This is a genomic window from Agriterribacter sp. (genome assembly GCF_035497235.1).
Taxonomy (GTDB): Bacteria; Bacteroidota; Bacteroidia; order Chitinophagales; family Chitinophagaceae; genus Agriterribacter.
This window is the reverse complement of record NZ_DATJEB010000053.1, coordinates 115,344-173,014: the sequence shown is the minus strand read 5'-3', so window position 1 is coordinate 173,014 and position 57,671 is coordinate 115,344. Positions and strand designations below refer to the sequence as shown.

Genomic DNA, 57,671 nt, shown 5'->3' with positions numbered 1-57,671 from the left:
GCTGGTGCGCTCCACCGACTCCCGGTGATTGCAGAACACAACAGTAGAACGGTTGCCCAAAAAACAGATCAGCTTAAAAAGGGTTTGCAGCTTATCTTTTTCATCGCTCTGCACTATTTTCATGGCCAGCCTTTCAGGCACTTCATCCGCACCACCGGATAAGAAATTCAGCTTTTCCGGGTCTTTCAACCCAATGAATTCAGGAATTTCTACGGCTTCCGTAGCGGAGGTAAGCATTCTTTTTTTCAATGCCGGCAGGGAACTGATAATAAAAGCCACTTCTTCGTGGAAACCCGATTCCAGCGATTTATCAAATTCATCCAGCACCAGGGTTTCAATTGTATCTGTAGTAATATTCCCCCGCCGTATATGATCCGCCAGCCTTCCGGGCGTGCCAATAAGCAGCGCCGGTGGCTGCTGCAAATTATTTTCTTCCGTTTCGCGCAGATGACCGCCATAGCAGCAGGTAACCTTATACCAGGTACCCAGCGATTTGAATACTTTTTCTATCTGCATAGCCAGCTCGCGGGATGGCACTACAATAAGGGCCTGTGTTTTTTTGTTTTCCGGATCAAGCAAATCCAGTATAGGTAATAAAAAAGCCAGCGTTTTTCCCGATCCCGTTGCCGAAAGCAATACCACATTATTGTGCTGTTGATTAGCCGCAACAGACGCTGTTTGCATGTCATTGAGGGCGTCAATGTTTAAGCGGGAAAGTACCTCCGGTAAGGAATACGATTTATTTTGCATAGCTGCAAAAATACGAAACTGCCGGCGGCCGCGCCATTAAAGATATACGGGATGAAAAGGAGACATCGCTAACAGAAGCTTAGCCCCGGGATCTGCCGTTCCCCTTTTTCTTATTTACCTTTTTCTGCTGCCCGGGTGCATACGGCTTCGCGGATTTTGAGCCGGTGATCTTTTTTGCCTGCCCGGGAGGCAGTGGTTTTATTTTATATACTTTTTTTGAAGGATGTGACTTTCGGGAACAGCCAATGGAAAATATAGACAGCGATATTAAAACCGCTAAAAAAACACGCAGGTACTTCATAAGGATAATTTTAAACATTGGAGTTGCAAATGTAAACTAATGATAAACGATAAATGGATACATATTATTAGAAACCAAACCCATCTTCACCCGTTTCATAACAACATGCAGTCGAAAAACGATACAACACCGGCTCATCACACAAGTTCCAATGCTCCTGTAATGGGTTGAAATGCATATGCATAAAATAAATTCTTGATTTTAAAGTTATATGCAAGAAAAAGAAGAAAAGCAATGGGCAAACTTTTTATTTGCGCTTTCTTATTGAGCTATTCCTTTACAACTGTGGCGCAGGTTGGGTATATTGAAACCAAAAGTGCATCCGGAAAATATGGTATATGGTGGAGAGATAAGGTGGACTATAAACCGAAAAAATCAAAATGGGTACTGGATCCTGAATATGATTCCATTATGCTTCATTCCTTCGTTGTAAATCCATACACTTCCGGCGTATATCCTCATTTTAGTATCGTGTATAAAAATGGAGCAGCAGGTTTATTCAGAGCAGCAGGCGATGGAAAACATGATTTGCTGCTAAAAACCGACTATGATAAAATTAATTATTCCAGGGGATTCTGCACTTTGCTGAAACAGGGAAAATGGGGCGTTTATAATGGTTTTACCGGAAAACTAATACTGCCGCTGCAATATGACCAGATTGAGCTGGATACTACAGACAAATTCTACACAGAAAATGCGCTTGTAAAAAAATCCGGGAAAACGGGCATGTACAATCTCATATATGATTACTGGGTATTGGAACCTTCGTATGATAGCATTATCAGGCATGACCATATTTACCTGGCATCCATTAATGGTAAAACAGGCGCTTACTATGACAAGTTTGACAACTTCCTGAAATCAAGAAATTCATTTTCGGTTATTCCGCAGGGCATATACCGGAACATCACTATACCCGATCCAAAATCAAACTTTCTGATTGTGGACAGCATGGGGCGGAAAGGCGTTTGGGTGATGAACAGATATGAGAAAAGAAGTTCCATATTGATTGAAGCCGCTTACGACAGTATACAATACAGCTATAACAAAGGCCCTGTTTATACCGTCTACAACAATGGCGGAAAGGGTGAATTTAACAGCACCGGATGGGTTATAAAACCAGATAAAATGGCTTCCTACAAAAGATATAATATTTGGAGTTCACCGGTTACCGTACATTACCTGCCCGGCGTGGGATTTGATATTGTATGGACAGAAAATGAAGCCAATAAAAAGCTGCACATAGCCGATAAAAACAAATACGACTATTTTGATTTGGATGGCGATATATTGCTGGCAAAATCCGGCAAAAAAACTACAGGATATTTTATTACATTTAGCCGCCTGGGCACTTTACAGCAGCTATCTGTTCAGGAAAGCAAATTACTTTTTACCGCCGCCGATAACTATAGTCTTTATCCGGAAACTGGCGAAGCAGCCCTTTATATAAAAGAGCGTACTGTTATTTATGAAAATAATGGCGAGTATGGATGGTGGAGTGTTATTACAAAAGATCAAAAAATAGCATCTGCCATCAGTGGCCCTATGAAGATGAATAAGGTTGAACTGTATTTTAAAGATAAGTTTAAAGCTTTCGGAGCACCGCTTTTGTTAGTAAATGATCTGGGAAGATGGGGCATCATTTCTACCACCAAAGGATGGATCGTACCCGCCTATTACGATATGTATAAACCGGTAAACGACAGTTGCATCTGGTTTCGCGAAAAGTCAAAATCTACCTGGAACCTGTTTAATGCGGCTCATGCGCAGCAATTTACGAATAGCAATTTTGATGAGAAGTTTCACGGCTTAAGCTGGTTTTTGCACAATGGAAAAGAAGCTACGGAATTTGATACCATAATAAGGGTAAGGTCAAAAGATGCGTTTAAAATTAACGGCAACTGGTTTTTTGTAAAAAATAAACGCACGGTACCCACCAACATTTTTGGAAGCGGCGATGAATTGCAAAAAATTTCAAAGGACAACGCGGAGTATATGGTGTTTGAAAAAGCTACCGGCGTAGGCATCAGGCGCAATGGAAAGGAGATCATTGCCCCTTATTTACCGGCCATACAATATGATGGCTCCGGTTTTTTATTTGTTGCCAATGGCAAGCCTGCAAAACTTAATGCAAGCAGTATATCCGATCAGTTCAACCCGGCTGCATTTGCAGTGCATGAACAAAATATTTCCTGCGGCTTATGTAAAGGAAATGGATTTGTATATAAGAATGAAACGGTTACCATTCCTTCCAGCACACGAACCCGGGAGGAGCCTTACCAGGTTGAAGAATCATCTTACGACACCAGGTGGGATCCTTCCACCAATAGTTATAAAGGATACAGAACGGTAAAAACAATAACAAAGTACAAAACAATAACAGAAACAACGCCTCAACGTACAGAAACTGTTTCACAAAAGGTTAATTGCGGCACCTGCAGCGGTGAGGGAAAGGTTAGCGCAGCCGCCGTTTGCAAACTGCAGGGAACAGAATATACCATAAGCAGGTAAGCAAGTCTTCCAATTATTATGTAGTTTAGCCTTTAACAACATAACCATCCAAATCCCCAGCCGCATTACGCATGAAATCAATCATAACTATTTCCAGGTACATTGTTGGTATCCTTTTTATTTTTTCGGGGCTGGTAAAAGCCAATGACCCTTTAGGACTGGCTTATAAAATGCAGGAATTTTTTGAAGTGTGGGCGCAGTCGGGCTGGTTGCCAAACTTCATGCATGCCATGAACGATTACGCGCTGGCTTTCTCGGTTATTATGATCGCATTTGAAATAGTAGCCGGCGTGGCGGTACTGGTGGGCTGGAAGATGCGTTTGTTTAGCTGGCTGTTGCTGATACTGATCATCTTCTTTACTTTTTTAACGGGTTATGCTTACCTGTCGGGCAAATTCAGAAGCTGCGGCTGCTTTGGCGATTGCATTCCAATTACGCCAAAAACATCATTTATAAAAGATATTGTACTGTTGCTGCTGATCCTCTTTATTTTCAGATGGCGCAATACAATAAAACCCGCCTTGCCGGCATTCGGAAGTATATGTATTATCCTCCTGTCTGTGACTTTTAGCATATGGCTGCAATGGTATGTATTAAAGCATCTGCCTGTTGCCGACTGTCTTCCTTTTAAAGAAGGAAATAATATTCCTGAAAAAATGAAGATACCGCCAAACGCCATACCGGATAGCACAGTGATCAGCTTTGTATATGAAAAGGACGGTGCAACGGTTGAATTTACTTCAGATAATTTTCCTGATGATTTTGATGATTCCGTTTATCATTTTATAAAACGATACGACAAGCTGATCCGTAAAGGAAATGCCGAGCCCGCTATCAAGGATTTTGTACTCACTACCCTATCAGGGAACGATACAACAATGCAGGTACTAAGCGATGCCGGTTACAGCGCCTTCCTGTTTGTAAAAGATGACCCGGGCAAAGGAGAATGGATGAAAAATTTTGAATCTTTGTACCCGGTATTGCAACAGCAAAAAATAACCCTGTTCGTTGTTACCAATAACGCGGAGAGCATAAACAGCTATTTCAGCACTGCGCCTGCTGTAACCTTTTTAAAATGTGATGTAGTACCCATAAAAACAGCAGCCCGTACTAACCCCGCTTTGTACCTGCTGCAAAACGGAACGATCAGGAATAAGTGGAGTTATGCCGATTGGGATAATGCCAGGGAAGAAATACAGGCTATAGTGAATTAAATACTATTCATTGATACGATACCTTACCAGTAAAATTTTTTACGCGCTGCTTGTTCTGGCAGGTGTGGTGTGCATCGTATTTTTTTTGTTCCAGGGCTTTGGCGATCCGGCGCGCCTGGTATTAGGACAAACCGGCGACAGCGCCACCATTCAAAACATACGCAAAGAGTTATATCTCGACCAGCCCAAATGGAAGCAGTTTGCATTTTATGTAAAAGATATTTCACCTGTAAGCATCCACTCCGCGCAGGAAATTGAACAAAAGCAACTAAAAGGATTGTTCATTGGCAACGAAAAGTTCAATTTCGCCATAAAGCTGCCTTATCTCCGCCATTCCTATCAAACCAAAAGAGACGTACTGGGCATATTGATGGAAGCCCTGCCCGGTACTTTGCTGCTGGCCGTGGCGGCTATGTTATTTGCCTCCGTTGCAGGCATTGCGCTGGGCGTACTGGCGGCGGTTAAGCAAAATACCTGGATGGATACTTCGGCGGTTTTTACAAGCGTACTGGGCATTTCAGCACCTTCGTTTTTTACGGGCATTCTTATTGCTTATTTTTTTGCAATTGTACTGGGTCCATATACAGGACTTAACCTTACCGGCAGCTATTTTGAATATGATGATTACACCGGCGAAAAGTATATTGTTATCAAAAACCTTATGCTTCCGGCGCTTACTTTGGGTATTCGTCCGTTAGCCATTATTACCCAGCTTACCCGCAGCGCCATGCTGGATGTATTGAACCAGGATTATATACGTACCGCATACGCCAAAGGACTAAGCAAAAGAAAAGTAATATTCAAACACGCCCTGCGCAATGCGCTTAATCCGGTGCTTACGGCTGTTACAGGCTGGTTTGCAGAATTGCTGGCCGGCGCTTTTTTTGTGGAATATATTTTTGGCTGGAAAGGGGTCGGTAAAATAACGGTAGACGCTTTGGATAAACTTGATTTCCCGGTGGTGATGGGCAGTGTGCTGGTAACCGCAACATTATTCGTTCTCATCAATATCCTTTCAGATGTATTATACAGTATTGTTGATCCGAGGGTGAAGACGGGATAAAATGTATTGCCCGGATTTTAACCCGGACAATACACAAAATGCTATAATCTAAATATATCGTTATAAAACAGCGGTATATCTTCATCTTTCGAAAACCCAATGATAACCACTCTTATACTTTTTGCATCATCGTTATTATAAAAACGAATTTGAACAGGCTTAGTTCCATCACGCATTACTGCGGGATTCCAATACAGGGCATCCCGGCTATCTTTTTCTATCCGCTTTACCGCGGCATCTTTATAATCCGGTTCATAAAAAGGCAATACTTTATCATAGCCTGCCAGCACACCGCTATTTAAAGAAGGTGGCTTTTGCGCATTCGAAGCCTGCGTATCGCCCCTGCGGGTATAAATGGCTACCGCGCTACCTCCGCCACCGCCCACGCCTCCTACAAAGCCGCCTTTGATGACCTTAACCATAGCTATATTGCTCACGGGCAAACTGCTGATCATGCCGGGATCAACACGCATTTCATCAAGATATAGCTCTACCCGGCTGCCCCTGATAATGGGAACATAATCGCCTCCCTGCATTTGTACCTGCAAACCCGCTACACGCCCCTGCAACCATTGAAGAATGTTCTGGTACGACATCGCATCCTGGTTCTCATTTACAAAATCAAACACATTTTCATTCATGCTTCTGAACATGCCGGAGCTTAGCTTTTCATTCAGCTTCTCCTTATTGCTTTTGCCCTGGGCTACGATCTTTACTTCTTCCAGCGTTTTAAATTTTTCATCGGCCTTTTTTTGATTATTGCGGTTAATTAAGGCTCTGGCCACATCCGCCTGTATTTTATCATTGGGTGGTCGTTTAACTAATATATATCCGCCGGGCGGCAATGGCTCTTTATAGGGTACCACTTTATTCAGCGATTCAAAGGTTACGGCAACATCCTTTGGCGCTATTTTTTTATTATTAACCTGGTAATATACTTTCAGCGGCTCTTCAAAAATGAGGTTCTTTAAATCAAATGACCCTTTCGCATCGGTGGTTACCTGGTGAATTTGTGTAGTAGAGTCGGCAAAATAGAAAATAAGGTTTACCGTTTCATTAGCCACAATCCCTCCCCCTCCATAAACCGTTCCTTTATAGGAAATATAGGGTTCCGGAGTATAGCGGATCTCCGGAAATTTTCCGTCAATTACCGCGCGCCAGTCAAAGCGTTTCCATTTTTCTGAGATCAGCAGCGCGTCTAATGCCACCGGGTCTGCGTCTGCATCAAAATAACGGGCTGGCGCGTGTATATGGCCGGTAAAATCGGATGTAAGCCATAAACTGGTTAAAATATTATCGTTATCTAAATAGTCATGTACACCTCCATCCATTACCAGCACCGTATATTTAAGATAGTTGGAATCGGCCAGTATATCGAAGCCGTTAACACCACGGGGGGTACTACTCAGGTAAAGCGGCGGAAAAGATGGCCGCCCGGTATTAAGCTGCTGCGGCTGAACAAAGCATACTCTTTCCGCTACCACATTTTCCGATCCGTCAAATACAGTTAAACGCAAAACGCCGTTGATCAGTTTATCGGCCGGGATAGCGCTCGCTATTTCCGGGCTGATTTTATTGATATTGGCTTTATATACCAAAACGTTGTTCATAGTACCAATGATCTTATACCCTTTGGCGCCGGCAGGCATGTTCTTAAACTGCAGGGAATAGAATATGGCCTGGTTAGTGCTGTTTACCTGAAGGCTTACACCCGATGGCTGCGCTGGAGGTAAAGCTATAGTTTGCTTTTTCCCTTTCTTATCCTGCACAATCACCTGGTATTTTTTTTCCTTTTCCGGCAGTATGCTAAAAACAGCCACATTCCGGTCTAAAGCCGTAAAGCTGGCAATTTTTTCTGAAGGCTTGGCCGCATCAATAACATACCCGCTCCAGTTCTCCGGCAATACGCCGGGCGATGAAAGCCGCACGGCAACCTTGCTGCTTAGCCCTTCAATAAAAGTACCACCTTCCGGGAAAGCCGCGGCTGTCCATGCCGCCAGCGAATCGGGGATCAGCTTTTGCGGTGAAGCCGTGTTATACAGCCTGAACGAATGCATATACTGAAAAGCTTCATCAAAATTCAGCATCCACTGCGTGTAGCCTCTAACGTAATAAAGTCCTTCGGGTAAGGAATCCGGAAGCGCGAAGCTGCCCTGACCTTCTCCTTCAAATAGCGGAACCTGCTTTCTGCTGATCAGTGCCTTCTTACTGTTGTACAATTCCAGGGTGAGGTTGGTAGAAATGGCGGAACGGTTATATCCTTCAAACGCAAAGGCGTTAAACCACATATTTTCTCCTGCTACATAGCTCTCTTTATTATATAACAGGTACAATTTCTCCTGGGGATATTTTTCTAACAGCGTTTGCAGCGCCTGCTCCGCTTTATCCTGGGCAAGCAGGTAACCGGCAGAAGACAGTAATAAAAGGCAAAGCAATAATTTACGGGATAGATTTTTATGAAAGCACATACGTATTTTTTGTAAGAAGCGTAATAGCACTGTTTTTGCTGCAATTTAGCCTGGCAGATTGTAAGTACCAGGTTAAATTAAAGATAATACAATGATAATAATGGCCAAAATGGTTTCGGATTTTACATGATACAGCGGAAAAGCAACAAAATGCAAATTTAAAATCCGAAAATAATGGCATTAGCCATACGCCCAAATATCAGAACAACCTGATACCCGATACCTGACACCTGACACCTGATACCCCCTACACTAACCGCTCATTAATGGCTTTACTAATGGCCTCACCCTGGGAACGAACATGGAGCTTATCGTAAATGTGCTTGATATGGGTGCGAACGGTGTCGAGACTGATGAATAAATCGGCAGCAATGAGCTTAAAGCTGTTTCCTTTGGAAAGCAGGTGTAAAATTTCTTTTTCCCTGTTGGTAAGCAGGTAATTGTTAGCCGGAATTTTTATATTTTCCTGCATACGGGAAATAATCATACGCGCAATAGACGGACTCATGGGAGCGCCGCCTTCCAGCACTTCCCTTATAGCATGGATGAGCTTATCGGAAACATATTTTTTAAGCAGGTAGCCATTAGCCCCTGCATACATGGCATCAAATACATGGGTATTATCGTCAAAAACGGTAAGCATAATAATTTGCACAACGGCATTTACCGTCCGTATTTTTTTAACGGCTTCAATACCATTGATGCCAGGCATATCAATATCCATTAATATCACATCGGGATGCCTTTCCTTAATATCGCTGATTACGTTTGAACAATCGGGGTAACTGGCTAAAACGGTGTATTCGCCCGTGAGTGCAAGCAGGCTGCTTAAACTTTCACGAAGCGTGGTATTATCTTCATATATAACAATACTTACGGACATATATGTTTCGAGCACGTACTTTATATTCTTTGGCTATTATTCCTGCACATACAGCTGCAAAAACAATAGCATTACCTTTTTACTAAAATAGGGTTGACTGTAATGCAACTTACTCATCTTTATTATAGCAGCCCATACCCTAATCATGTGATGATCACTTCAAGGGCAATGGTGGTTCCTGTGCCTTTTATGGAATCTATTCTCAAATTGGCGTGCATGCCTGCGGCCCTGCTCTGCATATTTTTTATTCCATTACCCGGGTGTTCCGCTTCAGCATTAAAACCATCGCCATTATCTATAATGGTCATTTTCAACCTGTCATTCTCCTTTTGCAAAATAACGTTCACCTCAGTGGCTTTACTGTACTTAACCGCATTATTCACCGCTTCTTTAAAAACAAGATAAATATCTTTTCGTTGTTCCAGGTTAAGCTGCGTTTTATCGAGTGATCCCTCTTCGTTGAAATAGTAGTTGATACCGGCAGATTCCAGTATTTCCGCTGCAAATTCTTTCATGCGTACTATCACTTTGTCGAAGCTGTCGTTCACCGGGTTAATTGCCCATACAATGTCGCTCATACGCTCCATGATATTACGGGAGTTGTCTTTTATTTTTTGCAGGTAAACTTTTATTTTAGCTTCTCCAAGCCCATCCTGCATAGCCACTTTACTGAGAATATTAATACTGGTAAGGGTTGATCCAATTTCATCATGCAGGTCGCGTGCAATTTTACTGCGCAGTTTATCTTCTGCCATGTATTTGGAAATACGTTCTGCGCAAATAGCCGCAATTTTTTTCAGTAGCCTCAAATGATATTTTTTATAAAAGTGCCGCTGGGGGTGTTCAGAATCTATCACGCCAAAAACCTTTCCATCTATCCACACAGGAACCGTTATTTCCGATAGCCTCCTTTCATCATCCACTATATAACGGGGGTCGGCTGCTGTATTATAAATGATTTCCGCTTTACCGGTTTGCGCAACTGATCCTACAATTCCCTTACCCACCGGTATTTCAATACGATTAATGATTTCTCGGCGCCAGGGATTCTTAGGTCCGAACGCGGCTTTTTGCAGCAACATATCCCGTGCTGTATCCAACTGGTATACCACGCAATCAATAAATCCCATTTTTTCAACACAGTTTTTAGCGGTATCCCAAAAAATGTCTTCTACCGTTTTTTGTCCGTATAAAGAAGTAGCAAAAGCGCTGATTATTTTTTCTTCTTTTAATCTTTGCTGTAACGAATGAATGATCCAGTAAATGACTATCGCGGCCACGAGGAGGATACATCCATACAACCACCAGTTTCCGGTCTTCTCATCAAAATGAGGTGTATCCTTATCCGTAAGCTGGGCTTTTGCATACAAAGCCAGGCACATGCAGGGAAGAACCAGTATAATATTTTTGTTTTTCAAGAGCTGAAAAATAAGGTGGTCCATAAATGTACAGCAAAAGGGGGAGGGATGTAATATAGCATTCACAAAATTTTACAGCGCAATACACTTCTTTACATGAACAGATAATTTATTTTTGCGTATTGCTTACAGATACCGAAACAGATAATACAGGAAAGGAACCTTATGAAAGAGAAGGAGAGCAATCATTTATAGCAGATCACAAAAATACCTTTTTCACTACGGCGCACATACCTAATACATCCTTAAAGAAAAAGAATAAAGGACAAACAGATTACAGGCAAACCAACTTCTTTCCTGTGGCCACTCCCCCTCCCAATTTTTTATAATTTATCCCGCATAATCAATAAAGTTACCAGGCAACCTGCACAAGGGTTGCTCCCCCGCAATTACATTGTCATCATCTAAATACAATAATAATGTTTCATAATAATGCTATAATAAAAGCCGGTATGGTATTTTCTCTCTTCATAACTGCTGCAGTAAGCTATGGACAAGACATACCGGATCATTCCATCAAAAAAATATAGAAGTAATTAATAATCCATTGCAGAAAATAACACAGCTTAAACCAAAGCAGTTTGAATATAATGCCGGTTCACTTAAGCACCTGCAGCTTAAAGCAGGAAAACAATAGGGCTTTATTGCTGAAGATATCCGGGCAGTTTCCCCCACCTGGTAAATGATAAACCAGTATCATACTGGTATCGAAAAAATGTATACCGCAATGCCAATATTAAAACAATAGACGAAACGGGACTGATCCCGTTTTTAGTAGCCTCTATAAAGGAACAGCAGTGCGAAATAGAAAAACTCAGGTCTGATGCGCTGGAGTTAAAAAGACAAATGGCTTTTAAGAATAATTAAAAGCTATGAAAAACCATATGTGTATGTGCAGGCATAAAAGCCGGGATATTTATTTTCTTATAATAAAAATATACACATATTTAAATTAATCAATTTAAAATATATTAAATTATTATTTATTTAAATATATTATATATGCTATTATTCTTATGAATATATGTATTATATCCTGTAAATAGTAGTTTTTAATACTAATTATCTAAAAATTAATATAATTATATAGAACACACAAGAATAAATTAAATTCAATAAATACAAGATTTAAATTAAAAATAATAATATATAAGTTATTTAATGAAATAATATTAATTCATACAGTATATTTGTTGAATATTAATAAATAATTATTATTTTTAATTTAAAATTTTCCTACATGGCTAAGAGAACGCTAAAACAAATTGCACCCTTCCTGGTACTGGCAGCTATAGCATTAGCTGCTATTTTTGTTACCCCTGCTACCGATTTTGCAGATACAGGTGTTTATAGTCCTGCAGATATTGCCTGGGTTATTGTAGCTGCCACGCTTGTTTTTTTAATGACACCCGGACTTGCTTTTTTTTACGGTGGAATGGTACATCGTAAAAATGTGATCTCTACCATGATGAAGAGCGTAGTGGCCGCCGGGGTAGTAAGTGTGTTGTGGGTTTTTGTAGGCTATAGTCTTTGCTTTGGAGAAGATATTGGCGGGTTTATCGGTAACCCTTCTACCCACCTGTTCTTTAAGGATGTAAACTCCGGTGAACCGTGGGTTGGCGCTCCCACTATTCCTAAAACACTGTTTTCCGTATTTCAGTTAATGTTTGCCATTATTACCCCGGGGTTAGTGGTAGGCGCCGTAGCCGAGCGGATACGGTTTACTTCCTATATTCTGTTTATTGCCCTGTTCAGTATACTGGTATATGCGCCTTTGGCACACTGGAGCTGGCATCCTGAAGGATTTTTGTTTAAAATGGGCGCCCTGGATTTCGCGGGTGGTACCGTAGTGCATATTTCCGCAGGCTGTGCGGCATTAGCCGGCGCCCTGGTATTAAAACGCAGAAAAGCACATATTGAGCACAGGGAAATTCCCCCGGCAAATATTCCTTATGTATTGATCGGTACGGGTTTACTGTGGTTTGGCTGGTTTGGATTTAACGCAGGATCCGCTTTAGGTGCTAACGCCCTGGCTGTTTCGGCATTTGCCACTACCAACACTGCCGCCGCAGCCGGTGGGCTGGGCTGGATGTTTTTTGACGTGGTAAGGGGCAAAAAACCTTCTGTGGTAGGGTTTTGTATAGGCGCTGTGGTAGGCCTGGTAGCTATTACGCCTGCCGCGGGTTTCGTGGCCATCCCGCAAAGCATCTTCATTGGTCTTGTTGCCGCTATCATCTCCAATATTGCCATTTACTATAAACAAAAATCATCGCTCGATGATACCCTTGATGTTTTCCCCTGTCATGGTATAGGCGGTATGGCAGGTATGCTTATGACCGGCATATTTGCTACCAAAGCTGTTAATGCCGCCGGTAATGACGGATGGTTCTATGGCAACAGCGCGTTCTTCTTTACCCAGTTAAAAGCAATGGCTATTTCTGCCGGGTATAGTTTTGTTGTGTCCTATGCCATTTTCAAATTCATCAATTTTATATTACCACTTCGGGTAACCGCTGAGGAAGAAGAAATTGGACTGGACGCTTCGCAACATAATGAAAAATACATGCAGGGAACTTTGCTGGTAACCAATAACGGAACCATACACGAGGAAGAAGTAATAGATTAGTTCAATAATAAAATGACAGAAAAGCTTTCAAAAAAAGAAAAGGTACAGTTTTAAGAAAACCTCTGACCAGGTTTAAAACAGTACCCTTTCCATTTAACACTTAAAATCAACTGCAATGTTAAGAAAAATTCTTACACCTGCCATTTTCATGGCCTCATTTTCCCCTGTCTTTTCCCAGGACTCCACCACTAAAAAAGCAGAACTAACCCTTTCGGGATCGGTTGACGGTTATTACCGTTACAATTTTGCCAACGCTAAAGACCAGGGCGCTACAAACAATTATACCAGTTTCACCAATTCACAAAACTCCTTTGAACTGGGTATGGCTTCTATTAAAGCCAATTATAAGACTGGAAAAGTAGCCGCAACTATTGATCTTGGTTTTGGAAGCAGGGCGCAGGAATTTTCCTATGCCGAAACGGGTGCCCTGGCAGCTATAAAGCAGGCCTATATCAGTTACTCTCCTTCCGCCAAAATAAAATTCACAGCAGGTAAATGGGGTACCCATGTGGGTTATGAAGTACTGGATCCGCAGCTTAACCGTAATTATAGCATGAGCTATATGTTTTCCTATGGTCCATTTTCTCATACCGGTGTTAAAGCCGACTTCGGGCTGGGCGATCATTTCGGATTAATGGTAGGCGTAGCCAATCCAACCGATTATATCAGCGCCGGTTTTTCCAAAAAATTTATTCTGGGCCAGTTCAGCGCCAGCTTTGATCAATTCAGCGCTTTTCTGAATTATGTGGGTGGAAAGGATTTTGATAACGCCGCCAATAACCAGCTTGCGCTAACGGCTACTGCAAAGCTGTCGGAAAAGTGTAGCCTTGGATACGATGGAACCGTAAAATTTTATAACCCGAAAGGCGGTAGCTCCAGTTCGTGGTGGGGTTCTGCGGTTTACCTGAATGCTGATCCTGCAGAAAAATTCGGACTAACGCTTCGCGGCGAATATTTCAACGACAAGAAAGGAATAATAACTTATATGGATGAATATGATGATGTTTACCCGCTTTTTGGATCAGGCATTTTCCAAACCACCCTTTCTTTTAACATTAAACCGGTTAACAATTTCATGATCATCCCCGAATTCCGCTTAGACAGCGCGGAGGATCGCATATTCACAAAAAATAACGGGGCAGGCGTTAAAAGTACAGGATCGTTTATACTGGCAGCCATTTTCAGCTTTTGAGGGAGGTTTCAGGTTGCAGGTGCCGGGGATGCAACTTGCGCCCTGTAACTTGTAACATAAATTTTGCATAAACATCAAACAATACGCTATGTATTTTGCAACCTCCATTCGTTATCAGGAACCCTCCTGCAACTTGCAACCTGATTAACGCCTAAACTTTTTTTCTACAGGGCAAGCAATCGTTAAAGCCGTCCATTTCTATGGATGGCTTTTGCTAATCAAAAAAACTCCATTCAGGGAACGGGGAAACCTGAGCCACTCAGATACGATTTAAAAGATTATTGACCAAGACGAATTACAGGTGAGCACAGGCTTGTGTATAAAGCAGAAGGCAAGAAAGGAACAGACCAGAAATACTATATCATTCAATGCCGTTTTCGGATCCAATGTTATGCGTTCACCCTTCATCGTGTCGTTATATAAGCGTCAATAAGTAACCAAGTAATGAACCACCCAAAACTATAAATGCACTATTTATTTTCTTATAGCCAAACGTCAGGATAATACTTAAAACTGCAATTGCAATAGTCCGCCAATCAGTAATTGTGTCTTTGCCCATAGAAAAGCAAACCGAAACAATAATTGCAACCGAAGCTACATTTACAGCATCAAGGAATGCAGAAAATAGTTTTGAGTTTCGCATTTTCTTTACAAGCGGATTAAGCAATGCAACAAATACAAACGATGGCAGAAAAATTGCGATTGTAGAAACGATAGCACCTGTTAGCCCGTTGATTTGATAACCAATAAATGTTACAGATGAAAAAACAGGGCCAGGGGTAAACTGTCCCACCGCTATGGCATCAATTAATTGCTGTCTACTTAAAAGTCCTGCCGAAACTAATGCTGTGTCGAGAAATGCAAATAGTACATAACCGCTACCATAAAGTACTGCCCCAATTTTTAGAAAAATCCAAAAAAGGTTTACGTTAGTTGCCGAAATAAGTGTTGTACTTGCAACTTGTAAAAGGGGAAATGGTAAAAAGCCATTTGTGTTTTTGTTGTTCTTGAATGAAGTCAAAAGCAACGCAATAATACCTGCACCAAACATCAAATAAATTTCATTGAAGCTTAACAAGGAACAAGCCAGTACCAAAACTCCAATGACTACCAACTGTAATGACTTTAAAGATTTTTTAGCTAAAGGATAAACAGCCCCAAGAATTATGGCAATAATTGCAGGTTTAATACCATAAACAAAAGGTTGTACTTCGGGAAGTTGTCCATACAGTTTGTAAAGCCAGGCAAAAATCCCCGTTATTAAAACCGCTGGTAGAATAAAACAAAGCCCTGCAATAATTAAACCTTTCCAACCCGCTTTTTCGTGTCCGACATGAATTGCCATTTCGGTGCTGTTTGGGCCGGGTATTAAATTTGTTGCACCGATTAAGTCAAGGAAATGCTGTTCGGTCAGCCATTTTCTTTTTGTAACTACTTCTTCCTGCATCATTGCAATATGAGCGGCAGGTCCACCAAAACCAATTACTCCAAGTTTTAGAAAAAGGTTTGCTATGTCTTTTAGGTCAGTGTTACTTTTCATTCTTCATAATTCTTTTGTAAAGCAGCCAAAAGCTACCGCCTTCTATTAAAAGAAAAATGCTTCCTAAAACCAATGCACCGCAAACAATTTCAAAACGGTCAACGAAACTTCCTAAAAATCCAGGTGAAGGCAAGCCAATTTTTGCAAATCGTCCTGCTACCGGTGTGTCGGGGAACAAAAGCTTCTGAATACCTTCTGAAAGAAACACAGCACCAACCATTAGTCGAATAAGTATGGTTGTTTTTGAATTGTTTGTATGTAGAAATGTATTGAACATCATTTGCTGATTTTGAAATCCTGATTGCTGAAAGGTTGTGTTTCTGGAATTTTAACAACATTAAATTCAAAGTCGGCAGCACGATGGCAATTGTTACAAGTGTTAGTCAGCAATGTGTAACTACTTTTGAATAGTGCAGCGTTTTTCTGTTGAATAGCATTACTGATACTGTCTAATGCAGGATTTATCATTCCTATCATCCGGCTTTCCTTTCTTTCAGTTTGGTATTTCTGAATGGCTTCAATGGCTTCCATTATTTCATGAACTTCAAAGTCAGCAAGCTTCCAGTTTTCATTTTGTCCTGCAAACCAAAGTTTGGAATGATGTGCTTGTATGCCACTCATAAATTCTCCAAAGCCAGGTTTGTAAGTGTTTGCAAGTTTGCTTTCCAAACTGTCCATGCGATCTTGCAAAATTTTGTTGCCTGTGTGCCGGTTACAAGCAAAAATTGAAATGAACAAGATAATAAATAGGATAAATTTCATTTTTAATTTGTTTGAAGTTTTCTAAAGCTACAAAAAAACAAAATCTTGAATGGTGCCGGCCGGAACCAACTAAGGTCTTTAAGTTCTTTTTTAAGATAGATATTCTCCCAATGTTTTTTCTGTCAAAATTTTCCATTTTATTCTATCGTTTCAGTTTTTGCACGGTTGCTCACAGGGTGACACATCACATTACGATTAATGCCTGCACCCAATAAAAGTATTGAAGCAAATAGCGCTCCGCAAGAAAAACATTACCTGTGCATTATTATCAAAAGTAGTTCGGGCAAGGCAAATAAACCATGCAGAAATTCTGAACTTTTCAACACAACAACGCCAAACTGTAGTTTCGTCCGAAAGCTATAAAATAGCAGCTTGCAGCAATGTTTAAACGTTAGCTGTATGTAACAAAAAACCGGCAATTCCTTTACAAAAATGAAGAAAATAATAATCGTTATTGTATGTACCGCAACCGGTTCCAGGCGCAGACTTGAATTCTCCCTGCTAACATACAAAATAACAAGAGGTATTAATAGCTATCATACCGGATTAGCACGAAAAAATTATAACAATATCTTTGATAATTATGTTTTAAGCCTGTTGCAAGACGGAGATACATTGGCAATTCAAATATCAAAGAAAATTTATACGAATTAACCATAAACACAGATAATCCGCAGCAACACAGATTTCACACAAACATCGGACAACATGCTGTGTGTTTTACAACCTCCAGCCGTTATCCGGAAACTTCCCGATACCTGATACCCGATACCTGACACCTCCCCTTACGCCGAATTTCTTCCCGCATTAATAATACCAAAAGAGCAGCGCATCACTAATTTTTCCAGCGTTTGCTTATGCGGTGATTCGGATCCGCTTTCTTCCATTTCCCTTACCTTGGTAATGGCATATTGCTGTATGGTTACCAATGGCAGCACAATCCGCTCCCGCATTTGAACAGAAAGCTGCTCTACCGGGTAATCCGCCATCAGTTCATCTTTACCAGTGAGGCGAAAGATGTATTGTTTGGTAAGCTCGTATTCATCAAATATCTTATTCCATATTTCTCCGTATACGGGATGATTTGAAAGAAAACGGGTCATGGGAAAAAAGCTTTTCTTCATAGACATTTCACAGTTGGCGATCAGCGTTTTAATGAAAGTAGATTTATCGTAGAGCTTTTTCAGCTCTTCCCACCTGCCTTCTTCATCCATTTTTTTAAATGCGGTACCCACCCCATAATACCCCGTTACATTTTGCTTTAACTGGCTCCATGAGCCAACAAAGGGAATAGCGCGCAGGTCTTCCAATACCAGCTTGCCCGATCCGCCTCTTTTTGCCGGACGGCTGCCGATATTGGTTGCCGCGTAAAACCGCAGCGGGCTTGCATGACCGAGGTACTCTAAGAAATTAGGGTGGTTCTTCAGTTCCAGGTAAGCAGTAAGACTTTTTTCGGCCAACTGCTGTATCAGTTCTTTTTCAGTATCCTGGAGAATAACTTTCTGGGAAGCGAACAGGTCGTTGGAAATACCCGCATTGATGAGTTGCTCAATATTAAACTGGGCCGATTCAATGGTACCGAAATTAGAACTTACAGTTTGTCCCTGGATGGTTAACTGAATTTCTTCATTAGCAATATTTTTTCCGAGGGAGGCATAAAATTTATGCGTTTTTCCACCACCTCTTGCGGGCGGGCCACCCCTGCCGTCAAAAAATATAACATCAATATCATACGCCCTTGATACCAGGGTAAGCGCTTCTTTAGCCTTATATATGCTCCAGTTAGCCATAAGGTAACCGCCATCCTTGGTGCCATCGGAAAAGCCCAGCATAATGGTTTGCTTGTTTTTGCGGAGGCGTAAATGTTCCCGGTATGCCGGCAATTCATACAGTTCCTTCATTATGCCGGCCGCATTATCAAGATCATCAACGGTTTCAAAAAGCGGCACAATATCTACCAGCAGCGATGCTGCCTGCCAGCCGCTCATCAGCAGCAATCCATATACCTCAATAACAGTAAGGGCGCTATCGGCATGACTTATAACATAACGGTCGCATCCGGCCACCCCGTTATTGGCCTGGATGTCTTTAATAGCAGCCATCACTTCCAGCGTATCCCTGTGAATTTCATCCGTCAGGTCTTCGCTGTTCACTATGGTATGCACATTAAGCAGCGCCTGTATTTTTTCATTATCCGGTAAAGACAAATAACCGGCAGGAAGCGCTTTTGTTTTTTTAACAATCTCTTCAATTACCCTGGTGTGTACAGAACTATCCTGCCGCACATCTAATGACGCAAAATACAATCCAAAAACTTCCACTTTATTGATCAGTGATTCAATCAGGTCGAGAAACAGTCCGTTGTGCTTATAAATCAGCGTTTCTTTTATCTGTAAAAGCGTATTTAATATCTCCGTTTTATTGATATCACTTTTATACCCCGGTACAAAAAGATTATTATACAGCTTGAGTTCTAATTGCTGCAGCGGAACATCTACCCCTTTAAATGTAAGTCTTCTTTTCAGGCGGCGCACATCAAGGTAGTATGATCTCATAATGCTCTCGCGCAACGCTCCTGCAACCTTTAAGGTGGTATCCGTTCTAACATATGGATTGCCATCCCTGTCTCCTCCGGGCCAAAATCCCATGCGCATAATGGCATTGTCGGCAGATACCACTTCAGGCAAATTCGTTTTCATAAATGAAATGATCCTGCCGGCAGCCTGGTAAAAAATATTCTCGAGGTACCACATTAAACTAATCGCTTCATCATAGGGCGTTGGTTTCTGTTCCTTTAAAAAAGGCGTCTTTCCCAATTGCTGCAGGTACATGTTAATCTGGTTGATATTATTTTCAGCAATAGCCCGGGTAAGATCGTGTATGATACCCAGAACAGCGCCCGGGTAAAATTGCGTGGGATGCGCCGTGAGTACAAGCCTGATGCTGAAATCTTCCAGCTTCTTCTTCAGTTGGCTTTCATTGTCAAACTGCGCTACTTCCGACTGAAGCCCCTTCAGCGTACCCGGGCCATTCATATCATTAACCGTGGTAAAGGCGGCATCTTCAAGCGCATCAAATAATACCACCTGCCTTTCCACGTATTGCACAAACCGGAACAGCAGGTCTAACTTATCTTCTTCTTTCGCATAAGAAGTGTGTTTACTAAAAAAATCCTCAATGATTTGCGAGGGACTTTGTTTATTATCATATCCTTCTTCACAGTAGCTCAGTAACAGGGAGAGCAGGATGCCTGTTTTTTCAATACGATGAAAGGGTAAGGATGTAAACAGGCTGTTGTATATCTGGAATTTTCGGCCTACAAGGTTCTGGAACTGTGTTAATGCTTGGGAAGATGAGCTTGGCATGGGTTACTTAAAGATTAATTCGTCAAGATATAATTGTAAAGATCGAGGCTTTGCTGCTGCAAGGCAACAAGGCACAACAGGTTTTTAACTGACAGGCAATCGTCTTTTAAAGCCATGAAATTAGTTAAAAAAAAAGGAATTGATCGTTACATTAAATGTTTTTAACCGAAATGGCTGTAATTTGCGTGAATTTTGAATCAGGCCCTGCGATCTATTATTTATTGCATACTCCGCTTAAGTAATGCGGTATAATTTTTATCATTTTATTTGCTATTGTGCAAATCTGTTTTACCTTCGGCAACTCAAAACAGTAATGGTACAGTACAAATCAAATACATTTCCTTCCGCTGCCGCTGCATATCATACAGCAGACGCCATTATTATTACAACAACAACGACCCTCGTTTGAGGGTGAATGGCATGCATATAATCCTTTGGGCTACAGGGCTACGATCATCTGAAAAGATAGGGAAACCGGTATAATAATACTTATCAAAAACAAACATATGCAGGTGTTGAAATTCGGCGGAACTTCGGTAGGAAGCGCTGATAATATTAAAAGAGTAATATCCATAGTACAGGAAAGATTAGAAAAAGATACAACAATTGTAGTGGTGTCGGCCATGGGTGGCGCCACCGATGCGCTGCTCAATTCGGGACTAATGGCCGCCGCCGGTAATGAGCAATATAAAGAAGCGTTGCAGCATATTGAACAAAGACACCTGGAAACGGTTAAGCTGTTAATACCCGTACAGCACCAAAGCCATGTATTAAGCCTGGTTAAAAAACTGTGTAACGACATTGAGGATATTTGTAACGGTATTTTTTTACTGGGTGAATTTTCTGCCAGAACCCGCGACCGGATGATCAGCTACGGCGAACTGATCTCATCGCGGATCATTGCCGCCACCTTTAACAATAGTGGAACTGCCGCCGCATGGAAGGATGCAAGAACATTGATACAAACCAATGACAATTTTGGTAACGCCACGGTAAACGGGCCGGTAACACGCCGGCGAATCGCGGATTATATTGCTTCCTGCAAAGAAGCCTTAGTGGTGATGCCGGGATTTATTGCCGCCGATGCCAACAATGAAACCACCACTTTAGGACGCGGAGGATCGGACTATACAGCCGCTATAATGGCAGCGGCAACAGATGCCGCCTGCCTGGAAATATGGACGGATGTACCGGGTATGATGACTGCCGACCCCCGCTGGGTAAGCGGCGCCAAAGTAATCTCTTCCATATCGTACCAGGAGGCTATGGAACTTTCTCATTTTGGTGCTAAAGTGCTTTATCCGCCAACCATCCAGCCTGTGTTGCGCAAAGCTATCCCCGTGGTCATCAAAAATACTTTCGCTCCCGGCGATGCGGGAACGGTAATTCAGCAAAAAGCTTTCTCCAACGGAAATTCCATACGCGGCATTTCCAGCATCAGTAATATTGCCCTTTTTAGCCTGGAAGGAAGCGGTATGGTAGGCGTACCCGGCTTTTCAAGAAGATTGTTTGAGGCCTTATCGGCCGCGCAAATCAATGTAATACTTATTACACAGGGTTCCTCCGAGCACTCTATTTGTGTTGGCGTTGAAGCCTCCGCCATCCATAAAGCCAAAGCAGTAGTAGATACGGAGTTTGAACATGAAATAGCCATCGAGAAAGTACAGCCCCTGCTGGTTGAAACGGCATTATCCATTGTGGCCCTGGTTGGGGAAAATATGAAAAGCCATCCGGGCATAAGCGGCAAAATGTTTGGTGCGCTGGGAAGGAACGGTGTTAATGTACGCGCCATTGCGCAGGGCTCTTCCGAACGAAACATATCGGCCGTAGTGGCTACAAAGGATGTGCGCAAAGCCATTAACATCCTGCACGAAGAGTTTTTTGAAACCACCCGTAAAGAAATACACCTGTTTATAGCCGGCACGGGTAACGTAGGGAGCATACTGTTGCAGCAATTGCAGCAGCAGCAGGACTGGCTGGCAAAGCACCTGCGCCTCAACGTTAGGGTAACAGGACTGGCCAACAGCCGGAAAATGATAATAGATGACAACGGTATTGACTTCCATAACTGGCAGGAAAAATTGCAGGGAGGCGAAGATGCGGATATAGAAGCATTCGTTAATATTATTATCGGCAAAAACTTCCGCAATGCCATTTTTGTAGATATGACGGCAAGCGATACCGTGGCAAAGGTATACGACAGGCTGCTGCAAAAAAGTGTTTCAGTAGTTGCTTGCAATAAAGTGGCGGCCTCTTCCTCATACGATTATTACAGGAAACTAAAAGACCTGGCCAGAACATACAATTGCCTGTACCTGTTTGAAACCAATGTAGGCGCTGCATTGCCGGTAATAGGCACACTGAATGACCTGTTGCGCAGCGGCGATAAAATTAACCGGATTGAAGCGGTGCTCAGCGGCACCCTGAATTTTGTTTTTAATCATTATAACGGGCAGGTAAGCTTTGCCGAAGTGGTAAAACAGGCGCAGGATGAGGGCTATACGGAACCCGATCCACGCCTGGATTTAAGCGGCACAGATGTGATGCGCAAAATTCTGATACTGGCCCGCGAATCGGGTGAGCAACTGGAGATGGAAGACATAACCTGTAACGGCTTTTTACCCGAAAGCTGTATGCAGGGCGATGTAAATGCGTTTTATGAAGAATTGAAAAAGCATGAGCCGCATTTCAAAAAATTGTACAGCAATGCAGCGGCTGCAAACAGCAAGCTTAAATTTGTTGCCACATTTGAGCAGGGTAAAGCTGTTGCCGGGCTGGAGCATATCCCTCCGCAGCACGACCTCTATCATTTATATGGAAAAGATAATGTAGTATTGTTTTACACAGGGCGCTATCCTGTGCAACCGTTGGTAATAAAGGGCGCCGGCGCCGGCGCAGAGGTAACGGCATCGGGGGTATTTGCCGATATCATAAGAGCAACGGCGTCATGAACGTACGGTCAATCTCAAATTTCAAATCTCAAATTTCACCATGCACCTGAAAACAATAGATGAAGCAATAGAGGCGGCAAAAGATACATCATTGACTATTAAAGCGCCCGGCACGGTAGCCAATATTGTATGCGGGTTTGATGTACTTGGACTGGCCCTGAATGACCCTTATGATATAATGACGGTAAAGCTCATTGAAGACCCTGTGGTGGTTATTCATAACGTGGATGACTACGGGCTGCCCACCGATCCGCTAAAAAATGTAGCGGGCGTTGCACTTTTGGAAATGATTGAAAGACTGGAAAACAGGATTGGGTTTGATGTTACCATAGAAAAAAAAATAATGCCGGGCAGCGGTATCGGCTCCAGCGCGGCAAGTTCGGCAGGCGCCGTAGTAGCAGCCAACCATTTACTGAACAATATATTCAGCAATGCCGACCTGGTACAAATGGCCATGCTGGGCGAAAAACTGGCTTCAGGTGTTAAGCACGCCGATAATATAGCACCCTGCATTTATGGAGGCGTAACACTTATCCGCAGCATTCACCCGTTAGATGTGATCAGCATCCCCTCTCCTCCCCTGTATGTTACACTGGTTCATCCGCAAATAGAAGTGCGTACGGAAGATGCAAGACAGATACTGCGGAAACAGATATTGCTGAAGGATGCTATTAAGCAATGGGGCAATATTGCCGCGCTGGTTACCGGGTTCATGAAAAATGACTATGAATTGATCAGCCGCTCTCTGGAAGATGTGCTGATAGAACCCATACGCAGTATACTTATTCCTGCTTTTGCTGAAGTAAAGGCAAAGAGTTTGGAGGCCGGCGCTTTAGGCGGCGGCATATCCGGTTCGGGGCCTTCCATTTTTATGCTGAGCCGCAATGAGGCAACAGCGCGTGAAGTGGAAAAAAAGATGCAGGAAATATATACGAACACAGGTATCCCTTTTCATACGTACGTTACTACGGTAAATACGGAAGGTGTTAAACGCATGCGCTAACGCGCTGCTCATATCGGAATCATACAATAATCCATGCACCGCAGTTTTTTAAAGAACAGCAACGATTACAATGAAATATTACAGTCTTAACAAGCAATCACCCAAAGTAAGTTTTAAGGAAGCCACTATAAAAGGACAGGCCCCGGATAAAGGATTGTATTTTCCCGAAAGCCTGCCCCGTCTTAATAAAAACTGGATAGCCGGCATTAACGATAAGAGCAATGCCAGCATTGCGTTTGATGTAATACAGCCGTATGTGGGCAACGATATACCCGAAGATGAACTGCAGCGCATTGTGATGGAAACAGTGAACTTTCCTTCCCCGCTGGTGCAGGTAAACCACAATATATTTTCGTTAGAACTCTTTCACGGACCAACCCTTGCTTTTAAAGATACCGGCGCCCGGTTTATGAGCAGGTGCCTGGGTTATTTTGCAAAAGAAAGAAGTGAAAAAATAACCGTGCTGGTAGCCACTTCGGGCGATACCGGCGGCGCTGTTGCCAATGGCTTTTATAATGTGGAGGGCGTGGATGTAGTTATTCTTTACCCCTCCGGAAAAGTAAGCTCAGTACAGGAAAAGCAATTAACCGCATTAGGCAAAAACATTCATGCGCTGGAAGTAAACGGCACGTTTGATGATTGCCAGCGTATGGTGAAACAGGCATTTTCCGATGAATCCTTAACGCAAAAAAAAATGCTTACATCAGCCAATTCCATTAATGTTGCCCGCTGGCTGCCGCAACAATTTTATTATTTCTTTGCTTACAAACAATGGAGTGAAAAAGAAAATCCCCCTGTATTTTCAGTGCCCAGCGGCAACTTTGGCAATATTTGTGCGGGTTTGCTGGCCCATATTTCAGGGCTGCCTGCAACACATTTTATTGCCGCATGCAATGCCAATGATGTGGTACCCCGCTATTTGCACAGCGGCAAATACGAAGTAAAGGAGGCCTTGCCTACGCTTTCCAACGCTATGGATGTGGGCGATCCCAGTAACTTTGTTCGCGTGCTGCAGTTGTTCGGTAATAATTTTATCAACCTCAAAAAAATACTTTCCGGATACACGGTAACCGATGCAGAAACAAAAGATACCATAAAGAAGGTATGGGAAGAAACCGGTTATCTCACCGACCCGCACGGAGCCGTAGGTTATCTTGGCCTGCAACGCTACCTGGCTCAGCATCCGCACCAAAAAGGCATTTTCCTGGAAACAGCGCACCCCGTAAAATTTTACGATGTGGTTGAGCCCGTAACCGGTGAAAAAGTGCCTGTTCCGCCATCTATTGAAAGCATACTGCACTTACCTAAGCACAGTATCGTTACGGATGCCGCATACCCCGCGCTTAAAAATTATTTATTGCAGCACTAACTGCTGTAAAAGTCATGTGAAACCCGGCTTATATTATGTATATTCTTTCGATATTTGCAGACAGAGAAACGTGAATTATGCATGATATTGAACCTTTTTATAACTGGCGGCACTTGTACGCTTCGGAAGAAGATCTGCGGTCGCCTTTTTTGGGAAGAGAATATAGTGAGTTTGTGTTTTCACAAACCGTTTACAATTACTATATCCATCCCCAATGGGACGAATTTGGATCACGTACCCTGTACATGAAGATACTCTATGCAGATTACGATCACGGGTACGCTATTATTGAATTAATAGGGGAATGGAATGATGCCATAGAAAATGATATTCAAACCTTACGCAGAGAAGTTACGGATGTACTTTTTTATGAACGTATAACAAAATTTATTCTGATAGGAGAAAATGTATTGAATTTTCACAGCAGCGATGACAGTTATTACGAAGATTGGTTCCAGGAAACGGACGAAGAAGACGGATGGATTGTTATATTAAACCTTCCCGAACAGTCTCAGTACGATTTTAAAAAGGCGAAACTGAACAGATATGTTCAATTGCTGGATGCGCCTCAATGGCGTACATTGCAGCCCCAGCACCTCTTTCAGGTCATTCATGACCGTTTGTCAAAACGCATAGATGGATAAAAAAAAGCATAACCTGACTTTTATGAACTTTTGTGTGTTATTTTTGTCCTACTTTTTTTCTAACCACTTCTTCTGAATATGACCTGGAAACAACTCTTCACTTCATCTGTAGGAAAAAAATTTGTAATGGCGCTTACAGGTGTTTCTCTTATTGCATTTCTTGTAGTGCATGTTGGGATTAATGCCTGCATTTGGGCAAACGATGGCGGCGCCATGTTCAATAAGGCCGCTCATTTTATGGGGGCAACAGTAGTAATCCGCATGCTTGAAGTAGGATTATTCGTTGGTATTATTTTACACATTGTACAGGGATTGATACTGGAATCACAAAACAGGAGCAAGCGCAGTATCGGCTACCAGGTTCCTTTGGGCAGCCGCGGAAGCAAATGGTACAGTCGCAGTATGGGGCTACTGGGCACATTGATTATGTTATTCCTGATCATGCATATTTATCATTTCTGGACGCCCAGCCGCCTTGGCGGTATCGGTAATATTCATGAACTTGGTATTATTGCTTACGATGGAAAAGCATATCATAACCTGTATGGTGAAATGGTTATCGTATTTCAATCGCCTGCAATAGTTATTTTATATGTGCTGGCCTGCATTTCCTTAGCCTATCATTTAATGCATGGGTTTAACAGCGCTTTCAGAACGCTGGGGCTGCATAACCAACGTTATGTACGTATTGTTCACGCGGCTGGCACCGCATTTTCTGTAATAGTACCACTGGCATTTGCCATGATGCCGGTGTCTGTATATCTTGGATGGGTGAAGTAGTGGTAAGTGGTACGTGATAAGTAATAAGTATTGGAGAGTAGTGAAGGGGAAAAATGAATAAATCCTTAGTGATGATCCTTCACCTTTATTAATGACCGGGAATCAATCTGGTAAAATCATCAACGTATTTACAATTATGTTGGATTCAAAAATACCTGCAGGACCGTTAGAGAACAAATGGAATGACTATAAAGGTCATGTAAAACTGGTAAACCCTGCCAATAAGCGAAAATTAGAAGTTATTGTAATAGGAACCGGATTGGCAGGCGCTTCGGCTGCCGCTTCGTTAGGCGAGTTAGGGTACCGCGTAAAAGCTTTTTGTTTCCAGGATTCCCCCCGCAGGGCCCATTCCATTGCGGCGCAGGGCGGCATCAACGCCGCTAAAAACTATCAGAACGATGGAGATTCCGTTTTCCGTCTTTTTTACGATACCATAAAAGGCGGAGACTACCGCTCCCGTGAAGCCAATACACACCGGCTGGCGGAAGTAAGCGCTAACATCATTGACCAGTGCGTGGCACAGGGCGTACCTTTTGCAAGAGAATACAGCGGGTTGCTCAATAACCGCTCATTTGGCGGCGTACAGGTAAAAAGAACTTTTTATGCTGCCGGGCAAACCGGCCAGCAATTACTGATAGGTGCTTACCAGGCGCTGGAACGGCAAATTGCACTGGGAAACGTAACCATGCATGCCCGCCACGAAATGCTGGATATAGTAATTATTGACGGCCAAGCAAGAGGCATCATCTGCCGTAACCTTGTTACAGGCGAACTGGAAAGACATTTCGGTCATGCGGTACTGTTATGCAGCGGCGGCTATGGCAACGTGTTTTATTTATCTACCAACGCCATGGGCAGCAATGTTACCGCTGCGTGGAAAGCGCATAAAAAGGGAGCGTTCTTCGCTAACCCCTGCTTCACTCAAATTCATCCTACCTGTATACCGGTAACCGGCGATCACCAGAGCAAATTAACGCTCATGTCCGAATCGCTGCGTAACGATGGGCGGATATGGGTTCCTAAAAAGCAGAACGATACGCGGAAAGCCAATGATATTCCCGAAGAAGAAAGGGATTATTACTTAGAAAGAAGGTATCCGGCCTATGGAAACCTTGTACCCCGTGATGTGGCTTCGCGCGCCGCAAAAGAAAGATGCGATGCGGGCTACGGCGTAGGTACCACAAAGCAGGCGGTTTATCTTGATTTCCGTTACAATCTTATTAATAAGTACGGGAGAGCCGAAGCAAGCAAGCACGGCATAGAAAACCCCGATGAAGCAACACTGGTACGGCTCGGCAAGGAAGTAGTGAAAGAAGAGTACGGTAATCTTTTTGATATGTATGAAAAAATTACCGGCGAAAATCCCTATGAAGTGCCTATGCGCATTTACCCTGCCGTGCATTATACCATGGGCGGGCTATGGGTAGACTACGAGCTGATGACCTCGGTAAAAGGTTTATACGCTTTGGGCGAATGTAATTTCAGCGATCATGGCGCCAACAGGCTGGGCGCTTCGGCATTGATGCAGGGACTGGCAGACGGTTATTTTGTTATCCCTTATACCCTTGGTAATTACCTTGCCAATGAAATTTCAGTAAAGCCTATTCCAACTACGCATGAAGCGTTTGAAGTGGCGGAAAACGCAGTACGGGAGCGGATCAGCAGCCTCATGCGTATCAAAGGCAAACAGTCGGTGGAAAGTTTTCATAAACGCCTCGGAAAAATTATGTGGGAAAAATGCGGCATGTCGCGCAACGCAAAAGGTTTGAATGAGGCAATAGAAGAAATAAGAGCGCTGAAAAAAGAATTCTGGAGCAATGTAAAAATACCCGGCGAAATTAATGAGATGAACCCTGAATTAGATAAAGCTAACCGCGTGGCAGATTTTATTGAACTGGGTGAACTGACCTGTATAGACGCATTAGAAAGAGCCGAAAGTTGCGGCGGCCACTTTCGGGAAGAAAGCCAAACCGCGGAAGGAGAAGCCCTCCGCCATGACGACCGGTTCCTGCATGTAGCAGCCTGGGAATACAAAGGTGAACATAGCTGGAATTTGAATAAGGAAGCGCTGGAATTTGAATTGGCCAAGCCAACGCAGCGGAATTATAAATAATGCGGGAATGTGAAAGTGTGGAAATGTGAAAGTATGGAAAATGTGGCAGGTGTAAGAAATGTAGAGAGAAAGAATAGTATTCTTTTTTAACTATAAAAGCGAACACTTATGAAACACAAAAATGTAGTTGTTGAAAAATCATTAGATTTTTCAGTTGATCTTATTCAGTTCTGTGAATTGCTGGAAAAACATAAAAAGTTCATTCTCGCAAATTAATTGCTTAAAAGTGGTACTTCAATAGGAGCAAATATTTTTGAAGCGCAACATGCTGAAAGCAGGGGAGATTTTATTCATAAAATGAAGATCGCTATAAAGGAAGCTAATGAAACACTTTATTGGTTGGTGATTGGTGAGCGGAGTGAAAGTTATCCAAAAAATAGTTCTTTAAAACCTCTGGCAGAGGAATTGATCAGGATTATCTCGAAAATAATACTTTCGGGCAAAAGCAGGCTTATTGGTGGAATATTGCCCGGATCAATACCTACATTGGCTTTTTTAGTATATAAATTAAGATTGATGATTATGTAAGTAAAGGATGTATTCCTCTATTCTTCATTTTCATCTTTTTATATTATTTCAGTGATGTATGCAGAATTCATTTTCCACATTTGTCACATTTGTCACATTTTCATATTTACTATGGAACATTATACCATGAACCTCACCTTAAAGGTGTGGAAGCAAAAAAACCAAAGCGAAAGAGGACATTTTGAAACCTACCAGGTAAAGAATATTTCTTCGGAAATGTCGTTCCTTGAAATGTTTGATGTACTCAATGAAGAACTAATTGAAGAAAACAGGGAGCCTATCGCTTTTGACCACGATTGCCGTGAGGGCATTTGTGGCATGTGCTCTATGTATATCAACGGCCGGCCGCACGGGCCATGGCACGGCACTACTACCTGCCAGTTGCATATGCGGGCTTTTAAAAACGGCGACACTATTGTTGTTGAACCCTGGCGCGCCAATGCTTTCCCTGTAATTAAAGATCTGATCGTTGACCGTCATGCCTTCGACAGGATCATACAGGCGGGCGGCTACATTTCGGTTAATACAGGAAACGCGGTAGATGGCAATGCTATCCCCGTTAAAAAAGAAACCGCCGACACGGCTTTTGCCGCTGCTGCCTGCATAGGCTGCGGCGCCTGCGTGGCGGCCTGTAAAAATAGCTCGGCTATGCTTTTTGTATCTGCCAAGGTTGCACACCTGTCTTTACTACCACAGGGCGAACCGGAGAAAAGAAGCCGGGTACTTAACATGATAGAACAAATGGATAAGGAAGGATTTGGTTCCTGCACCATGACGGAAGCCTGCGAAGCCGTTTGCCCTAAAGAAATTTCCGTTGATAACATTGCAAGATTAAACAGGGAATATCTTTCAGCAGCAGCCGCTATTGATAAGTAAAAAACGGCTTGCCGAAGATGCAAACGAATAATGCTTCAATAGACCCTGTTGAAAACGAAGCTACATTTCAAAAAAATGTTCAACTCGATATTCTCCGGCTCGATAAAGTTCATCCTGTTGTTTCCGGCAACAAATGGTTCAAACTTCAATATTATATCCGGGAAGCACAGCGCACAGGATTCCGGTCCTTACTAACATTTGGCGGGGCTTATTCCAACCATATAGCCGCTACGGCATATGCGGCAAAAGAACACGGGCTTAAAACCATTGGCGTTATCAGGGGGGAGGAGCCGGAACAATGGTCGCACACCCTGCAGGAAGCAGCCTCCTGCCATATGCAATTTGCTTTTTTACCCAGGCACGAATATGACGCCTTAAAAAGAATGGCATTCTCTTCAAAGTTAGAGCAGCAGTTTGGAAAAGCATACATTATTCCGGAAGGAGGTTTTGGTCCGTTAGGCATGCAGGGCGCTGCCGATATATTACGTATTACAGATACCAGCGCTTATACGCATATTGTTTCAGCAGTGGGCACCGGCACAACAATAGCAGGCATTATGCAGGCAGCAGGTACTCATCAGCAAATTACAGGTATAAGCGCCATGAAGCATAATTTTAGCCTGAACGATGAGATTCAATCCTTATTAAACATGCCGCTGCCCGAAAGGTTTGGTATGATACACGATTATCATTTTGGCGGTTACGCAAAACACACACCCGCGTTAACCAACTTCATGAACAGGTTCTTTCACACGGCAAACATTCCATTGGATTTTGTTTACACGGCAAAAATGATGTACGGTATATTTGATCTGATGAATAAAGATTTTTTCCTGCCACAATCCCGCATATTAGCTATTCACAGCGGAGGGCTGCAGGGTAATCTGTCGCTTAAACCCGGGGTTTTAGCATTTTAAATATATCAGTGTAGCATTATCTTTGTTAGGTTTGCAGCATTACGGCTTTTGACATATATTCATCACTATGAAAATTGTTTCCCGGATCATTATTCTTTATGTACTTACTTCGTACTGCTATGTCCTTCAGGCGCAGAACACCCTGCCTGATTTTACGGTAGCAAACAGGAATGGCAAAATCATCCTGAGCTGGATAAATAATTTCCCTGTAATAAAACAACTGAGTATCCAGCGTTCTCCGGATAGCCTGAAAGGTTTTAAAACCATTTTAACATTGCCCGACCCTTCATCCATTACGAATGGGTTCCTCGACAATAATGCCCCGGATCTTTCCTCCTATTATAAACTATACATCCTGCTTGATAATGGAGCATATATTTTCAGCAAATCACAAAAGCCACAAAAATATTCGCCCCCTGCGGTAAAAAAAGAAAATGTACAAGCAGCGCCGGAAGCAACAGCAACAGCCGGGGAAAGCGCAACCGTTCCAATAAAAGCAGCCGGCAGTAACGCGGCAGGCCAAACGAATACCCCCGTTGCAGAAGGAGCATCAGCAAAATCTTACCAGGTACAGTCCACTACCGCAGTTTCCGGCAAAAAAAGGAGCGATGGATTAAAAACGGATACAGTTAGTTTGGTAAGACCCGAAACATTCACCCCTTCAGGATTTGTGTTTACGAATGCTGACGGTGATATTACTATCGTTTTACCCCCGGGAAGACTCAGCAATTTTACAATTAAATTTTATGAAGAAAACGGGAATGCGTTATTCCAGGTTAATGCTGTTAAAGAACATATTTTTACAATAGATAAATCCAACTTTCTTCATGCAGGCTGGTTTACGTTTGAATTACTGGAAGATGGTATGCTGAAAGAAAAAAACAAAGTAAGAGTACCTTAGCAACTGTTTAAAAAACAATTGCTGTTATGCCTGCCCATAAAAGATCCTGCAGATTAGCAGGTTTTATTAAAGAACCGGTAACAACAATCGTTGTTGGGAATTGCTTATTTAATCAGCTTTTATTAACAAGCGTACAATCAAATACCTCCTCAAAACAATGTTTCAGCGTTTCTTTAACGGATGCCATACCGGGATTGTAACCCAATTCTTTTTCAACAGAAGTTACCTGCTTGTTGGCAATACCACAGGGAATGATATAATTAAAATAATCCAAGCGGGTGTTTACATTCAATGCAAACCCGTGCATGGTTACCCACCGGCTGCAACGTACACCCATAGCGCATATCTTTCTTTCCCGCCCTTTTACGGCAGGGTCAATCCACACGCCCGTTTCACCCGGCGACCGTTCTCCGCTTATACCGTATTGCTGTAAGGTGAGGATGATCACTTCCTCCAAATTACGGAGGTATTTGCCTATATCCGTATAATACTTCTCCAGGTCAATAATAGGGTAACCTACAATTTGTCCCGGACCATGAAAGGTAATATCTCCCCCCCTGTTGGTTTGATAATATTCAATGCCTTTTTGGCGAAGTACCGCTTCGCTGATCAGCACATTTTCGGCATGACCGCTTTTGCCTAACGTATATACGGGGGGATGCTCACATAAAAGCAAATGGTGCCGGGTATTGGCAATGGTTTCAATAGCCGGCCCATGCAGAGTTGTATGGACCGGATCTGAAGCATTGGTTTTAGCCAGCATTTTTGCCTCTACATTCTTTTTCAGCAACGCCTCCTGGTAATTCCACGCGTCTTTATAAGCAATAGCGCCCATATCTTCAAAGAAAACCTCCTGCATGGCCGCAAAGTTATTTCATTTCACCCAATGCAAACGTTCCCTTCCCTGGGTGGATGCATCCCAAATTGTCGCATTGCTTTGCTTTATGTGGGCGGTGAATACACCGCCCACGGCGGGCCGCCCCGGGTGGTGTCCCCCCATAGCCGTTAACTTAAGCCCGGAGGGCTTGAATTTGAATGGCCGTGAGAGAAACTCACGGTAAAAATGTCGAAATTTTTGTTGAACCCTGCAAGGGTTCAATATCAAAAATATTTCATTTGTCCACCGGTTGCACCGATGGCTATTCAAATTAGACCCCATTCGGGGTATTTTATTGTTCATGTTTCTTAAGCTGACGGCTATGATATTGCCCCGAGCCACCACCGCCTTTCCAAACCCAGCTCCAGGTATCGCCGGCGTCATTTGTTTTAAGCGCGCCATACCAGAATACCATGCCTCCGTTTTTTCGCTCTTCATACCTGTTCCTTACTAAGTAGGCCTTTCCCGCATCGTTTGCCGCACAGGCTATCATGGAGTAGCTGGGCTTAATACCCGCTGTGGTATTCATCACCGTGGCATTTGTGGCCTGCTGCCAGCTATCACCCATGTCCTTCGAAAGCCATAGTTCAGTATGCCCAAATTCGTTGTCAATGGCTTGCATGGGATCATAACGCAAAGCATAAAAAATAACCTGCTCCTTATTTTTGGTTGTACCCCCCGTAAAAGAAAATGCTGCCGATACTGCGGCAGGGAGTTTTTTTGCTGAAAGCGATATGGTATTGGAATCCAGGGCATCGTACGCGTAGCCCGATGCGCCATTGGGGAAATTGATCTGCTTATATGATTGTCCGCCGTTTGTAGTAAGGCAGGAACCTGTCATATCGCAACGTATTAAAAAACGGGTGGCATTATGCCAGGAAAAAGTGGGAATGAAAGTGGACACGCCACTACCGGGACCCTGTTTTTGCCGGCCTGTTTCTGTCTGCTGGTTAATCTCCGGCGCTTTAACGCTATCATATGCTGTGATGCCCATAAATACGAAGCCAGCTATTACAAATTTGATGATCATCCGGTTCATGCAGGTATAACTTTTGAACAGTAAAATGAAGTATTGATGTGACAACCCATACCATAGAGGCCCCGGAAGTATAATTCTCACCAAAAAACAGCATGTAATGCTATCAGGGGCAACGGTAAAGTATTTTAAGTAGCGGCGCGCACTACTTTTGCCTTCTTGTTATACAGCTTTTATCTTTCAGGTCAATTCACTCTCCGCATAACGCCCAGAAGCAGGTTAATGATGTACATTAACTGGGTTAATAAAAGCAACAGGATCAAAACCGGAACCATCATCTGATACCTGATACCTGTTTGGAAGGAAAGCTCCTTTACCTCGCCGGATGCATCATGACCTGATAAACGAAAGAAAAGGAAAACGATAAAGGCCATCAGCAACAGGGTAATTACAATATGTATCCAGATCAATACGGCGGAAAATAAAATCCGGATGGTAATCATATATAATATCCACAACAGCAATAAAAGCATGGCGCCCGCCCGCAGCGTATCAACATAGCTCAATACATAGGAGGCGCCCTGTACAGGCATATCCATAGCATGACTGATGGGGATGAAAGACAGCATGATCAGCAAAACAGCCCACAGGGCAAGCATATGATATGGCTTTGAAAGCAGGCTCATTTTTTGCTTTTCTATTATACGAAGAAACAGGAAACCTCAAATAAAACAAAAACCCGTTCCGCCATGTAGCAGAACGGGCCATTAATGTATTTTCTTCTCAGGTATCAGGTGTCAGCGGAAAATTACTAACGATAGGTTTTTCACCTCTCACCTTTTCCCTCTCACCTTTCAGCATCCCCTTCTCCCTTCTTCCTTCTCACTCTCTTACTAAGCCGTTACTTTTCCTTTCACCTTTGCAATTACTTCTTCAGCAATATTATTAGGCGTAGGATTGTAATGACTGAACTCCATGGTAGATGTTGCGCGACCGGAAGTTAATGAACGCAGTTGGGTTACATAACCAAACATTTCGCTCAATGGTACCTTGGCTTTAATTACCTGCAGGTTATTGCGGGTATCCATGCCTTCTAATATACCGCGACGGCGGTTGATATCGCCGGTTACATCACCCATGTACTGATCGGGCGTTAATACTTCTACCTTCATGATAGGCTCCAGCAGTACGGGTTTAGCTTTACGGCCCGCTTCACGGAACCCGCTTTTTGCACAAAGCTCAAACGACATAGAGTCGGAATCCACATCGTGAAAGCTGCCATCAAACACACGGACTTTCATGTTTTGTACGGGATAATTGGCCAGAACCCCGTTACCCATAGAAGTTTCAAACCCTTTTTGTATGGCAGGCACAAATTCACGCGGAATAGAGCCTCCAAAAATATCATTCACAAACTGGAACGCTTTACCCGGATTTTCTTTCATCCATTCTTCATCGGCAGGTCCCATTTCAAATACAATATCGGCAAATTTACCACGACCACCGGTTTGTTTTTTCAATACTTCCCGATGTTCAATTTTAGCAGTAAATGCTTCTTTATATGCTACCTGGGGTGCACCCTGGTTCACTTCCACTTTAAATTCGCGGCGCATACGGTCAATAATGATTTCCAGGTGCAGCTCACCCATTCCGCGCAGGATAGTTTGACCGGTATCTTCGTCAGTATTTACGCGCAGTGTTGGATCTTCCTCTACCAGTTTACCGATAGCTATACCCATCTTATCAACGTCAACCTGTGTTTTAGGCTCTATTGCTATAGCAATAACCGGTTCAGGAATGAACATGTTTTCCAGGGTAATAGGATGATCTTCATTGCAAAGCGTATCCCCGGTTTTTATTTCCTTAAATCCAACAGCAGCACCAATATCTCCCGCTTCAATAAAATCAACAGGATTTTGCTTGTTGGCAAACATTTTCATGATACGGCTTATCCTTTCCTTTTTGCCACTTCTTACATTTAACACATAAGAACCCGCATCTAAGTGACCCGAGTAAACCCGGAAGAAGGCCAGGCGTCCCACAAAGGGATCGGTCATGATTTTAAAAGCCAGCGCAGCAAAAGGTTCCTTAGCATCGGGGTGGCGGATTTCCACTTCGCCTGTATCCGGGTTCACCCCTTCTATGGCCTCAATATCCATAGGCGAAGGAAGGTAGCGGCAAACCGCGTCCAGCGCTGTTTGTACACCTTTGTTTTTAAATGAAGAACCGCACATCATAGGCACAATGCTCAGATCAATGGCTGCCTTTCTAATGGCAGTATGCATTTCATCTTCAGTAATCGAATGGGGATCATCAAAAAACTTCTCCATCAGGTTGTCATCATATTCAGCAACCGCTTCTACCAGGTGCTCCCTCCATTCATTGGCTTCATCCAGCATATCGGCAGGCACATCAATTTCATCAAAGGTCATGCCCTCCGTTTCATTATGCCATATAATACCTTTCATTTTAATAAGGTCTACCACGCCTTTAAAGCCTTCTTCCGCGCCAATAGGCAACTGCAACGGAACAGCTTTAGCGCCCAGCATTTCCTTTACCTGTTTTACCACATTTAAAAAGTCGGCTCCGGCGCGGTCCATCTTATTTACAAACCCAATACGCGGCACTTTATAACGGTTTGCCTGGCGCCAAACGGTTTCACTCTGGGGCTCCACGCCATCTACAGCCGAAAACAGGGCGATCAGCCCGTCTAACACACGCATGGAACGTTCTACTTCTACAGTAAAATCTACGTGGCCGGGGGTATCAATAATATTGAAACTGTATTTTTTTGTATCGGCCGTTACCTTTCCTTTAACTGTAGGAAAGTTCCAGTGGCAACTTACCGCCGCGGAGGTAATGGTAATACCTCTTTCTTTTTCCTGCTCCATCCAGTCGGTAGTGGCAGCACCGTCATGTACTTCCCCCGTTTTGTGTATCATACCGGTGTAGCGCAGAATACGCTCTGTAGTAGTGGTTTTACCTGCATCAATGTGTGCAGCAATACCAAAGTTTCTCTGAAATTTTAAGTCTGCCATTTTATGGGGATTAAATATTTTTACTTTTAATATAGTTAAAGCGCACTATGCTCCAATTATATTTTTTTGAGGCGCAAAGGTAGCGAAATTAGTGTGAAAACAATAGCACAGCCATTCTAAAATTTTATATAGAAAAAACAGGGAAAGCCATGACAGGTTTGGTAGCTTTATAGCATCTTGCTAATCAAGCCTGTTTAGAAAGGAGATGTAACAATGACAACAAAACAAGTAGTAATTATAGGGGGAGGATTTGCAGGTATTAACCTGGCTAAGCATTTGGCAGATAAAAGCGGATTCAATGTTATCCTCGCAGATAAAAATAATTATAACTTCTTTCCGCCCCTGCTTTACCAGGTAGCTACCGGTTTTTTGGAAGCGTCTAATATCAGCTACCCGTTCCGAAAAATGTTCCAGGGGAAAAAAAATATCCGGTTCCGGATGGGTGAACTATTGAAAGTAATTCCGCAGGAGAACAAAATAGTACTGTCATCCGGCGATTTGGAATATGATTATTTAGTGCTTGCCACAGGAACGGAAAGTAATTATTTTGGATTGGAGCATGTGAAGGCAAACGCCATTCCCATGAAAACAGTGAATGATGCGCTGGAAATGCGCAATTACCTGCTACAGCAGTTAGAAAACGCTACGCTTACCCCGGATAAAGCGGAAAGAGAAAAACTGCTAACCATTGTTATTGCCGGCGGGGGACCAACAGGAGTGGAAGTATCGGGCATGTTGGCCGAGATGAGAAAATATATTATCCGTAAAGACTATCCCGAATTCAGGGGAGCAAAAGACCAAAGCCATATTTATTTAATAGATGGCGGCGATCAGTTACTGTCGCCCATGAGCCAAAAATCTCAAAAGGATACTTTTAACGCTTTATCAAAATTAGGCGTTGAAATTAAGCTGAATATACAGGTAAAGGATTATGTAAATGATACGGTTATTTTGTCCAACGGAGAGAACATTCAAACCAAAACGCTCATTTGGGCAGCAGGCGTTTCTGCAAAAGCCATAGCCGGCATGCCCGCAACTTCCTATGGCCGGGGCAAACGGCTTTTGACAGACGCGTTTAACAAAGTGCAGAACAGTTCCAATATATACGCTATTGGTGATACCTGCCTGCAAACCAGCGATCCCGGTTTTCCGCAGGGGCATCCCCAGGTGGCGCAGGTAGCTTTGCAGCAGGGAAAAAACCTGGCGATTAATTTCAGAAGAATGACAACACAGCAGCCACTGCGGCCGTTTCGTTATACAGACAAAGGTACGATGGCTATTATAGGACGAAATAAAGCCGTTGCCGACTTACCTAAACCCCCGTTGCATTTCAGGGGGTTTATTGCCTGGTTTATGTGGCTGTTCATTCACCTTATTTCTTTGGTTACCTACCGCAATAAAATAACCACGCTTTATAACTGGATGATTGCTTATTTCACCAAAGACCAGGCGCTCCGGATGATCATAAGACCGCTGAAAAAAGAATAGTAATTAGCTTAATCCATTAAGTTAGGGATCCTTTCCCTATCATCGTCATACTTAAATTGCAGCATAAGTGAAAGTTGCAGAAAATTTTTACCACCGCGTTTGCTGAGCGAATAGTTGTATTGGTTTACATATCCGGCCTGAACGGTAGTAACCGGCGTTAATATATAGCCTGCACCTGCGAAAAACCGATTACGTTCAAAATGAGGGGCTTTGTTGTTCAAAAAAACTTCATCATAAGCATTTAAATAAACTGTGCCGGGTACCAGTTTGGCATTATTTAATGGCAGCATCATATTCAAACGGTAACGAAAACGGTTCCGGTAACCATCGCCTGTCCATTTTTGCTCCGCACGATAGCGATGCTCTATTTTCAGCCGTTCAAGATATTGGTTCATGGTAACCTGTTGCCATATCCGAAATTCTTCACTGGCAAATGGCTTGGCAAAGTTTCCTTCATCAGCATAAGTGGCATACCTGCCGGTACCAACCAAAAATGAAAAATTGTTATTAATGCTATAGCTCAGTCCACCTTTAATTTCGTAGTAAAAAAAATTATTGAAAAAACTGTTTGACCTTGCCTGCAGTTCTGTAAAAACCTTCCATTTCTGGCTTAAGCTTAATTGCGCGTTAACCACCTGCCAGGTACCCAGTTCCTTGTTTTGAGCAAAAGTAAGCTTTGAGAGCAGCAAAAGGATGATCGTAATTTTCAGTTTCATCTCCGTACAATTTACAGGATCAGGCAGGTATTAAAGCCGGGTAATATAATACCAACTTCTTTAAATAATAAATACCCTGCCGAAAAATAACAGCAGGGTATTTATATAAAAATATTAAAAAAGATTTTATATTCTGAAATGGGCAAACGCTTTGTTGGCATCGGCCATACGGTGCGTATCTTCTTTCTTTTTAAAAGCAGCGCCCTCACCTTTACTGGCAGCCATAATTTCATTGGCTAATTTATCGGCCATTGTTTTTCCGTTCCTGTCGCGGCTATACCGGATAAGCCATTTAATGCTAAGTGATATTTTACGGTCGGGACGAACTTCAGCGGGGATTTGAAATGTTGCACCGCCAATCCTGCGACTACGTACTTCAACACCCGGTGTAACATTATTCAATGCACGTTTCCATATTTCATAGCCGTTTTCACCGGATACTTTTGAAACACGATCAATAGCATCGTAAAATATATCGTAAGCCGTACTTTTTTTGCCACCCCACATTAAGTTATTTACAAAACGGGTAACCAGTTTATCGTTAAACTTTGGATCAGGGGCTAATGGTAATTTTTTGGCTTGTGCTTTACGCATGTTGGTTAAATATTATTACGCTAATCAGTTTACTTGTGTTATACCTTAAGGCTATTTCTTAGCCTTCTCTCTCTTGGTTCCGTATTTGGAACGGCTTTGCTTACGGTCTTTTACACCCGCGGTATCTAAGCTGCCTCTTACAATGTGGTAACGAACACCCGGCAAATCCTTTACACGACCACCCCTGATCAATACGATAGAGTGTTCCTGCAAGTTATGTCCTTCACCAGGTATGTAGGCAATTACTTCCACCTTATTGGTTAAACGCACTTTTGCCACTTTGCGCAAAGCCGAATTAGGTTTTTTAGGAGTGGTGGTATATACACGGGTACATACGCCACGACGCTGCGGGCAGCTATCCAAAGCCCTTGATTTGCTTTTTGCTCTGATGATCTCTCTACCTTTTCTAACTAATTGTTGTATTGTAGGCATTCTTACCTTTTATTTTTGGGAGGGCAAAGGTAAGCGGCTTGTTGGGAAATACCAAAATTTATAAGTTTAAATTATTAAAAGCCGCTGTTTATTTAATTTCGCCTGTAGCCTGCACATTCGCGCCGTTCATTATCTTTATGTAATAGCCCGTTTTACTGATCAGATCACTGTATTTTACAGGGAGGTTGGATCCGCTCCCCATAACCGGGTTCACCGTTAAACTGCCCGTTTTGCCATTAACATTACCTAAGTAGGAAAAAACAAGTTCATTTGCCGTCTCATCTTTGGTATTAATCACGGCGTCAAAATTTATCCCGTTCTGCCGGTAGGGCTCGTTTATAGAAATGGTTAACCGGGTATTTCCATCGGCTAACTGGTCAATACGAAAATTGCCTGCTTCCACTTCAGCGCCACTTGAATAATTAAATAACTTATACGTTCTGAAGTCAAGATTGGGATCGGGATTGCTATTATTATCTTTTTTGCATCCTGCAAAAACTGCCGACAGTAAAAAAAATAAGGTCAAAACTTTCGATCCGTTACGCTGTTTTATCATAATTAAATTGTTTTGCTGCTATAGCTACAATTCCGTACCAGATTGATCATTTACATCAGCATTCATTTAAAAGTTGTCTAAAACTTTACTTTTATAGGATTTGTTTAACTTAAAGCAGGAATGAAAATGCAAAGCGCATAAAAAAAGTCATTAGTTAAATGACTTTTGTAATAATACGGGGCGTTTTTTCCTCAATTTACACCGCCAGCATCCAATGATGCGTATCAGGTGATTTACCCTGGCGGATGGCATCAAGCTTTTTCTTTATGTCAGCACTTAACGTCCAATCCTTTTCACTGAATTCCATTACATCATCTTTATACTTTACTTTTTGTATCATAGCAATGGTGGCGGCCGTTCCTGTGCCAAATACTTCCTGCAGCCTTCCCTCCTTATGCGCTTTAATTACCTCGTCAATATTAATACGCCGTTCTTCCACCGGTATGCCCATCTCTTTTAAAACAGTAATTACACTTTTGCGGGTTATGCCATCCAATATTGTTCCTTCATCCAGGGAAGGCGTTATTGCAGTATGGTCAATAACAAAAAAAACATTCATCATACCCACTTCCTGCAGCCATTTATGTTCGGAAGCATCTGTCCACAATACCTGGTCGTAGCCCTGCTTTTGCGCCTCTGTTGCAGCAATCAGGCTGCCGCCATAGTTTCCGGCGTTTTTTGCAAAACCAACGCCGCCCGGCGCCGCACGGGTATATCTTTCTTCCACCAGTATATTCATGGGTTTGGGAAAATAGGGGCCGGTAGGACTTAAAATGATCAGGAATTTATATGTTTGGGAAGGGCGAACGCCCAGCATAGCATCGGTAGAAAACATAAAGGGCCTGATATACAGGGAATGATCTTTTTTACCAGGGATCCAATTCTTATCTATTGCTATAAGGCGGCGCATTCCTTCAATAAAAATCTCTTCCGGCACTTCAGGCATATTCATCCTTGCAGCCGAAATATTAAACCGCCTGAAATTATCGTATGGCCTGAACACAAAAGCGTTGCCCTGCTCATCTTTATAAGCCTTAATACCTTCAAAAATAGCCTGCCCGTAGTGCAGGGCCGCCAGTGAAGGTTCTAACAGCAAGGGCTGGTAGGGCCTGATCTCCACATTCGTCCATTTCCCACCTTCATATTCTGCCTCCAGCATATGATCTGTAAAATATTTTCCAAAAGGCAGGTTTCCCAGGTCAATATCCTGCAACTTGCTCCTTTCTGCTTTTGTAACCTGAATATCCATAGCGGCAATCATAAAACACTATTTTTGTTGCAAAGAAACGAAAAAACCCGATGGCAGGGAAGCTGCTTATAAAATATAATATGAGCCTTAAAAATATAATACTACCCGAAAACGTGATAGCAAGCCTGTATTCGGCACCCATTATTTGTATGGCAAATGCGGCAGGCGGTGCAGCTTCACCCGCAGCTCACATAAAATTCCTGGGCTCCAATCAAAAGCATATTACCATCCTGGTTAATGCAAGCGATGCCCCATTTCTCAGCGACAAATCTTTTATTTTCTTAACCGGGGTGCTTACCGCCTGCAGGCTGAACGTGGCAGATGTAGCCATCATTAACATACATCAATCCAAAAACAATCATTACCTGAGCCTTAATGCCGCTACCCGGCCACAAACCGTACTGCTTTTTGGCGTATCTCCGCAGGAAATAGGATTACCCCTTCACTTTCCTCATTTCCAGGTGCAGCCATTTAACAATACAACTTATGTTTGCGCTCCTGCTTTAGACAGTATTGAAGCAGACAAGCCGCTTAAAGCTAAATTGTGGGTAAGTTTAAAATCAGTTTTCCAACTGTAATATAACCTTATGCAAAAACTTATTTTCGCTACCAATAACCGGCATAAAACAGAAGAGATACGTTCCGTATTGAAAGGGCGGTTTAATATTATAACCCTTGCGGAGGCGGGTATTGACATTGATATTCCGGAACCTTTTGATACATTGGAGGAAAACGCGAAAGAAAAAGCAATTACAATATATAAGCTAACCGGAATAAGCTGCTTTGGAGAAGATACCGGATTAGAGACCCATGCGCTGAATGGCGAGCCTGGCGTTAAAAGCGCAAGATATGCCGGGGAAGAAAGAGATTTTACTGCCAATATGGAAAAATTGCTGAACAAGCTAAGGGGCAAGGCAGACAGGACAGCGCGGTTCAGAACGGTGATCTCATTAATACTGGAAGGGATTGAATACCAGTTTGAAGGGATTTGCGAGGGACAGATTGCGGAAGCACCCCGCGGGGAAAAAGGATTTGGATATGACCCGGTATTTGTACCCCTCCGCAGCAATCGTACATTTGCCGAAATGAGCATGGCCGAAAAGAACCAATACAGCCACCGGGGGAAGGCTGTGGAACGATTCGTTCAGTTTTTAATAAAAATATAACCGTACTATCACCTTATCATTAAAATAAAAAAGAAGAAAATTGATCTTTGTTGATTAAATGTCTTTACCAAGCAACCATAACATCAGTGAAAGCGACTTGATAAAGGGTTGCCTGGATGGAGATCGCCGTATGCAGGAACATTTATATCAGCGGTTTTCACCTAAAATGTATGCGGTGTGCCTTCGTTATGCGGGTAAAGCCGAAGATGCCCAGGATATTTTGCAGGACGGGTTTGTGAAGATTTTCAAAAACCTGCACATGTATCGCGGCGATGGCTCATTTGAAGGCTGGATAAGAAGAATATTTGTGAATACGGCAATTGAGCATTACCGTAAGCAGGCGAATCTTTACCCCGTTACCGAAAACCATGAAAACCTGCTTGAAACTAAGGAACTATCTGCTTTTGACAGTTTAAGTATGAAGGATTTGATGAAGATGATCCAGGAGCTGTCGCCCGGTTACAGAACAGTGTTCAACTTATATGTAGTTGAAGGTTATTCGCACAAGGAGATCGCGCAAATTGCGGGTATCAGCGAAGGAACAAGTAAATCGCAGTTGGCCAGGGCAAAGGGCGTGCTGCAAAATATTATTAAAACAAAAAGGACACTATCATAATTCTATCCTTAACCCTGATCATGAAATGGAAAAATGAATTATATAATCATGAAGTTAATCCACCCGTTCAGGTGTGGAAGCGGATAGTGCATGATCTTGATAACGAACTTCTGGTATTCAGGAACAGGTTATACGATGCAGAAATTGCCCCCCCGGAAAATAGCTGGGAACTGATTCAGCACACGCTCGATACGCCGTATAGCACTGCTCCCAAAAGCTTTAGTATAAAAAAAGGATTTCGTATTGCTGCTGCCGCGGCACTTATTGGTATTTGTTTTTTTACAGCTAATTATTTTATAACAGGCATCAGTAAAAACAAAACTACCGGTCAAAAAGCATTACCCGCCGGCAAAGCCGGTAATCGCCCAGCCAATCTGCCTGTTGCCGGCAATAACGAAGATGCTGATATTACCGCTCCGGAAAGCAACAAGCGGCCAATGATCGCTTCGCACAACACCCGCAAAAAGCATGAAAGGCAGGCATCTACCAATGCCGTAAATGACTTTTACAGGGAAGAGGCTGGTTTTAATGCACCTCCCGTTTCATTGGTGCCGTACGACAATACAGCCATTACCGACCGCTATAAGCTGGATCATACCGCTGCCAGGCGGATCAGCAATTTAAAAGGAGAGGTAAAAGAAGATGTGCGCCTGATGGACTTACCCAACAGCTACTTTTTAATGACCGGCCCCAACGGGCAATCGGTAAGGGTTTCTTCCAAATTCAGAAATACCATTCAATACCTCAACGGCAGCGGAAAAGAGGAACTGCTGGATGTTATTCTCAGGGAAAGTCAGTACTGGAGAAATCAATTCAAAGTATGGAAGGAACAGGTAGGTCATTCCACTTTTATTCCGTCTGCAGAAAACTTCATGGATATTTCCGAACTAATGAAGCTGCTGCAGCAGCACAGCAACAAATAATGCTCCATTACATTGCCGGTTTATCTTTGCTAAAAAACAAAACATGCCCAGGATAAAACTTGAACTGCCGGAACACTTTTCTTTTCATACAACAATTCCCATTCGTATTACCGACATTAATTATGGCGGACACGCCGGCAACGACAGTATGCTTTCTATTATTCATGAAGCCAGGATGCAGTTTTTGCAACAGCAGGGCTATGATGAAAAAAATTTTGCAGGCGCCGGGCTTATCATGAATGATGTAGCTATAGAGTTTAAAAAGGAACTGTTTTACGGAGACGCGGTAGACATTGCTGTTACAGCTACCGCATTTGAACGGGTAAGCTTTGATATTTTTTACAAATTAGATACGCTCAGGAACGGAAAAAGCATTACCGTTGCGGCTGCCAAAACGGGTATGGTTTGCTTTGATTATACTACCAAAAAAATAACCTCAGTTCCGGAAGAAGCCAGAAGGAAGCTATCAAATTCTTAGAAATCGTAGTCTGCGGATCTGCGGCAAAAAATCAAAATGTCATTTAGTTATCCTGTATCCAACGTCAATGATCAAAATCGTTGCTCCAGCCGCCGTCTTTTAGTTTCCCCGCTTTTTTAAGCACTTCGGCCTCCAGGTTCTTTTTATAGGCTGCAATGCTTTCGCCGACAGTTTTATCAAAGGCGCCGATTATGGTAGCCGCCAGTATACCTGCATTTCTGGAAGCATTCAGGGCCACGGTAGCTACGGGTATGCCATTGGGCATTTGCAAAATAGATAAAACAGAATCCCATCCATCCATAGAGTTGGAAGATTTAACGGGAACCCCTATAACAGGTAATGTGGTAAGGGAGGCCACCATGCCGGGCAAATGTGCCGCCCCGCCAGCACCTGCAATAATAACTTTCAATCCTCTTTCTTTTGCTTTTGAGGCATACGCCACCATACGTAACGGCGTGCGATGCGCCGATACTACGGTAAGCTCAAATGGTATATCAAAGTCTTTTAAAACAGCGGCCGCGTCCTGCATTACAGCAAGATCACTGTCGCTGCCCATAATAATTCCTACAAGTGGCTGTATGGATGACATGCTGATTAGATTTAAATATATTTGATCAGGTATGAGGTGTCAGGTGTTAGCTTTCGGCTTGCAGCCGTCAGCCAAAGTATACTAACGATGAGCTAAGTTCCTTTCCCTTTTCACCTCTCACCACTCACTTCTCCTCCGCTCACCACTTTCAGCACATGCCTGATACGGCTTTGTTTATAGGTCAGATCCTTCCGGTCGGCACTCAAAATAGTAACATGCCCCATCTTTCTTCCCGGTCTTGTTTCTTTTTTTCCATAGATGTGTACAAACACGTTATCCATCTGCAGCACATCTTCCAACCCATCATACTTTGCCACGCCGCTGTAATTTTCTGCTCCCACCACATTCACAATAGCTGCCGGAAGAATCGCTGCCGTATTTCCCAAAGGATAACCTAATATAATACGCCAGAGCATATCAAACTGTGAGCTGTAATTTCCTTCTATCGTATGATGTCCGCTGTTATGCACCCTGGGCGCGGTTTCGTTTACATATACCTCTCCCACTTTATCTATAAACAATTCCACGGCAAAGATACCCGGACTTGCTAAGGCCTTTACTACCTTAAGCGCTATGGCCTCTACTTTCCATAAAATATTTTCGGTAAGCTCGGCAGGACTTACCTGGTAGTCGAGCAAATTCAGCACCGGGTCAAAAACCATATCCACCGGCGGATACAAAGTGGTTTGCCCGGACTCGTTAACTGCAACAATTTGTGCTATCTCTTTATGAATATTGATTTTTTTTTCGAGTACAGCCGGCGCATCAAACCCCTTGCCGGTGTCCTGTGCAGTTGCAATAACCTGAACGCCTCTTCCATCGTATCCACCCGAAGCCAGTTTATGTACTGCCGGCAAAAAATGTGCATACTGCTCCAATTCCTGCAACGATTGGGTGATTACAAAATCTGCCGAAGGAATGGAATGAGATGCATAAAATTGTTTTTGTTCAATTTTATTTTTAATGATGCGCAGGGCCGCAGTACGGGGATATACTTTTACCCCTTCCGCTTCCAATGCCGCCAGGGCGTCATCATTTACCGATTCAATTTCAATGGTAAGCGCGTCCAAACCTTTCCCGAACCTATACACATCATCATAATGCCGGATATCTCCTTTCACAAAATGATGGCAAAGATGCGCGGCAGGACAATCCGCGTCATTTTCCATAACATAGGTTTCAACAGGATAGTTGGCGGCCGCCTGCAATAACATTCTGCCCAACTGACCTCCGCCCAGAATTCCAACTTTCAGCATAAATCTTTTAAATAAGCCGTGAAGATAATAAACAGATGGAAATTCAGTGGTGAAATGAATGCCTGCCGGATCATTTTGTGAAATTTATTCTTTTGCAGCGGCATGCCGGGCGGTATTGCTATATGCAGCGTTTTAACAGGTATTAATAAAATAGATGACCGCTTTTAGCGTTGAAAGAAAGCCGCCTGTTTTAGTTACTTAAAACACCGGAAAGATTATTCATTCTTTTTTGTACGATATACAGGCCACGGTTTCAGAAAATAACGATGAGCATATGCATTGAAGTTAATATATACACAACAGTAAAAGTGAAAATTTGCAACATCGTATTACAATAAGCATGATATTTGTGAAGAGAAACTATCTGCGGGGAAATTGTAACATAATAAAAGTCCGAAGTAAGCTATAATCCATATTAATGAATAAACTGAAATCCATTCTCACCGCATTCTTTGTCATTCTTTTTTCCTGCGTTGTAAACGGGCAAAATTCATTTGTTGATTATCAAAAATCATTCGCTAAAGTTGCCGATGTTTTCCGGCGTAAGGAAGATACGCTGCGTAAACAATTTGAAGCAAAAGGCCTGAAATGGCCGGCAAAATATATTTATATCCGCTCATTTAAATACGACAGCCAGTTGGAAGTATGGGTAAAAAACAATACCCGGGAGCCATTCAAATTATTTAAAACCTTTAAAATATGTGCAATGGCAGGGTCCTTGGGACCTAAAAGAATGTCGGGCGACTACCAGGTACCGGAAGGCTTTTATTACATTACTGAATTTAAACCCAACAGCGCTTACCATTTATCGTTAGGATTAAATTACCCAAATGCATCAGATAAAATGCTGAGCGATTCGCTATACCCCGGCGGAGATATTTTTATTCACGGATCATGTGTAACGGAAGGTTGTATACCTATTACCAACGATCAAATTGAAGATTTGTATGTTATTACAAGCTATGCACGCGCTATGGGGCAGGATTATATTCCTGTGCACATATTTCCCATACAATTCAATAATCCGAAAAGCGTAAATTATTTAGAACGTTTCCTGAAAATTTACCGCAATTACAAACCCCTGGCAGATAACCTAGAGGCGGCCTATAACTATTTTGAAAAAAACAGGCAGGTACCCGTAGTGATGATTAATACAAGGGGAGCATACTTAGTTGAAAATATACAGCCAGCCGAAGAAAAAACAGTTAAGCCCAAAAGAACGCTACCCGAAAAAAAGGTGCCCATACCGGAACATGAACTGGCGAAAGTAGTTAATAATCAGCCTGTTTATCCCGGTGGTTCAAAAGCTTTCCAGCACTTTCTTGATGAAACAGGAAGAGAGCTGGCAACGTTCTTAGCTGAAGGACAAAGAGCGGCATATCTTGTAGTGGATTATATTATTGATAAAGAGGGCAAACCGGTATATGCCCGCGTAATAAAAGGTGGTAATGATGACATTAATGAACTGATTGAAAAGAAATTTGAAAATATGCCGCAATGGAAACCTGCTATCCGGCAGGAGCAGCCCGTTGCCTTCCGGTTAAAACAAACCATAGTTATAGAAGCCGCTCCGGGGTCATAGGGGTTGCAAGTTGCAGGGGGCGCCAGGTTACACTCTGAAACTTGAAACCTCTGACCTGCAATCTCCACTACACCTCCTGTATCATAATCATACTTTAAGTGTATCAAAACCGTACAGCGTACAGCACAAATTCTTTACAATATATTGGCTATCAGTATCTTAAATTCGTGGCACTAATTTTATACCATTCCAGGTAAAAGTGAAAGCGGGAGAGATACAGCTCATTTTCCAGATAGCTGGTACCTTTTAAAAAAACAGTATGATAGAACTTACCAACATTGCAAAAACGGTTAACATCGGCGGCTCAAAAACCTATATTCTTAAAGACATTAACCTGAAAATAAACCAGGGTGAATTTATTTCCATCATGGGGCCTTCCGGCTCGGGAAAGTCTACCCTGCTGAATATTATTGGTATGCTCGATGACCCATCCGAGGGGTATCATTATTTTATGGGCGATGCCGTGCATTTGCTGAAAGAAAAGCAGCGCGCTCAATTATATAAAAAATATATCGGCTTTGTTTTCCAGGCCTATCATCTTATTGATGAACTAACGGTGTATGAAAATATTGAAACGCCGCTTATTTACCAGGACATGAAATCATCTGAACGAAAAGCCATAGTTGCCGATGCCCTGGATCGTTTTCAGATCGTAGGTAAAAAAGATCTTTTCCCTACCCAGCTTTCGGGCGGACAACAGCAGTTGGTGGGCATTGCCCGTGCATTGGTAGCCAAACCCAGCCTGCTGCTGGCAGATGAACCTACCGGCAACCTCAATTCCAAACAGGGTGAAGAAATAATGGACCGCTTCAAAAAACTAAACCAGGAAGAAGCTGTAACTATTATACAGGTAACGCATTCAGAAAAAAATGCCGGGTATGGCTCGCGGATCATTAACCTGTTAGACGGCAAAATCGTTTGATTTGAAATTTAGTTTTTAATATTTGAGATTACTAAGCAATAGCGTTGCAATAAAACAGCAAACAGCAGGGATATAGGCTGCTGAAATAAAAACCAACTTTACAATGCAAAAGTTAATGCAAGGAATTATAGCATGCATAATATCAATAAGCAGCTATGCGCAAAATGGAAGTTTCTCATTACAACAATGTGTTGAAACAGCACTGAACAATAATATCCCGGTTAAACAAAATGAGTTGTTGCTGCAATCGGCCAGGGCCGACTGGCAAAAAGCAAAAGCCGGCTTACTTCCCGATCTGAATGGGAACTGGGGTTATGGCTGGAACCAGGGACGCGCCATTGACCCTTTTACCAACAGCTATATTGATCAACGTTTTTCTTCCTCCGGCGCCGGGTTAAGTGCAGGACTTACATTGTTCGGCGGATTGCAGTTGCAGAACCTGATCCGTCAAACGGGTTACGCCTATCATGCCAGTGAAATGGAATGGCAGCAATCTAAAGACAAGCTAACCTTAGATGTGCTGCTCGCGTATTTAACCGTATTGAATACTGAAGATACCTGGAAGATCATGTCTGAACAAGCCGAAGTAACCCGCAAACAGGTGGAACGACTAACGGCGATGGTAAACGAAGGAGCAGTAGGAAGCTATCTGCTTTCAGATATGAAAGGGCAATTGTCGGGCGATGAACTGGCTGCCATTAACAACTATAATGCATTGCAAACATCCAAGCTGAATCTCAGCCAGTTAATGCATATTCCTTATGACAAGAACATGCAATTAGAAAGGCTGCCTGAAGCGGAATTGCTGGAAATGTATCCCGGCAGCGCCGCGGAAATATACACGGCTTCTCTTCAAAACCTGGCACAGGTTAAAGCGGTTGATCTGCGGGTAAAAAGCATGGCAAAGGGTGTGCGGGTGGCAAAAGGTGGCTATTACCCTTATTTACGGCTAAACGGCAATCTTAATACCAATTATTCCAGCGTTTCCTCCATGTCGGTTCCCTCTACCATTACAGAAGTAAATACAGGACAATACGTAATGACAGACAATATTAAAAACCCGGTGCTGGTACAACAACAAAATTATACAGCACAAAAAATTTCCTACAACAGCCAGTTTAAAAATAACCTGGGCAGCTATGTTGGATTGAGTCTCAACATTCCCATTTTTAATAACCTGCAGGTAAGCACCAATATAAAAAAAGCAAAACTGAGCGAAAAGAATGCAGCATATGAAGCTGAAAATACCAAGCTCATACTGCAGCAAAGTATAGAGAAAGCGTACCAGGATATGTCATCGGCCTACGAACGTTACAAAGTACTGCAACAACAGGTTCTACAATATAAAGAATCATTCCGCTCCGCGGAAATCCGCTTTAACTTAGGCACTATCGTTTCTACAGAATACCTGCTCACCAAAAATAATTACGACAGGGCTAAGCTCAATCTTACACAAACCTGGTACGAATATATCTTCCGTACGCGCATACTGGATTTTTACCAGGGCAGGCTGAGCCTGTAACGCTGTTAAGCTGCTCATCCCAGCAGGTATTGCCCCACACTAAATACCGGCGGCAAAACGGAATGCCCGCTTTTATTAAACACCAAAGGAAAATGATACATTTGTTTTCAAATAAACAGCTATGCGCAACACAATTCACATAAAAAACATAACACTGCTCTTTTTGCTAACGGTAAACATGGCATTTGTGCGGGCGCAGCTTAATCCTGCGGATAAGCTACCGGTTGATACCGCTGTTACTATAGGTAAATTACCCAACGGACTCACGTACTATATCCGCCCCAATAACAAACCCGAACAAAAAGTAGAACTGCGATTAGTGGTTAACGTGGGTTCTATTAATGAAGATGCCGATCAGCTTGGCCTGGCGCATATGGCTGAACACATGGCTTTTAACGGCACAAAAAACTTTAAGAAAAATGATATTATATCTTTTCTCCAGAATATAGGCGTTGGTTTCGGCAGTGACCTGAATGCATCTACCGGATTTGATGAAACGGTTTATATTTTACCCATCCCTACCGATAAACCCGGCAACTTAGAAAAGGGGTTTAGCGTGCTGGAAGACTGGGCGCATAACGTTACTTATTTGGATGACGACATAGATAATGAGCGGGCCATTATCCTGGAAGAAAGCCGTTCGGGGAAAGGAGCCGGAGAAAGAATGTTTAAAAAGATACTGCCCAAACTGCTCAGCGGTTCATTGTACGCCGAGCGTTTGCCCATTGGCAAAGACAGCATCATTAAGAACTTTACATATGACGCCATACGCCGCTTTTATAAAGAATGGTACCGCCCCGAACTGATGGCGGTAATTGTGGTGGGCGACATTACTAAAGAAAAGGCTACAGCACTGATAAAAAAGCACTTTGAAAGTTTAACCAACCCTGCCAGTGTACGCCCGCGGCTGCAAACACCGGTACCTCCCTATGCTACTAATGATGCCCTGGTGGTAACCGATAAGGAAGCTACCAGTTTCCAGGCCATCGTTGAATTTCCGGCCTACCCATCGGAAAAGATTATTACGTATGGCGATTATAAGAAAGACCTGCAAAGGGATCTGTTTGTAACGATGCTGAATAAACGTATGCAGGAACTTACCCAAAAAGAAAACCCGCCTTTTGTATATGGCGGTGGCGCTTTCAGCGGCTTTGCGCGGGGATACGAAAATTTTGAGCTATATGCGGTTTCCGGCGATAAGGAGCCTACCAGCGCTTTACAGGCTGCGCTGGAAGAACTGGAAAAAGTAAAGCGTTTTGGATTTACCGCTCCCGAACTGGAGAGAGCTAAAAAGAATATGTTAGCCACATATGAAAAGAACTACAACGACAGGGACAAAAGGGAGTCATCCAATTTTGTGGACGAATATATCCAGCATTATTTGCAGCAATCGCCCATACCCGGTATAGCAACGGAATATAAAATGGCCGAAGATTTTCTGCCGGCAATCAGCCGGGAAGATGTAAATGCCGTTGCATCCGTTCTGAAAGGAGACCAGCATGTATTTGCATTTATTATGGGACCGCAGAAGGAAGATGTACAACTTCCTTCTCCCCAGGCGCTTTTACAGGCGGTAGCGCTTGCCGAAAAAGCCGATGTAAAGCCCTATGAAGAAAAAGCCGTAGCTACCGAACTCTTATCAGCATTACCCAAAGCAGGCAGGGTAACCGGCAAAAAAAACAATGCGGCCACAGGCGCAACGGAACTCACTTTATCAAACGGCATTACGGTTACGCTTAAGGCTACAGATTTTAAGAATGACGAAATACTGATGTCCGCCTCCCGTTACGGCGGCACCAGCAATTACAGGCAACCCGATAAATACAACGCCGCCTATGCCATACCGGTAGTAAACGCCATGGGGTTTGGGAATTTTTCACCCACCGACCTGCAAAAAGCATTGTCGGGCAAAACCGTATCGGCTACGCCATTTATAGCAGGCACTACCGAGGGCATTAACGGAAGTTCAACTGTTAAAGACCTGGAAACCATGTTTCAACTGGCCTATCTTAAACTAACACAGCCCCGAACAGACAGCAGCCTGTTCAAATCGTATATACAAAAAAATAAAACGCAACTGGCATTATTAGGCTCCAATCCGCAGGCAGCATTTATTGATACCGCTTTTCGCATTTTTTATAACAACAGCCCGCTTGCACCTATTCATGTGCCTAAGGCTGCTTATTTTGACAGTATACAAATCGGCAGAATCATAAATATATACAAACAACGGCTGGGTGATGCCGGGGGATTGCATTTTGTTTTCACGGGTAACTTTAAAGAAGCTGAAATTATTCCGTTCATTGAAACCTATATTGCCAGCCTGCCGGCTACCGCCAGGAAATCGAATTACATTGACCAGAAAGTAAGGCCCATACAGGGAAAAAGAGCGCTAACCGTTTATAAAGGCGAGGAGCAAAAAAGTCTTATCCTTTCTTTTTATTACGGAGATATTCCCTATTCTGAAGACCTTGCGCTTAAAGCAAGCGCCGTTACCGAAGTGCTCAACATTCGTATTATTGAAGAACTCAGGGAAAAGGTGCAGGGCATTTATGGCGGTGGCATTTTTGGAGGATTGAATAAAACGCCCTACCCTTCTTTCCAGTTTGTAGCGCAATTGCCCTGCGGCCCTGAAAAAGCAGATACCCTGCTGAAAGCCCTTCAAAATGAAATAAACAATATTATTAATAACGGGCCAGGCGTGGAGAACCTTAATAAAGTAAAACAGCAATGGCGCGAATCGCATAAACAGGAGATGAAAGAAAACGGGCCATGGTCTGCCCATCTTTTGGCTGCCAAAACAGAAGGAGAAAACATTGACCGCTTTATTCATTTTGAAAAATACATAGACCAGCTCACCCCTAAAAATGTACAGGAAGCTGCCAGGTTATTATTGAATGGTAAAAATCATTATACCGCCATTCTTATGCCAGCCGACCCGAAGAAGGAATAGGGTACTTGTTAAGAAAAACAGTATGCCGGGAATGGGGTTACCAAAAAATATTTATAAAGCTACAACAGTTCTGTTCCTTCATAAATATCGTGCAGGGGTATAGTGGGTTCCACAACCGGAATTGCCAGCATATCATTTACTGATTTATATTCTTCCAGCTCCCAGTGACCGGAAGCATTTATGCGAAACGCTTCAACGGCAACGCTTTCTGAATCAATAAGGATATATGACTTGAGGGAAGGAATATCCCGGTAAAGCCTGAATTTTTCACCACGATCGTAGCTCTTAGTGGAAGGCAACAGTATTTCAATGATCACGGTTGGTTCAATGGTATAATCATCGTTTGTTTCTTCTTCAATTATATCGCGGCAAATGATAGAAATATCGGGATAAGTAAATAATATGTTTTCCGGAATATGAATGCGCAGATCGCTGCCATAGGGCCGGCAGGTTTTACCTTTTAGCCGGATCGCCAATTCCCCAAAAAGATTAGCATAAATTTTATTGTGCCTCGTACCGGCCCCCGCCATCGCAAATACCTCTCCCCGGTAATACTCATGCTTTTGCGGAGCATCCCGCTCCCATTCCAAGTATTCTTCCTGGGTTATTTTGTTTTTGCCATAAGCAACGGCAGGTTCACGCAACTCCATCATACTACTAATTTACAAAATAAAATTATCTCCAAAAGAAGATGCATTCCAAAGTTAAATATTATTAAAATAATTATTATTTTTAATAACCCTCAACCTTTAAACACTTTAACAGATGAAAAAGCATAACCTTAAACTCCTGACCGCAGCTATTTGTATTACCATAACTACAACAATAAGAGCACAAGTTCAGTTAAGCATTGGCCCGGAAGCTGGTTTTAGCGCTGCGGGACTTTACAGTGCCGATGATGATGTATTTGCCGGGATAAACGGACACTTTGGCGGAACCCTGCATCTGCAATTTGGAAATTACCTGGCTGTAAGACCCTCTGTATTATTTAAATTGGGCAGCATGACTAATACAGACTATGACGACTTCAAGATTTCAATGACCCGTATTTCCGTTCCCATTCCTGTTATGTACTCGTATATTTTTGGCAACAATAGCAACTTGTTTGCAGGTTTAGGCCCTAACCTGATGTATGCCTTATCAGGTAAAACAAAAGACGGGTCCGAGAGCAGGAATATCTCCTTTGGCAGTAACCCCGGTCAATGGAAACCGCTTGATGTAGGTTTGCACGTAAAAGGCGGTTTCCAGTTTCCTGGTGGTATTGCGATAAGCACTTTCTGTAACTTCGGATTTACCAACCTGGCCAACAACGGTGATAAAGTAAAAACCCTTGACGCTATCGGATTTTCAGTTGGCTATATGTTTGGCGGAAGTGAGGATTAATTTTTGTACACTAACCTATAGCTACAATTCCAACAAAATATCAATTGCGCCTGTTCCTGAAATATTATAGCGATGTCAATAAGTTCAACCTGCTTATATCATTAATACTATTAATGATCAGCCAAAGTATGCCGGTAAGCATTATCAGCTTCTGCAGTGTTGGTATGGTGGTTTCGTTTATCATATACCGTTATTACAACAACATTCAGTATTACTTTTACGCCAACGCGGGACTTTCCAAAAATAAATTAATAGCACAGACAGCAGCCATCAATGTAACAGGCTCAACGCTTATACTTTTAATCATACAATGAATCATCAACTAAGCATAAGCGCAATCACCCATTACTATGGCAGGAAAAAAATACTGGAAGACATTAGCTTTGAATGCTGTACAGGTGATATAACCGGGCTTTTTGGGCGAAACGGCTGCGGTAAATCTACCCTGCTGCATATCCTTTTTGGAACGTTGAAACCGGCATCAGGAAGTATACGGATAAATGGCGCGCATCTCCGGAATAACATCAGCAGCAAACAAATAGGCTATAGCCATCAAAAAATATTCCTGCCGCAGCACATCACGGTCAGAAATGTAATTCCTTTATATTTTCCCGGCGGGGAAGATCAGAATAAAATATTTTATTCGCCCGGGATACATCGTATGGAGACTGCCAAAGTGGGTAACCTTTCACTGGGAGAACAGCGATACCTGCAATTTTTACTGGTTATTCATTTACACCATCCCTTTGTTTTATTAGATGAGCCTTTCTCTATGGTGGAACCTGTGTACAGGGAAATCATCAAAGAAAAAATAAGGGAACTGCAAACAGTAAAAGGGTTTATTATAACAGATCATTACTACAAAGATGTACTGGATATTGCCACAAAAAAACTACTGATAACATCAGGAAAAACAATACCCATTAATGGTGAATATGATCTGTCTGCCGCGGGTTATCTTCCGGCCGGGCAGCAGGGCAACAATATGTAAATTCCGTAGCCATATACCTGCTTACCTGAACTGTACTGCTTTGGCAGGCTGTATTCTGCGGCTAACCAATGAAGGGATCAGTAAGGTAAGGATGCACACCAGCAAAGTGCCGGCAACTACCAGCGCTACTTCCCACCATATTATTTTAACAGGCACTACCAGCATGTAATAGGCATTTTCATCCCAGAAGGTAAGAAAGCCTGTTTTTTGCTGTATTACACAAACGCCCAACCCTATTACCAGCCCCAGGAAAATGCCCGCAGCGGTAATGATAACTCCCTGCAGGGTAAATATTTTTTGCACCGTCCAGTCCGTGGCGCCTACCGCTTTTAAAACACCAATCATCCGGGTACGTTCCAGCACCATTATAATGAGGCAGGTGATCAAATTGATTATAGCTATAATAATCATTACGCCCAGCACCACATCCCGGTTCACATCCTGCAGGCGCAGCCAGTCGAAAATGCTGGGGTAAATATCCCTGATGGTTTTACTTCCCCATTCACTGGGGAGGGATTCAAATATTTCATTATTCACCTTGTCCATGGAATGATAATCGTTCAAAAATATTTCGTACCCTCCTATCTCATCCGCACCCCAGTCGTTCAGCCTTTGCACCAGCGTAAGGTCGCCAATGGCATACAGCTTGTCGTACTCCTCCATATTGGTTTTATACAACCCCACAATAGTAAGCTTGTCGGGGCGGGGCTTCTGATCTTCCCCTTTAAAAAAATAGATCAGCACCCTGTCATTCACTTTCAGCTCTAACTGGTTAGCTGTATACTCCGATATAACGATCTCACGGCTATACGTGCTGTCATTAAAATTGATCCATCTTCCGGCGGTAAGGAATTGCTGCATGGAACTGAAGTCGTATTCTTTACCCACACCTTTAAAAAGAACGCCTTCAATAGATTCGGGCGTTTTAAGAATAGCATACTTGGTAGCAAAGGACTGCACCTGCCTTACCCCTTCCATTTTATATAATTCGCTAACAATGGTATCATTTTTATGAATAGGCGCTTCTTCCGCAATAGCCGCCTTATACTGCTCATAATGCTGTACCCGCAGGTGCCCCCAGAAGCTAAATATTTTCTGGCTAACTGCTTCCTGGAAACCATTTACAAAAGCCAGTGTCATAATCATTACCGCCACACTGATAGCGGTTGCCGCTATAGCCAGCCTGATG

50 protein-coding genes (2 of these 50 cut by a window edge) are annotated in these 57,671 nt (G+C 42.8%); 29 read left to right on the top strand and 21 right to left on the bottom strand.

Annotation, left to right across the window (positions count from 1 at the left end; all coding sequences use genetic code 11):
• On the bottom strand, positions 1-750 hold the 5' portion of the coding sequence (locus VL121_RS19765) for a DEAD/DEAH box helicase (protein WP_325408338.1). Its footprint begins 582 nt before the window's first position; the window shows 750 of its 1,332 coding nt (coding positions 1-750); its start codon is at positions 748-750; the stop codon falls past the left edge of the window.
• Between the two features lie 496 nt (positions 751-1,246).
• Between VL121_RS19765 and VL121_RS19760 the strand changes: the two genes are divergently transcribed.
• From VL121_RS19760 to VL121_RS19750, 3 genes are all read left to right on the top strand, one after another.
• A complete protein-coding gene (locus VL121_RS19760) occupies positions 1,247-3,562 on the top strand; it encodes a WG repeat-containing protein (protein ID WP_325408337.1) in 2,316 nt (771 codons plus the stop codon).
• Between the two features lie 71 nt (positions 3,563-3,633).
• A complete protein-coding gene (locus VL121_RS19755; RefSeq protein WP_325408336.1) occupies positions 3,634-4,776 on the top strand; it encodes a BT_3928 family protein in 1,143 nt (380 codons plus the stop codon).
• Positions 4,777-4,786: 10 nt separating this feature from the next.
• The gene (locus VL121_RS19750; RefSeq protein ID WP_325408335.1) at positions 4,787-5,839 is read left to right on the top strand and encodes an ABC transporter permease; all 1,053 of its coding nucleotides are present in this window, start codon (positions 4,787-4,789) and stop codon (positions 5,837-5,839) included.
• Positions 5,840-5,880: 41 nt separating this feature from the next.
• Here VL121_RS19750 and VL121_RS19745 read toward each other — a convergent pair whose 3' ends face one another.
• The 3 genes from VL121_RS19745 to VL121_RS19735 all read right to left on the bottom strand — a co-directional run bounded on the left by VL121_RS19745 (position 5,881) and on the right by VL121_RS19735 (position 10,608).
• Positions 5,881-8,307 (bottom strand): hypothetical protein, encoded by a 2,427-nt coding sequence (locus tag VL121_RS19745; protein WP_325408334.1) that lies wholly within the window; start codon positions 8,305-8,307, stop codon positions 5,881-5,883.
• Between the two features lie 247 nt (positions 8,308-8,554).
• A complete protein-coding gene (locus VL121_RS19740; RefSeq protein WP_325408333.1) occupies positions 8,555-9,190 on the bottom strand; it encodes a response regulator transcription factor in 636 nt (211 codons plus the stop codon).
• A 143-nt stretch (positions 9,191-9,333) separates the two neighbouring features.
• The gene (locus VL121_RS19735; RefSeq protein ID WP_325408332.1) at positions 9,334-10,608 is read right to left on the bottom strand and encodes a GAF domain-containing protein; all 1,275 of its coding nucleotides are present in this window, start codon (positions 10,606-10,608) and stop codon (positions 9,334-9,336) included.
• A gap of 122 nt (positions 10,609-10,730) precedes the next feature.
• On the opposite strand from VL121_RS19735, the gene VL121_RS19730 reads away from it, so the two are divergent.
• The 3 genes from VL121_RS19730 (at position 10,731) to VL121_RS19720 (ending at position 14,426) form a co-directional block, all read left to right on the top strand.
• Positions 10,731-10,937 carry a hypothetical protein gene (locus VL121_RS19730; protein WP_325408331.1) on the top strand — a complete coding sequence of 69 codons (207 nt, stop codon included), beginning with the start codon at positions 10,731-10,733 and terminating at the stop codon, positions 10,935-10,937.
• Positions 10,938-11,848: 911 nt separating this feature from the next.
• Positions 11,849-13,234 carry an ammonium transporter gene (locus VL121_RS19725; protein ID WP_325408330.1) on the top strand — a complete coding sequence of 462 codons (1,386 nt, stop codon included), beginning with the start codon at positions 11,849-11,851 and terminating at the stop codon, positions 13,232-13,234.
• A 115-nt stretch (positions 13,235-13,349) separates the two neighbouring features.
• Entirely contained in the window at positions 13,350-14,426 is a 1,077-nt protein-coding gene (locus VL121_RS19720; protein ID WP_325408329.1) for an outer membrane beta-barrel protein, read from the top strand.
• A gap of 415 nt (positions 14,427-14,841) precedes the next feature.
• Here VL121_RS19720 and chrA read toward each other — a convergent pair whose 3' ends face one another.
• From chrA to VL121_RS19700, 4 genes are all read right to left on the bottom strand, one after another.
• Complete coding sequence (chrA, locus tag VL121_RS19715; RefSeq protein WP_325408328.1) at positions 14,842-15,966, bottom strand: chromate efflux transporter; 1,125 nt, start codon at positions 15,964-15,966, stop codon at positions 14,842-14,844.
• Complete coding sequence (locus tag VL121_RS19710; protein WP_325408327.1) at positions 15,956-16,246, bottom strand: DoxX family protein; 291 nt, start codon at positions 16,244-16,246, stop codon at positions 15,956-15,958. The genes chrA and VL121_RS19710 overlap by 11 nt, the downstream gene beginning before the upstream one ends.
• Positions 16,243-16,728, bottom strand: a complete 486-nt coding sequence (locus VL121_RS19705) for a hypothetical protein (RefSeq protein ID WP_325408326.1) — start codon at positions 16,726-16,728, stop codon at positions 16,243-16,245. Before VL121_RS19705 ends, VL121_RS19710 begins: the two co-directional genes overlap by 4 nt.
• A 785-nt stretch (positions 16,729-17,513) precedes the next feature.
• Positions 17,514-20,093 carry a phosphoenolpyruvate carboxylase gene (locus VL121_RS19700; RefSeq protein WP_325408325.1) on the bottom strand — a complete coding sequence of 860 codons (2,580 nt, stop codon included), beginning with the start codon at positions 20,091-20,093 and terminating at the stop codon, positions 17,514-17,516.
• A gap of 506 nt (positions 20,094-20,599) precedes the next feature.
• Here VL121_RS19700 and thrA point away from each other — a divergent pair.
• The 10 genes from thrA (at position 20,600) to VL121_RS19650 (ending at position 32,175) form a co-directional block, all read left to right on the top strand.
• Positions 20,600-23,044, top strand: a complete 2,445-nt coding sequence (thrA, locus tag VL121_RS19695; protein WP_325408324.1) for a bifunctional aspartate kinase/homoserine dehydrogenase I — start codon at positions 20,600-20,602, stop codon at positions 23,042-23,044.
• A 40-nt stretch (positions 23,045-23,084) separates the two neighbouring features.
• Entirely contained in the window at positions 23,085-24,047 is a 963-nt protein-coding gene (locus VL121_RS19690; RefSeq protein WP_325408323.1) for a homoserine kinase, read from the top strand.
• A gap of 70 nt (positions 24,048-24,117) precedes the next feature.
• Positions 24,118-25,416 carry a threonine synthase gene (gene thrC / locus VL121_RS19685; RefSeq protein ID WP_325408322.1) on the top strand — a complete coding sequence of 433 codons (1,299 nt, stop codon included), beginning with the start codon at positions 24,118-24,120 and terminating at the stop codon, positions 25,414-25,416.
• A 77-nt stretch (positions 25,417-25,493) separates the two neighbouring features.
• A complete protein-coding gene (locus VL121_RS19680; protein WP_325408321.1) occupies positions 25,494-26,060 on the top strand; it encodes a hypothetical protein in 567 nt (188 codons plus the stop codon).
• Between the two features lie 78 nt (positions 26,061-26,138).
• Positions 26,139-26,840 carry a succinate dehydrogenase cytochrome b subunit gene (locus VL121_RS19675; RefSeq protein ID WP_325408320.1) on the top strand — a complete coding sequence of 234 codons (702 nt, stop codon included), beginning with the start codon at positions 26,139-26,141 and terminating at the stop codon, positions 26,838-26,840.
• Positions 26,841-26,976: 136 nt separating this feature from the next.
• Positions 26,977-28,953 (top strand): fumarate reductase/succinate dehydrogenase flavoprotein subunit, encoded by a 1,977-nt coding sequence (locus VL121_RS19670; RefSeq protein ID WP_325408319.1) that lies wholly within the window; start codon positions 26,977-26,979, stop codon positions 28,951-28,953.
• Positions 28,954-29,169: 216 nt separating this feature from the next.
• Positions 29,170-29,481 carry a four helix bundle protein gene (locus VL121_RS19665; RefSeq protein ID WP_325408318.1) on the top strand — a complete coding sequence of 104 codons (312 nt, stop codon included), beginning with the start codon at positions 29,170-29,172 and terminating at the stop codon, positions 29,479-29,481.
• A gap of 111 nt (positions 29,482-29,592) precedes the next feature.
• Positions 29,593-30,357 (top strand): succinate dehydrogenase/fumarate reductase iron-sulfur subunit, encoded by a 765-nt coding sequence (locus tag VL121_RS19660; protein WP_325408317.1) that lies wholly within the window; start codon positions 29,593-29,595, stop codon positions 30,355-30,357.
• Between the two features lie 17 nt (positions 30,358-30,374).
• Positions 30,375-31,274, top strand: coding sequence for a 1-aminocyclopropane-1-carboxylate deaminase/D-cysteine desulfhydrase (locus VL121_RS19655; RefSeq protein ID WP_325408316.1), 900 nt, complete (start codon positions 30,375-30,377; stop codon positions 31,272-31,274).
• Positions 31,275-31,341: 67 nt separating this feature from the next.
• Complete coding sequence (locus tag VL121_RS19650) at positions 31,342-32,175, top strand: hypothetical protein (protein WP_325408315.1); 834 nt, start codon at positions 31,342-31,344, stop codon at positions 32,173-32,175.
• Positions 32,176-32,287: 112 nt separating this feature from the next.
• On the opposite strand, the gene lipB is transcribed toward VL121_RS19650, so the two are convergent.
• From lipB to fusA, 4 genes are all read right to left on the bottom strand, one after another.
• Complete coding sequence (gene lipB, locus VL121_RS19645) at positions 32,288-33,034, bottom strand: lipoyl(octanoyl) transferase LipB (protein ID WP_325408314.1); 747 nt, start codon at positions 33,032-33,034, stop codon at positions 32,288-32,290.
• A 310-nt stretch (positions 33,035-33,344) separates the two neighbouring features.
• Positions 33,345-34,082 carry a hypothetical protein gene (locus VL121_RS19640; RefSeq protein ID WP_325408313.1) on the bottom strand — a complete coding sequence of 246 codons (738 nt, stop codon included), beginning with the start codon at positions 34,080-34,082 and terminating at the stop codon, positions 33,345-33,347.
• 191 nt (positions 34,083-34,273) lie between these two features.
• Entirely contained in the window at positions 34,274-34,714 is a 441-nt protein-coding gene (locus VL121_RS19635; protein WP_325408312.1) for a hypothetical protein, read from the bottom strand.
• A gap of 207 nt (positions 34,715-34,921) precedes the next feature.
• Positions 34,922-37,066 carry an elongation factor G gene (gene fusA, locus VL121_RS19630; RefSeq protein WP_325408311.1) on the bottom strand — a complete coding sequence of 715 codons (2,145 nt, stop codon included), beginning with the start codon at positions 37,064-37,066 and terminating at the stop codon, positions 34,922-34,924.
• A 213-nt stretch (positions 37,067-37,279) separates the two neighbouring features.
• On the opposite strand from fusA, the gene VL121_RS19625 reads away from it, so the two are divergent.
• Positions 37,280-38,554, top strand: a complete 1,275-nt coding sequence (locus VL121_RS19625; RefSeq protein ID WP_325408310.1) for an NAD(P)/FAD-dependent oxidoreductase — start codon at positions 37,280-37,282, stop codon at positions 38,552-38,554.
• A gap of 8 nt (positions 38,555-38,562) precedes the next feature.
• Here VL121_RS19625 and VL121_RS19620 read toward each other — a convergent pair whose 3' ends face one another.
• The 5 genes from VL121_RS19620 to VL121_RS19600 all read right to left on the bottom strand — a co-directional run bounded on the left by VL121_RS19620 (position 38,563) and on the right by VL121_RS19600 (position 42,113).
• Positions 38,563-39,270 carry a DUF2490 domain-containing protein gene (locus tag VL121_RS19620; protein ID WP_325408309.1) on the bottom strand — a complete coding sequence of 236 codons (708 nt, stop codon included), beginning with the start codon at positions 39,268-39,270 and terminating at the stop codon, positions 38,563-38,565.
• A 126-nt stretch (positions 39,271-39,396) separates the two neighbouring features.
• Positions 39,397-39,864 (bottom strand): 30S ribosomal protein S7, encoded by a 468-nt coding sequence (rpsG, locus tag VL121_RS19615; RefSeq protein ID WP_325408308.1) that lies wholly within the window; start codon positions 39,862-39,864, stop codon positions 39,397-39,399.
• A 51-nt stretch (positions 39,865-39,915) separates the two neighbouring features.
• On the bottom strand, positions 39,916-40,296 hold the full coding sequence (rpsL, locus tag VL121_RS19610; protein ID WP_116876838.1) for a 30S ribosomal protein S12: 381 nt from the start codon (positions 40,294-40,296) through the stop codon (positions 39,916-39,918).
• A gap of 88 nt (positions 40,297-40,384) precedes the next feature.
• Positions 40,385-40,852: a hypothetical protein gene (locus tag VL121_RS19605; RefSeq protein ID WP_325408307.1), complete on the bottom strand. Its 468-nt coding sequence runs from the start codon at positions 40,850-40,852 to the stop codon at positions 40,385-40,387.
• A gap of 196 nt (positions 40,853-41,048) precedes the next feature.
• Positions 41,049-42,113, bottom strand: coding sequence for a branched-chain amino acid aminotransferase (locus VL121_RS19600; RefSeq protein WP_325408306.1), 1,065 nt, complete (start codon positions 42,111-42,113; stop codon positions 41,049-41,051).
• A gap of 68 nt (positions 42,114-42,181) precedes the next feature.
• Here VL121_RS19600 and VL121_RS19595 point away from each other — a divergent pair, with 68 nt between their 5' ends.
• The 5 genes from VL121_RS19595 to VL121_RS19575 are packed head-to-tail and all read left to right on the top strand — an operon-like array spanning position 42,182 to position 45,284.
• Positions 42,182-42,679 carry a hypothetical protein gene (locus VL121_RS19595; protein ID WP_325408305.1) on the top strand — a complete coding sequence of 166 codons (498 nt, stop codon included), beginning with the start codon at positions 42,182-42,184 and terminating at the stop codon, positions 42,677-42,679.
• 9 nt (positions 42,680-42,688) lie between these two features.
• Positions 42,689-43,267, top strand: coding sequence for an RdgB/HAM1 family non-canonical purine NTP pyrophosphatase (gene rdgB, locus VL121_RS19590; protein WP_325408304.1), 579 nt, complete (start codon positions 42,689-42,691; stop codon positions 43,265-43,267).
• A 58-nt stretch (positions 43,268-43,325) separates the two neighbouring features.
• On the top strand, positions 43,326-43,883 hold the full coding sequence (locus VL121_RS19585; RefSeq protein WP_325408303.1) for an RNA polymerase sigma factor: 558 nt from the start codon (positions 43,326-43,328) through the stop codon (positions 43,881-43,883).
• A 20-nt stretch (positions 43,884-43,903) separates the two neighbouring features.
• Positions 43,904-44,806: a hypothetical protein gene (locus VL121_RS19580; protein ID WP_325408302.1), complete on the top strand. Its 903-nt coding sequence runs from the start codon at positions 43,904-43,906 to the stop codon at positions 44,804-44,806.
• A gap of 43 nt (positions 44,807-44,849) precedes the next feature.
• On the top strand, positions 44,850-45,284 hold the full coding sequence (locus VL121_RS19575; RefSeq protein ID WP_325408301.1) for an acyl-CoA thioesterase: 435 nt from the start codon (positions 44,850-44,852) through the stop codon (positions 45,282-45,284).
• 64 nt (positions 45,285-45,348) lie between these two features.
• On the opposite strand, the gene purE is transcribed toward VL121_RS19575, so the two are convergent.
• A complete protein-coding gene (gene purE / locus VL121_RS19570; protein ID WP_325408300.1) occupies positions 45,349-45,873 on the bottom strand; it encodes a 5-(carboxyamino)imidazole ribonucleotide mutase in 525 nt (174 codons plus the stop codon).
• A 110-nt stretch (positions 45,874-45,983) separates the two neighbouring features.
• Positions 45,984-47,129: a 5-(carboxyamino)imidazole ribonucleotide synthase gene (locus tag VL121_RS19565; RefSeq protein WP_325408299.1), complete on the bottom strand. Its 1,146-nt coding sequence runs from the start codon at positions 47,127-47,129 to the stop codon at positions 45,984-45,986.
• A 418-nt stretch (positions 47,130-47,547) separates the two neighbouring features.
• Here VL121_RS19565 and VL121_RS19560 point away from each other — a divergent pair, with 418 nt between their 5' ends.
• From VL121_RS19560 to VL121_RS19545, 4 genes are all read left to right on the top strand, one after another.
• Positions 47,548-48,711, top strand: coding sequence for a L,D-transpeptidase family protein (locus VL121_RS19560; RefSeq protein WP_325408298.1), 1,164 nt, complete (start codon positions 47,548-47,550; stop codon positions 48,709-48,711).
• A gap of 259 nt (positions 48,712-48,970) precedes the next feature.
• The gene (locus tag VL121_RS19555; RefSeq protein ID WP_325408297.1) at positions 48,971-49,633 is read left to right on the top strand and encodes an ABC transporter ATP-binding protein; all 663 of its coding nucleotides are present in this window, start codon (positions 48,971-48,973) and stop codon (positions 49,631-49,633) included.
• 103 nt (positions 49,634-49,736) lie between these two features.
• The gene (locus VL121_RS19550; RefSeq protein ID WP_325408296.1) at positions 49,737-51,155 is read left to right on the top strand and encodes a TolC family protein; all 1,419 of its coding nucleotides are present in this window, start codon (positions 49,737-49,739) and stop codon (positions 51,153-51,155) included.
• Positions 51,156-51,276: 121 nt separating this feature from the next.
• The gene (locus VL121_RS19545) at positions 51,277-54,108 is read left to right on the top strand and encodes a M16 family metallopeptidase (protein ID WP_325408295.1); all 2,832 of its coding nucleotides are present in this window, start codon (positions 51,277-51,279) and stop codon (positions 54,106-54,108) included.
• Positions 54,109-54,167: 59 nt separating this feature from the next.
• Here VL121_RS19545 and VL121_RS19540 read toward each other — a convergent pair whose 3' ends face one another.
• Complete coding sequence (locus VL121_RS19540) at positions 54,168-54,761, bottom strand: Uma2 family endonuclease (RefSeq protein ID WP_325408294.1); 594 nt, start codon at positions 54,759-54,761, stop codon at positions 54,168-54,170.
• Positions 54,762-54,873: 112 nt separating this feature from the next.
• Between VL121_RS19540 and VL121_RS19535 the strand changes: the two genes are divergently transcribed.
• From VL121_RS19535 to VL121_RS19525, 3 genes are all read left to right on the top strand, one after another.
• The gene (locus VL121_RS19535) at positions 54,874-55,491 is read left to right on the top strand and encodes a porin family protein (RefSeq protein WP_325408293.1); all 618 of its coding nucleotides are present in this window, start codon (positions 54,874-54,876) and stop codon (positions 55,489-55,491) included.
• 113 nt (positions 55,492-55,604) lie between these two features.
• On the top strand, positions 55,605-55,805 hold the full coding sequence (locus tag VL121_RS19530) for a hypothetical protein (protein WP_325408292.1): 201 nt from the start codon (positions 55,605-55,607) through the stop codon (positions 55,803-55,805).
• The gene (locus tag VL121_RS19525) at positions 55,802-56,482 is read left to right on the top strand and encodes an ATP-binding cassette domain-containing protein (RefSeq protein WP_325408291.1); all 681 of its coding nucleotides are present in this window, start codon (positions 55,802-55,804) and stop codon (positions 56,480-56,482) included. The genes VL121_RS19530 and VL121_RS19525 overlap by 4 nt, the downstream gene beginning before the upstream one ends.
• Positions 56,483-56,503: 21 nt before the next feature.
• Here VL121_RS19525 and VL121_RS19520 read toward each other — a convergent pair whose 3' ends face one another.
• A protein-coding gene (locus tag VL121_RS19520; protein ID WP_325408290.1) for an ABC transporter permease crosses the window boundary here: on the bottom strand, positions 56,504-57,671 show its 3' portion. It continues 68 nt past the right edge of the window; only the last 1,168 of its 1,236 coding nucleotides appear in the window; the start codon falls outside the window, past its right edge; its stop codon occupies positions 56,504-56,506.

Bases quoted from the DNA above. Each gene is read 5' to 3' on its own strand.
- VL121_RS19640 (WP_325408313.1), bottom strand. From the start codon at position 34,082: ATGATCATCAAATTTGTAATAGCTGGCTTCGTATTTATGGGCATCACA.
- VL121_RS19545 (WP_325408295.1), top strand. From the start codon at position 51,277: ATGCGCAACACAATTCACATAAAAAACATAACACTGCTCTTTTTGCTA.
- VL121_RS19745 (WP_325408334.1), bottom strand. From the start codon at position 8,307: ATGTGCTTTCATAAAAATCTATCCCGTAAATTATTGCTTTGCCTTTTA.
- VL121_RS19625 (WP_325408310.1), top strand. From the start codon at position 37,280: ATGACAACAAAACAAGTAGTAATTATAGGGGGAGGATTTGCAGGTATT.
- VL121_RS19660 (WP_325408317.1), top strand. From the start codon at position 29,593: ATGGAACATTATACCATGAACCTCACCTTAAAGGTGTGGAAGCAAAAA.
- VL121_RS19555 (WP_325408297.1), top strand. From the start codon at position 48,971: ATGATAGAACTTACCAACATTGCAAAAACGGTTAACATCGGCGGCTCA.
- VL121_RS19525 (WP_325408291.1), top strand. From the start codon at position 55,802: ATGAATCATCAACTAAGCATAAGCGCAATCACCCATTACTATGGCAGG.
- VL121_RS19550 (WP_325408296.1), top strand. From the start codon at position 49,737: ATGCAAAAGTTAATGCAAGGAATTATAGCATGCATAATATCAATAAGC.
- VL121_RS19635 (WP_325408312.1), bottom strand. From the start codon at position 34,714: ATGAGCCTGCTTTCAAAGCCATATCATATGCTTGCCCTGTGGGCTGTT.
- VL121_RS19740 (WP_325408333.1), bottom strand. From the start codon at position 9,190: ATGTCCGTAAGTATTGTTATATATGAAGATAATACCACGCTTCGTGAA.
- VL121_RS19670 (WP_325408319.1), top strand. From the start codon at position 26,977: ATGTTGGATTCAAAAATACCTGCAGGACCGTTAGAGAACAAATGGAAT.
- VL121_RS19690 (WP_325408323.1), top strand. From the start codon at position 23,085: ATGCACCTGAAAACAATAGATGAAGCAATAGAGGCGGCAAAAGATACA.
- rpsG (WP_325408308.1), bottom strand. From the start codon at position 39,864: ATGCGTAAAGCACAAGCCAAAAAATTACCATTAGCCCCTGATCCAAAG.
- rpsL (WP_116876838.1), bottom strand. From the start codon at position 40,296: ATGCCTACAATACAACAATTAGTTAGAAAAGGTAGAGAGATCATCAGA.
- lipB (WP_325408314.1), bottom strand. From the start codon at position 33,034: ATGCAGGAGGTTTTCTTTGAAGATATGGGCGCTATTGCTTATAAAGAC.
- VL121_RS19540 (WP_325408294.1), bottom strand. From the start codon at position 54,761: ATGATGGAGTTGCGTGAACCTGCCGTTGCTTATGGCAAAAACAAAATA.
- VL121_RS19650 (WP_325408315.1), top strand. From the start codon at position 31,342: ATGAAAATTGTTTCCCGGATCATTATTCTTTATGTACTTACTTCGTAC.
- VL121_RS19585 (WP_325408303.1), top strand. From the start codon at position 43,326: ATGTCTTTACCAAGCAACCATAACATCAGTGAAAGCGACTTGATAAAG.
- VL121_RS19675 (WP_325408320.1), top strand. From the start codon at position 26,139: ATGACCTGGAAACAACTCTTCACTTCATCTGTAGGAAAAAAATTTGTA.
- VL121_RS19595 (WP_325408305.1), top strand. From the start codon at position 42,182: ATGAGCCTTAAAAATATAATACTACCCGAAAACGTGATAGCAAGCCTG.
- VL121_RS19620 (WP_325408309.1), bottom strand. From the start codon at position 39,270: ATGAAACTGAAAATTACGATCATCCTTTTGCTGCTCTCAAAGCTTACT.
- VL121_RS19560 (WP_325408298.1), top strand. From the start codon at position 47,548: ATGAATAAACTGAAATCCATTCTCACCGCATTCTTTGTCATTCTTTTT.
- VL121_RS19705 (WP_325408326.1), bottom strand. From the start codon at position 16,728: ATGAAATTTATCCTATTTATTATCTTGTTCATTTCAATTTTTGCTTGT.
- VL121_RS19530 (WP_325408292.1), top strand. From the start codon at position 55,605: ATGATCAGCCAAAGTATGCCGGTAAGCATTATCAGCTTCTGCAGTGTT.
- VL121_RS19720 (WP_325408329.1), top strand. From the start codon at position 13,350: ATGTTAAGAAAAATTCTTACACCTGCCATTTTCATGGCCTCATTTTCC.
- VL121_RS19725 (WP_325408330.1), top strand. From the start codon at position 11,849: ATGGCTAAGAGAACGCTAAAACAAATTGCACCCTTCCTGGTACTGGCA.
- thrC (WP_325408322.1), top strand. From the start codon at position 24,118: ATGAAATATTACAGTCTTAACAAGCAATCACCCAAAGTAAGTTTTAAG.
- VL121_RS19655 (WP_325408316.1), top strand. From the start codon at position 30,375: ATGCAAACGAATAATGCTTCAATAGACCCTGTTGAAAACGAAGCTACA.
- VL121_RS19535 (WP_325408293.1), top strand. From the start codon at position 54,874: ATGAAAAAGCATAACCTTAAACTCCTGACCGCAGCTATTTGTATTACC.
- VL121_RS19605 (WP_325408307.1), bottom strand. From the start codon at position 40,852: ATGATAAAACAGCGTAACGGATCGAAAGTTTTGACCTTATTTTTTTTA.
- VL121_RS19575 (WP_325408301.1), top strand. From the start codon at position 44,850: ATGCCCAGGATAAAACTTGAACTGCCGGAACACTTTTCTTTTCATACA.
- VL121_RS19680 (WP_325408321.1), top strand. From the start codon at position 25,494: ATGCATGATATTGAACCTTTTTATAACTGGCGGCACTTGTACGCTTCG.
- fusA (WP_325408311.1), bottom strand. From the start codon at position 37,066: ATGGCAGACTTAAAATTTCAGAGAAACTTTGGTATTGCTGCACACATT.
- VL121_RS19755 (WP_325408336.1), top strand. From the start codon at position 3,634: ATGAAATCAATCATAACTATTTCCAGGTACATTGTTGGTATCCTTTTT.
- VL121_RS19710 (WP_325408327.1), bottom strand. From the start codon at position 16,246: ATGATGTTCAATACATTTCTACATACAAACAATTCAAAAACAACCATA.
- VL121_RS19700 (WP_325408325.1), bottom strand. From the start codon at position 20,093: ATGCCAAGCTCATCTTCCCAAGCATTAACACAGTTCCAGAACCTTGTA.
- VL121_RS19580 (WP_325408302.1), top strand. From the start codon at position 43,904: ATGAAATGGAAAAATGAATTATATAATCATGAAGTTAATCCACCCGTT.
- VL121_RS19565 (WP_325408299.1), bottom strand. From the start codon at position 47,129: ATGCTGAAAGTTGGAATTCTGGGCGGAGGTCAGTTGGGCAGAATGTTA.
- chrA (WP_325408328.1), bottom strand. From the start codon at position 15,966: ATGAAAAGTAACACTGACCTAAAAGACATAGCAAACCTTTTTCTAAAA.
- rdgB (WP_325408304.1), top strand. From the start codon at position 42,689: ATGCAAAAACTTATTTTCGCTACCAATAACCGGCATAAAACAGAAGAG.
- purE (WP_325408300.1), bottom strand. From the start codon at position 45,873: ATGTCATCCATACAGCCACTTGTAGGAATTATTATGGGCAGCGACAGT.
- thrA (WP_325408324.1), top strand. From the start codon at position 20,600: ATGCAGGTGTTGAAATTCGGCGGAACTTCGGTAGGAAGCGCTGATAAT.
- VL121_RS19600 (WP_325408306.1), bottom strand. From the start codon at position 42,113: ATGATTGCCGCTATGGATATTCAGGTTACAAAAGCAGAAAGGAGCAAG.